Here is a 56,799-nt window from a genome sequence, read left to right on the forward strand (position 1 = left end):
ACCGACAATCCCGGCAGCCCCAACGTGCAGGCCGGCCTGCAGAAATATCCTGTCTACGCCGCCTACGGCACGACGCTCGGCTTCGACCAGACCTTCAACCGCTTCCAGGTCGCCGCCGGCGCCACCATCGATCGCACCGCCTACACCGATTCCAAGCTCACCGATGGTTCGACCTTCAGCAACGACGACCGCAACTTCAACCAGTATGGCGGCGTCGGCCGCTTCTCCTACGACCTCAAGCCCGGCCTGAAACCCTTCGTCGAGGTCCAGGGCGACAGGCGCGTCCACGACCAGGCCGCCGACCGCAACGGCTACTTGCGCGATTCGAACGGCGGCTATGCCAAGGTCGGCTCGTCGTTCGAGTTCTCGCGCATCCTCACCGGCGAGATCTCGGTCGGCTATTCCGCGCGCAGCTACACCGACCCGCGCCTCAGCCAGCTCTCGGGCTTCCTCACCACGGGCTCCCTGATCTGGAGCGCGAGCGGCCTCACCACGGTGAAGTTCTTCACCGACACGCAGATCTCGGAGACCACGGTCCCCGGCTCCTCCGGCGTGCTGGTGCGCACCTACTCCGCCGAAGTCGACCACGACTTCCGCCGCTGGCTCACTGCGGTCGGCAAGTTTACCTACGGCACGCTCGACTACCAGGGCCAGAACCGCAACGACAAGACCTACTCGCTCGAAAGCAGCCTGATCTACAAGCTCAACCGCAACATCTGGGTCAAGGGCACGCTGCGCCACGACATCCTGGATTCGAGCCTGGCGGGATCGAGCTCGCAGGGCACGGTGGTGCTGCTGGGGGTGAGGCTGCAGAATTGAGCGGGGACGTGAGTGCGCGTAGATTGACGCACAGTCTTGCCTCTTGCTCCGCCGTCATGCCCCGGCTTGACCGGGGCATCCAGTACGCCGCGGCCCATCGATTCAATTTCAACTGTCTCTGGAATAATGGATCGCCCGGTCAAGCCGGGCGATGACACCGTTTGCTGATCTGACGGCGGAGCAAAAGCTCAGCGCGGCAGATCCGTCTTCCCCATCAAAAACGTATCGATCGACCGCGCGCACAGCCGGCCCTCGCGGATCGCCCAGACCACCAGCGACTGGCCGCGGCGCATGTCGCCGGCGGTGAACACGTTGGGGCGCGAGGTCTGGTAGTCCAGCGTGTTGGCCTTGACGTTGCCGCGCGGGTCGAGGTCGACCGCGAGCAGCTTCAAGAGGCCCTCGTGCACGGGATGGACGAAGCCCATCGCGAGCAGGACGAGCTCGGCGTCGAGCTCGAACTCGGTGCCGGCAATCGGCTTGAACTTGTCGTCGACGCGCACGCAGTGCAGCTTCTTGACTTGGCCGTTCTCGCCCGAGAATTTCTGGGTCAGCACGGCGTATTCGCGCACCGCGCCTTCAGCCTGGCTCGAGGACGTCCGCATCTTCAGCGGCCAGTTCGGCCAGGTCAGGCCCTTGTTCTCGCGCTCAGGGGGAGCGGGCATGATCTCGAGCTGGGTCACCGAGAGCGCGCCCTGGCGCAGCGAGGTGCCGATGCAGTCGCTTCCGGTGTCGCCGCCGCCGATGACGACGACGTGCCTGCCGCCCGCCAAAATCTCCTGGACGCCGCCGAGCGGCTCCTCGGAGACGCGGCGGTTCTGCTGCGGCAGGAAGTCCATGGCGTAGTGGATGCCGGCGAGCTCGCGGCCGGGGATCGGCAGGTCGCGCGGAGCCTCCGCGCCGCCGGTCAGCGCGACCGCGTCGTACTCGTTGAGCAGCTCGCGCGGATCGACATTGCCTTCAGCGCCGACGTGGCTGTTGTAGTGGAAGGTGACGCCTTCGGCTTCCATCTGCTTGACGCGGCGGTCGATGACACCCTTCTCCATCTTGAAGTCGGGGATGCCGTAGCGCAGCAGGCCGCCGGCCTTGGCGTACTTCTCGTAGAGGTGGACGTCGTGGCCGGCGCGCGCCAGCTGCTGCGCGCACGCCATGCCGGCCGGACCCGAGCCGATCACCGCGACCTTCTTGCCGGTCTTCTCCGCGGCCACTTCAGGCTTAAGCCAGCCATTGTCCCAGGCGCGGTCGACGATCGCGCATTCGATGGTCTTGATGGTGACGGGGTTGTCGTCGATGTTGAGCGTGCAGGAGGCTTCGCACGGCGCCGGACAAATGCGGCCCGTGAACTCCGGGAAATTGTTGGTCGAGTGCAGGTTGCGCGAGGCCTCTTCCCAATTGCCCTGGTAGACGAGATCGTTCCAGTCGGGAATCTGGTTGTTGACCGGGCAGCCCGGCGTGCCCGGCGCGACCGAGCCGGTGCCGTGGCAATAGGGAATGCCGCAGTTCATGCAGCGCGCGGCCTGGTCGCGCACCTCCTTCTCGGAGAGCGGAACGACGAATTCCTTGTAATGCTTCACGCGCTCGGCGACCGGGCTGTACTTGCGGTCGTGCCGTTCGATTTCCAGAAAACCCGTGATCTTGCCCATTAAACCCGAAGTCCCTGCCGCTTAAGTTCGTTCCGTTTCTTACTCGCCGTCATTGCGAGGAGCTCTTGCGACGAAGCAATCCAGTCTGTTTCCGCGGAGAGTTTCTGGATTGCTTCGCTGCGCTCGCAATGACGGGATGTGATGCCCTACGCCCCGATCGCGATTTTCGGCTCGGCGTCCGCATTGGCCGCCATTTCGCGCAGCGCGCGCCGGTACTCGACCGGCATCACCTTGCGGAATTTGGGCAGCCAATCCTTCCAATTGGCGAGGATCTCGGCGGCGCGCTTGGAGCCGGTTGCCTTGGCGTGGCGCGAGATCAAGACGTGCAGCCGCTCGACGTCGGAGGCGAGCAGGTTCTTGAACACGTCGACCCGGCCATGCGCCTCGAGGTCGCCGGCATGGTTGTAGGTGCCGGCGTTGATCAGCTCCTCCGACAGCACCGGCTCGAGCTCGACCATGCTGAGGTTGCACAGCTTGTCGAAGTCGCCGGCCTCGTCGAGCACGTAGGCGATGCCGCCGGACATGCCGGCCGCGAAGTTGCGCCCGGTCTTGCCGAGCACGACGACGATGCCGCCGGTCATGTATTCGCAGCAATGATCGCCCGCGCCCTCGACCACGGCGACCGCGCCCGAGTTGCGCACGGCAAAACGCTCGCCGGCGATGCCGCGGAAGTAGCACTCGCCCTCGATCGCGCCGTACATCACGGTGTTGCCGACGATGATGCTCTCTTCCGGCACGATGGCCGAGTTCCTCGGCGGCTTGACGATGATCTTGCCGCCCGAGAGGCCCTTGCCGACATAGTCGTTGCCTTCACCTTCGAGCTCGAAGGTGACGCCGTGGGCGAGCCAGGCACCGAAGGCCTGGCCGGCGGTGCCCTTGAGGCTGACATGGATGGTGTCGTGCGGCAGGCCGGCATGGCCGTAGATCTTGGCGACCGCGCCGGACAGCATCGCGCCGGCGGAGCGGTTGGTGCTGTTGATCGCGGCCTCGATCTTCACCGGCGCGCCGCGGTCGAGCGCAGGCGTTGCCTGCTCGATCAGCGAGCGGTCGAGCACCGCCTCCAGATGATGGTTCTGGCGCTCGGAGTGATAGATCTTCTGGCCCTTCTCCTCCTTCTGCTTGACGAACAGCTTGGAGAAATCGAGGCCCTTGGCCTTCCAATGCGCAACCAGCTTGGTCTGGTCGAGCAGCTGAACCTGGCCGACCATCTCGTTGAAGGTGCGGAAGCCGAGGCTCGCCATGATCTCGCGGACTTCTTCGGCGACGAAGAAGAAGTAGTTGATCACGTGCTCGGGTTGGCCGGTGAAGCGCTTGCGCAGCACCGGATCCTGGGTCGCGACTCCGACCGGGCAGGTGTTGAGGTGGCACTTGCGCATCATGATGCAGCCGGCCGCAATCAGCGGCGCGGTGGCGAAGCCGAACTCGTCGGCGCCCAGCAGCGCGCCGATCACGACGTCACGGCCGGTGCGGAAGCCGCCGTCGACCTGGACCACGATGCGGCTGCGCAGCCGCTCGCGCACCAGGGTCTGGTGGGTTTCGGCGAGCCCGATTTCCCACGGCGATCCGGCATGCTTGATCGAGGTCAGCGGCGAAGCGCCAGTGCCGCCCTCGAAGCCCGCGATGGTGACATGGTCGGCGCGCGCCTTGGCGACACCCGCGGCGACCGTGCCGACGCCGATCTCGGAGACCAGCTTGACCGAAACGTCGCCCGTCGGGTTGACGTTCTTGAGATCGTAGATGAGCTGCGCCAGGTCCTCGATCGAGTAGATGTCGTGGTGCGGCGGCGGCGAGATCAGGCCGACGCCGGGCGTCGAGTGTCGCACCCTGGCGATGGTGGCATCGACCTTGTGGCCGGGCAGCTGGCCGCCTTCGCCGGGCTTGGCACCCTGCGCCATCTTGATCTGCATCATGTCGGAGTTGACGAGATACTCCGTGGTGACGCCGAAGCGGCCCGAGGCGACCTGCTTGATCGCCGAGCGCATGGAATCGCCGTTCGGCATCGGCTTGAAGCGGTCGGCTTCCTCGCCGCCTTCGCCGGTGTTCGACTTGCCGCCGATCCGGTTCATGGCGATCGCGAGCGTGGTATGCGCCTCGCGCGAGATCGAGCCGAAGCTCATCGCACCCGTGGCGAAGCGCTTGACGATGTCCTTGGCCGGCTCGACCTGGTCGAGCGGCACAGGCTTGCGCTTCTCCTCCTCCGCGCTCTTGATCCGGAACAGGCCGCGCAGCGTCAGCAGGCGCTCCGACTGCTCGTTCAGGATCTTGGCGAAGGCGCGGTAACGCTCCTGCGAATTGCCGCGTGCGGCGTGCTGCAGCAGCGACACCGACTCGGCAGTCCAGGCATGGTCCTCGCCGCGGCTGCGATAGGCATATTCGCCGCCGACGTCGAGCGCGGTCTTGTAGACCTGCGCCTCACCGAACGCGTCGGCATGACGGCGCACGGCTTCCTCGGCGATCTCGGCGAGGCCGACGCCTTCGACGCGGGTATGCGTGCCGGCGAAGAACTTCGACACGAAGTCGGCCTTGAGGCCGACGGCGTCGAAGATCTGCGCGCCGCAATAGGATTGGTAGGTCGAGATGCCCATCTTGGACATCACCTTCAAAAGGCCCTTGCCGATCGACTTGATGTAGCGCTTGACGATCTCATAGTCGTCGAGCGAGCCGGGCAGGCGGTCCTTCATCGCGATGATGGTTTCGAACGCGAGGTACGGATTGATCGCTTCGGCACCGTAGCCGGCAAGGCAGGCGAAGTGATGCACTTCGCGCGGCTCGCCGGATTCGACGACGAGGCCCACCGAGGTGCGCAGTCCGACGCGGATTAGGTGATGATGTACGGCGGCGCAGGCGAGCAGTGCCGGGATCGGCACCCGGTCGGTGCCGACCATGCGGTCGGACAGGATGATGATGTTGACGCCCTCGCGCACCGCGCTTTCGGCGCGCGCGCAGAGCTCGTCGAGAACCTGGTCCATGCCGGCCGCGCCGAGACCGGCGTGGAAGGTGGTGTCCAGCGTCCGCGACTTGAAGTGCGACTCCGCCACCTCCGAGATCGAGCGGATCTTTTCCAGGTCCGCGTCGGTCAGGATCGGCTGGCGCACTTCGAGGCGCTTGGTGGTGGCCATACCCTGCAGGTCGAACAGGTTCGGCCGCGGCCCGATGATCGAGACGAGGCTCATCACCAGCTCCTCGCGGATCGGGTCGATCGGCGGGTTGGTGACCTGCGCGAAGTTCTGCTTGAAGTAGGTGAACAGCGGCTTGGCCTTGTCCGACAGCGCCGAGATCGGCGTGTCGTTGCCCATCGAGCCCGCGGCTTCCTCGCCGGTGGCCGCCATCGGCGTCATCAGGATGGTGATGTCTTCCTGGCTGTAGCCGAACGCCTGCTGGCGATCGAGCAGCGACAGGTTCGAGCGCACGCCGGTGGTCGGCACCTTCGGCAGCTCTTCCAGCACGATCTGGGTCCGCTCCAGCCACTCCTTGTAGGGATGGCTCTTGGCGAGCTCGGCCTTGATCTCGTCGTCCGGGATCAGGCGGCCCTGCTCGAGGTCGACCAGCAGCATCTTGCCGGGCTGCAGCCGCCACTTGGTGATGATCTGGTCCTCGGGGATCGTCAGCACGCCCATCTCGGACGCCATGACGATGCGATCGTCCTTGGTGACGAGATAGCGCGCCGGCCTGAGGCCGTTGCGGTCGAGCGTGGCGCCGATCTGGCGGCCGTCGGTGAAGGCGATCGCGGCGGGGCCGTCCCACGGCTCCATCAGCGCGGCATGATATTCGTAGAAGGCGCGGCGCTTCTCATCCATCAAGGGATTGCCGGCCCACGCCTCCGGAATCATCATCATCACGGCATGCGGCAGCGAGTAGCCGCCCTGCACCAGGAATTCGAGCGCGTTGTCGAAGCAGGCGGTGTCCGACTGTCCCTCGTAGGAGATCGGCCACAGCCGGTTGATGTCCTTGCCGTAGAGCTCGGAGCTCACCGAGGCCTGGCGCGCCGCCATCCAGTTGACGTTGCCGCGCAGCGTGTTGATCTCGCCGTTATGCGCGATCATGCGGTAGGGATGCGCCAGCGACCACGCCGGGAAGGTGTTGGTCGAGAAGCGCTGATGCACCAGCGCCAGCGCGCTCTCGAAATCCTTCTCGTGCAGATCGGGATAGTACTTGCCGAGCTGGTCGGCGAGGAACATGCCCTTGTAGATCACGGTGCGGCAGGACATCGAGCATGGGTAATAGCCGGCGAGGCCGCGGTCGCGGCGCTGGTAGATCGCCTGCGAGATCGACTTGCGCAGGATGTAGAGCCGGCGCTCGAACTCGTCCTCGGTCTTGGCGGTGCCGTTGCGGCCGATGAACACCTGCATGCAGGCGGGCTCGGTCGGCTTCACGGTGACGCCGAGCGAGGAATTGTCGGTCGGCACATCTCGCCAGCCGAGCAGGGTGAGGCCCTCTTCCTTGATCTGGTCGGCGATGATGCTCTTGATGACGTTGCGCCAGGCGGTGTCGCGCGGCATGAACAGCGCGCCGATGGCGTATTCGCCGGGCTGCGGCAGCGTAAAGCCGAGCTCCCCAGCCTTGCGGCTGAAGAAGGCGTGCGGGATCTGCACCAGAATGCCGGCGCCGTCACCGGCGCGCGGATCGGCGCCGACGGCGCCGCGATGCTCGAGGTTGCAGAGGATGCTCAGCGCGTCCGAGACGATCTCGTGCGACTTCTTGCCCTTGATGTTGGCGATGAAGCCGACGCCGCAAGAATCCTTCTCCAGGCTCGGATCATACAGGCCTTCGGCTTTGGGGCGCGAATTGTGCTCTTGAAGCGGTGAGGTGATCGGATCGGTCGTTTTCGAGGCGACCGTCGCCGACAGCTCTTCTGCCACGATGTTTGCGCGCTCGAATTGCGACCCGTTCATTGTTCCTGTCCTCTCCATGCGGCAAGCTGCCTCACCGCCATCTTCGGCGCACCTTCGGCGTCCCGCGGCACCCGATCCTGGGCCACCGCTCGTCCTCTGCGAGCCGCATTTTCTTAAATTCAGGCCTAGGCGTTCTTCGTCCCCGAGAACGGCTTTGCCTGGTACCTTGCCGGCGCTCGAGAGCACCAGTTCTCGCTGCAATCCCTATGCCGGAACCGCAGGCAAAATGAGACAGTCTTCCTGTCCTAACCATCACCTTGCCAAATTTTTGTCTAGCACACAAGCGCGCGGAAGTCCCGATTCCGCAGAAGTCAATCAATCGCTTTCCAAAAGTTGCGCGGCCCCGGTTTTGAGGCAAACGCGCCCTGATCCGGCCCCGGCGGCGCCGAAATCCCAAATGAAGCTTCGGATCAACCCTTCGGAAGGCGCGCCACGCCGCGAGAAGCGAAAGAGGGCGGCCACCGGGGGGCCTGACAGGAGCGTCTCGATCATGAAGTTTTTCACAGGATGTATGGCGGCCGCCGCGCTGGCGCTGGCTGCCGGTGCGGGGCATGCCCAGGTTCCCGCGAGCGGTATTGCGAGAGGGGCCGTCATCGCGGTGTCGGATTTCGACGGGCCCTACGCCCCGCCGGAGGCCGCCCCGCCGCCGCGCTACGGTTACGGCTACGAGGAACGCGGCCCGGCGCTGGCCGTGTTGCCGCCGACCGAGGTCTACGCCGTGCTGCGCGAAAACGGCTTCTCGCCGCTCGGCATTCCGCGCCTGCGCGGCAGCGTCTACACCATCGCGGTGATCGACAGAAGCGGCGACGATGGCCGGCTGGTGATCGACGCCCGCGATGGGCGGATCATCCGCTTCATGCCCGCGGCTGATGCCTATGGCATGGCGCCGGCCTATGACGAACGCCGGGTCGCGCCCTACGGGCCGCAAACCGCGCTGCCGCCGCCGACCGCGATCCGCAGCGGTCCGCCGCGCCCGCCGGCCTCGATCCCGCATGTGGCAAGCCGCGCCGTGCCGCTGCCCAAGCCCGCCCCGCGGCGAGCCGAGACGCCGATCGCTGCGAAGCCGGCCGAGCCCGCGGCGCAGCAGGTGCAGGCAGTGCAGGCCCAGCCCGCGCAGCAAGCTGCCGTGGTGCAAGCCAAGCCGGCCGAGGCCGCACCGCAAGCTGCCGCGCCGACCGTGGGTCAGGCCAGGCTGGCCCCAACGATCCTGCCGACGCAGGACATGCCCGCCGCGCAGGGGCTGGACTAGGCGTCAGCAAACGGAAAGCGCCCGAGAACCCCTCGGGCGCTTTTGCATGAAATCACTGCGTGTCAGCTCCGCGGATACCCCGCCGCATCCAGGATCAGATTCGCCACCTCCTTCGGATGCGACACCAGCGAGAGGTGGCCGGCATCGAGCTCGATCGTGGTGGCGTTCATGCGCTTGGCGAGGAAGCGCTCGAGATCGGGGTTGATGGTGTAGTCGATCTTCGACACCGCGTACCAGCTCGGCTTGGAGCGCCAGGCCGCCTCCGTGGTGCGGCCGGCGAAGATCGAGGCCGCGGTCGGCCATTGCACGGCGTAGAGCTCCTTGGCCTGCTCCGGCTTCACGCCGTTGGCGAAGTACTTCAGGAAGGCCTCTTCCGAGAGCTTGGTGTAGCCGTCGCGCTCGACGATGCCGGCGCGCGCCGGCCCGGCCGGAAACTGCTTCGACAGCGCGACGAAATCCTCGTTCGCATCAGGCGCTCGTGCGGCGACGTAAACGAGGCCGGTGACCTTCGGGTCGGTGCCGACCTGGCTGATCACGGTGCCGCCCCAGGAATGCGCGACCAGCACGGTCGGCCCGTCCTGCTCGGCCAGCGCCCGCTTGGTCGCTTCGACGGAGTCCGCGAGCGAGGACAGCGGATTCTGCACGGCCGTCACATGCAGGCCTGCAGCCTGCAGGATCGGGATCACCTCCGACCAGCTCGAGCCGTCGGCCCAGGCACCGTGCACCAGCACGACGTTCTTCGCCTTCACCGTCTGCGGTGTCTGCGCATGAGCAAGGCTGAGGGGAGCCGCCAAAAGGCTCGCGGCGACGAAAAGGCTGCGCCAGAGTGACATGATCTTTCTCCGTCTTGTTTGGGGTCGATGCCCAAAGGACGGCGCGCGAGGCCGCAGCGTTACGCCTTCACCGTTCTGTGATGCAGTGCAAAAAAACGCCCCGGGCACCGGGGCGTTTTCGCAACCTGGAAGTCGTTTCGGTTGTTGCCTGGTTAGGCGGCCTGCGCGGCCGAGTTCTCGATCACCTGCGCCTTTGCGCCGGCGTTGATCGCGATCTGGCGCGGCTTCTTGGCCTCGGGAATCTCGCGGACGAGGTCGACGTGAAGCAGCCCGTTCTCGAGCGAAGCGTCCTTCACCTGCACGAAGTCGGCAAGCTGGAAGGCGCGCTCGAAGGCACGCGCGGCGATGCCGCGGTAGAGCACTTCGGATTTCGAGTTCTCGTTCGCGACCTTCTCGCCCTTGATCATCAGCGTGTTTTCCTTCGCGACGATGGAGAGCTCATCCTTGGCAAAGCCCGAGACCGCAACGGTGATGCGGTAGGCATTCTCGCCGGTGCGCTCGATGTTGTAGGGGGGATAACCGGGGCTGCCGTCGGAGCTGGCCTGATCGAGCAGGTTGAAGAGGCGGTCGAAGCCGACGGTGGAACGATAGAACGGAGTGAGATCGTAGCTACGCATGGTCAAGTCCTCCATTGAGCGACTGTTGGTAACCCGCCCGCCAATCGGGCCGGGCTTTAGTCTGTGTGCAGCCTGATGTTCCGGTTCCGAAACACTGGTAGCGGCCTGCACGAAGGTGATATGGGTGGAACGAGACGGCGTTCAAGAGGGCGGGACAGGCGCCTTTTCGGCGCTTTGGCCCCTTGAATTGCAGCACTTCCCGCCCAAGCACGCCCAAATGACGCTGGTCTCGATTCCCGCCAATCCCGTCCCCGAAAACGTCGTCAGCGGCACCATCAAGACCCCTGATGGCGTCGAGCTGCGCTTTGCGCGCTGGGCGCCGCCGGCGAACCGCAAGGGTACGGTCTGCGTCTTCACCGGGCGCAGCGAGCAGATCGAGAAATATTTCGAGACCGTGCGCGACCTGCGCGACCGCGGCTTTGCGGTGGCGATGATCGACTGGCGCGGTCAGGGGCACTCGTCGCGCCGCCTGCGCGATCCGCGCAAGGGTTATGTGCGCGACTTCGCCGATTTCGAGATCGACGTCGAGACCTTCGTGCAGCAGGTCGTGCTGCCGGATTGCCCGCCGCCCTTCTTCGCGCTCGCCCACTCCATGGGCGGCACTGTGCTGCTGCGGGTGGCACATGCCGGCAAGCGCTGGTTCGACCGCATGGTGCTGTCCGCGCCGATGATCGACCTGCCCGGGCGCACCACCTCGCTGCCGGTGCGTGCGCTGCTGAAGACGATGCGCCTGCTGGGGCAGGGCGGCCGCTATGTTCCCGGCGGCAGCGACCGCCTCACCGGGCTCGAGCCCTTCATCAACAATCCCCTGACCAGCGATCCGGTCCGCTACGCGCGCAATGCCGCGATCCTGGAGGAAGATCCGACGCTCGGACTGGCCTCGCCGACCGTCGCCTGGGCCGATACGGCCTTCCGCGCGATGCATACCTTCAAGCGCGTGAACTACCCCTCCCAGATCCGCCAGCCGATCCTGATGCTGGCGGCCTCCAACGACGCCGTGGTCTCGACCGCGGCGATCGAGGAATTCGCCTATCACTTGCGCGCCGGCTCCCATCTCGTGATCGCCGGCGCCAAGCACGAGATCCTCCAGGAGCAGGATCGCTACCGCGCCCAGTTCTGGGCCGCCTTCGACGCCTTCGTGCCGGGCACGCCGCTGTTCAAGTGAGGGCGGCGACGAGGGGGAGAATCCTCGTTCTCCGTCATTGCGAGGAGCTCTTGCGACGAAGCAATCCAGGCTGTTTCCGCGGAGACAGTCTGGATTGCTTCGCGGAGCCTGTCATCGGGCCGCGCTTCGCGCGGACCCGTTGGCTCGCAAATGACGAAGTACGGGTGCGTTACAGGGTCTTCAGATACTCGATCAGGTCGTAGCGCTCGGCGTCGTCCTTGAAGATGCGACCGATGACGCCGGGGCGCTTCGGCTCGCCGTCCTTGCGCTCGAAGGAATGGCCGAGCACGCTGTTGCCCTGGATCGGCTTGCCGTCGGAGCCCGTCGCGGAGAACTCCGTTTCACCGGTCTTGCAGCGCTCGTTGGCGGTGACTGCGAAACCGACGGTGTCGGGGTCATAGTCGCGGCGGCCCATGCAGAACTTCTGCGGGCGCTCGTTCTGCGGCTTCAGCAGCCAGTACAGCGACGGCACCGAGCCGTTGTGCAGGTAAGGCGCGGTGGCCCAGATGCCGTTCAAGGGCCGCGCGCGATAGCGCGGATCGGGCGCCGGATTGAGACAGTTCTTGCGCGCGAGATTCCAGATGTGCGCCCGTTCGGCCTCCGGGATGTCCTCGTCGTCCATCCATTTGCGGGCGACCAGATCGACCACCGTCATCAGGCCGAGCGCGTAGACCATCTCGTTGGGCGAAGCGCTCGCGGTCGGGATCTGGCACTGCCACCATGTCTGCAGGTCCGCCGTGTTGACCTTCAGGAAGCCGGGCACGTCGACGGTCCGCTTGCTGAGAACGAGGGACTGCTCGGGATCCGTCTTGATCTCGTCGAGCGGGATCGTCACCGCATTCAGCACCTTGCTGTCGCCGCTCGGCTCCCAGCGCTTCGACGACCAGAAGGCCGGACTGTTGATATCAGGCAGATGGCATCCGGAGCACATCTCCGCGTAGATGGCGCGGCCGCGCTCGACCCGATCTGACTTCAGCTTCCAGGCGTCGCCGAGGATGTGCGAGGGCCATTTCGGTGCGAGCAGGCCGCCGAACTTCGGACCCGTTGTGGTATCAGCCGCCTTGAATGGATCGGGGCCTCTCAGCATGTCCTCGATCCAGCCGAGTGTCCTGATGTTGACCGAGGAGCGCCACAGCCTGTCCTCCGGATAGGCGTCGGACAGGTTGAGCAGGGCGGTCACGCCGAGCGCTTCGCCGGCGTTGCGGATCAGCGGCTGCTCGATCGAGGCGTCGTATTGGGCGAACTTGAACCACGGCACCGTCCAGATCGCGGGGTAGCTGACGGGCGCGTCCTGGGCGTGCAGGTTCTTCTCGAATCCCTTGACCCCGCTCAGCGCGAGGTCCTGCGAAAACACCTGGTTGCCGATGCGGTTGAGGGCATCGAGGCGGCCGAACCCTTCCTCGGTGTCCTGCTGCTGCTTGCCGTCCCAGGTCTTCTTGGCCTCGATCGTCTTTTCGTAGTTCTTGGCCCAGTCGATCAGGAAGCTGCCGATCGCGCTGAGCCTTTGCTTGAGAGCGGCGCGGTCCGTCTTGCTGGCGTCGGGGCCGAGCACGCGATCGGCAAAACGCTGGAAGCGGAACGGGACGTACAGCGTGTAGGCGATCGACAGGCCGGTTGCGAGCTCGAGCTTCTTCAGGTCGGTCATCGCCGGGCCGCCGTCGAAGCGGACGTCGACGCCCTGATAGTGGATCTGGCCGGTATGACAGGCGGCGCAGGTCAGTCCGATCTTGTCCTCTTCGCGCCGACCCGTCGCGGGATCGACGACGCCGGTCATGCGCGCGAAGCCCACCGGCAGGCCGTCGACGTTCTCCACCGGCGTCCACCGCGTCGACCAATCCGACGCTTGCGTGGTCTCGTAGACATTGGCGTAGCCGAACCGGCGCAGCGTCGCCGTGTCGACCTGGACCGATTGCGGGCTCGGGATGAAGCCGAAGCGCTCGAGATAAGCGCTGTCCTTGATCATGCCGGGCTTCGAGAACAGGTGAAGCTGCGGCTGCTCCAGCGCCACGAACCACTCATAGGGCACCGGGAACGTCGCGGTGCCCTGGCTGGCGTGGTGGAACCAGTGCCGGTCCTTCAGCGACCAGTTCTGCTCGAGCCAATAGGCAGCCTTGGTTTCGGGCATCGCGGGCAGGGGCGGCGGCAGGAGATTCACCAGCACGCCCTTCTGGGGCAGCATGGCGCGAACCTGATTGGGAAATTCGGCGACGGCGACCAAGGCGATGAGGCCAACGCCGATGACAACGGCCGTGAGCGCGACCGCCCAGCGAAAGCGGAGTTGGCAAGATGACAGCAGTGGCTGCGACACGATCCGATGGTTGATGCGGTCGGGGAATTGGCGCTGTTCGAACAGCGTGCGCACGTCGGCCACGCTGAGATAGCGCTCTTCGCCCGGCTTGCCCTTGCCGAGGATCTTCAAGAGGACGGGCCATTCGAACTTCATCAGCAGCGGGTAGTACCAGCGTGCGGCGCTGCCGGCGCGCTTGAGGTTGTCGCGCATGAAGGTCTTGATTTCCGCGGCGTTGAGGCCGGGCTCGCTGTTGCCGGTGTTCGGGTCGGTGTAGGTCCGGCCGAAGCTGGCAAGGCGCGCGATCTCGTCCTCGTTGACCTTGCCGTCGACGCCGAGGATGCGCGAGCCGGCGCCGCGCTTGTCCAGTGGCCCCCCGCGCAGCGCGTCGAGCTGCGCGCCCGAAACGATGCTCTTGAGGATATGCTTGAGGCCGTTGGCGATCATCGCAACGCCACGGACCTGGATGCGCGCCGAGACCTTCTTCAGCCCGGTCTCGCCGCTCGCATTGGCGATGGTCTGCGACAGCGTGTTGAGCGGGACGGTGCCGCCCTCGACGAAGCCTTCGCCGACGAGGCCGCGCAGGAACGGACAGGGATTGTTCGGCGAGACTTGAATCGAGGGGTCGAAGGGCGGTTTCGAAGCGGGGTCGTGCATGGCCCAAATCCTGAAAACAGCGAATCGTGGAAAGCAGGCGCGCCGTTAGAGCGCGGAAAGTCCTAACAAACCGACAGCACGATATACTACTTCAGCGTGTGACGAAGTGTGGCGGATTTCACTGTCCTGTCAACAAGAGCAGGCTTTCGCTCAGGATTCGACGGCCCGCTTCACGTCGCTCTGAACCAGCGTCAGCTTGCCGAGCGGCACGCCGGCCTTCAGCAGCCCCTCGCGATAATGGCCGAGGTCCTCGGGCCGCTTCCAGTGGAAGTTGCGCAAGTGCCTGTCGACGTTCAGCGTTGGATAATTCGCCATCAGCACGCGGGCGGCTTCGCTGGCCTCGTCGTTTCGCCCCAGCTGCGCCAACGCCGCGGCCCGGATCGCCAGCGCCTGCATGTGATTCGGGTTGATGTAGAGCTGCTCGCGCGCCCATGACAGTGTCGCGTCATATTGGCGCAACAGATAATGGCTGAATGCGTTCAGCGCCGCCCATTGGTAGCGCGGGTCGCTGTTGTCGCGTTGCGCGGCCATCGAGAACAGCTCGATCGCCTCGCGATGCTCGCCGATCATGAAATGGCAGATGCCGAGCACGCCGCGCGCGCCATTGTCGTAGGGATTGAGCGCGACCGCGCGCTTGGCGGCGTCCATCGCCGCCTCGTGATGCCCCTCCATCGCATGCGCCCAGGACAGGATCGAGAACGCGAAGGAGGAGCGCGGGTCGAGCCGCACGCTGGTTTCGGCGAGGTTCATCGCCTCGGCCCACATCTCGCGCGTGCCCTTGACCCAGCCGAACTGGATGCTCTGGATCTGGATCGTGGCGAGATAGGCGTGCGCGATCGACAGTTTGGGATCGAGCCCGATGGCCTCGCGGAACAGCTCGACGGCGGCCGCCAGATCCTCCTTGGTCTGCCGGTAGTAATGCGACAGCCCCTTGAGGAAGCGGTCCCAGGCGGAGACGTCGGTCGAGAGCCGCGCCGGCGCCGAAGCCTCGGCACGGACGATCTCGGTGGCGATGGCGGCGGACAGGTTGGTCGTGATCTCGTCCTGCATCGCGAACAGGTCGCCGATGTCGCGGTCGTAGCGGCCGGTCCAGAGCTGCTCGCCGGTCTCCGGCGCGATCAGTTCGGCGGTGACGCGGATCTTGGCGCCGGCGCGCCGCACCGAGCCCTGGATCAGGTAAGTCGCATCGATCTCGCGCGCGATCAGCCGCGTGCCGACGTTCTTGCCCTTGAAGGCGAATGTCGAGTTGCGGCTCAGCACCCGATAGAAGGATTGCAGCGACAGCGCATGGATCAGGTCCTCGGTGAGGCCATCGGAGAAATATTCGTCCTGGGCGTCGCTGAGATTGGCAAAGGGCAGCACGCCGACGATCGCGGTACGGTACTGCTGCGAGAGAACCGAGGCCTCCCGGAGCTCGGGAGCAAGCGCCGGCGCGCCTTCGGGTGTCCAGGTAAAGACCTCGATCGCATCCTTGATGTTCTTGAAGCGATGGTTGCCGGCATCGGTCAGCGGCACGGTGAGATGCTTGCTGGCCTCCCGATAGGCCTTGGCCGAGATCGCGAATCCGCCGGGGCTCGCCACCGATTCCAGGCGGACGGCGATGTTGACGTCGTCGCCGAACACCTCGTCCTCGTCGGCGATCACGTCGCCCATGTGGATGCCGAGCCGGAACTGCATGGCGCGATCGGCCGGCAGATGGTGGTTGCGCTCGGCCATCAGCGTCTGCATTGCGATCGCTGCCTCGGTGGCGCCGACGATCGAGGGGAATTCCAGCAGGAAGCCGTCGCCGGTGTTCTTCACGACGCGGCCGCCGTGATTGAGGATGATGGGGTGAATCGCGGCGCGATGGGCCTTGAAGGCGGCATGGGTGCCGGCCTCGTCGCTGCCCATCATGCGCGAATAGCCGGCGACATCGGCGCAGACGATGGCGGCCAGACGTCTTTCCATATCCGCAAAGCTCCAAGGGGACTTGGGTGAGGAATCCGGGACCGGCCACAGCGTGGCGGTTGCCGCGAATCCCGCATTTCAAGAACCCCGCCTTTATAGAGCAGATGCGCCGGAGCGGAAGCATGATCCGCATTGCAAATTCGAGGTAAATCCTACGCAATCCCGGCGGTGGACGGGGACGGGCGAACCGACTAAGCGGAACTGGGACCGCCAGGACGGCAGCGGGGCACCTTTCATGCTGGGTATTCACGAAATCGGGCTTTTCATCCTCTCGGGCGTGCTGCTCAACATCACGCCGGGGCCGGATTCGGTCTATGTGATCGGCCGCAGCATGCAGATGGGCTGGCGCGGCGGCGCCGCTGCCGCCCTGGGCATCAGTTGCGGCTGCTTCGTCCATGTCGCGGGCGCGGCGATCGGGCTTTCGGCCCTGCTGATGGCCTCGTCCACCGCCTTCTCGATCCTGAAGCTGGTCGGCGCGGCCTATCTGGTCGTGACCGGCGTCCAGATGCTGTGGTCGCGCCCTGTGCTGGCTTCAAGCATCGATGAGCCGGCGCGCAGCTCGCTCTCGCGGGTCTTCCTCCAGGGCGTCTTCACCAACGCGCTCAATCCCAAGGTCGCGCTGTTCTTCCTGGCCTTCCTGCCGCAATTCGTCGCGGCCGATGCGCCGCACAAGCCGCTCGCCTTCCTGACGCTCGGCCTGATCTTCATCTTTACGGGGACGCTGTGGTGCCTGGTGCTCGCCGCCTTCGCCGCCAGGGCCGCGCACCGGCTGCGTCAGTCCGAGGCGGCGATTGCCTGGGTCAACCGCGCGCTCGGCGGCCTCTTCATCTATCTCGGCATCCGTGTCGCCATGCTGGAGAGCCGGTAACTCGCTCGAACGAATGATGCGGGCTGCGTAGGGTGGGTTAGTCTTACTGAGTCAGAGTGTCGCGGCCTTTGTCGACAGGAATCATATATTTGAGAAGACTCACTTTTCAGCGTGGGGAGGCTGATATGGGTCTGACAAAATCGCGGGACGTAGCGTCGCGGTTTTCGGCATATGTTGAGGGCCTTGCGAGCGTGATCGGGCACGTGGGCCGAGCCAAACCGCTTCGCGATTATTGCACCGGTCTGATGATGCCTTGCGATCGCAAGAGCGTCGAGCCGATGGCGGCGATCACGGCTCCTGAGCGGACAGCGGCGCAACATCAGTCGTTGTTGCATTTTGTCGGTCAAGGTGACTGGTCGGATCAGCAGGTGTTGGCCAAGGTCCGTGAGTTAGTGCTGCCGGGCATCGAACGCTGCGGGCGGATCGAAGCGTGGATCATTGATGATACGGGCTTTCCCAAGAAGGGGCGGCATTCGGTCGGCGTTGCGCGGCAATATTGCGGCCAGTTGGGCAAGCAAGACAATTGTCAGGTGGCGTATCTCTTTCGCTTGCGAACCATCATGCGAGCTTGCCGGTGGCCTATCGGCTCTATCTCCCAAAGGAGTGGGTGACGGACCGTACACGTCGGCGCAAAGCCGGAGTCCCCCAGGAGATCACCTTCAAGACCAAGCCGGCAATTGCACTTGATCATTTGCGCTGGGCCTGTGCGGAGGGCTTGCCGCGCGGCGTGGTCCTGATGGACGCCGGCTACGGCACCGACACCGCTCTGCGTGAGAGTATTACCGAATTGGGCCTGAGCTATGTGGCCGGCATCTTGCCACAAACCTCGGTATGGGCGCCCGGAACTGGACCGCGGCCACCGAAGAAATGGTCGGGGAACGGACGACCTCCAAAACTGCTACGGCGTGATAGCAAACACCGACCGATTTCGGTCAAGAAGCTTGCGATCGGTCTGCCAGCGCATGCTTGGCACAAGATCACGTGGCGTGAGGGTACGGCAGAACCGTTGTGTTCGCGTTTTGCCCGTGTGCGCGTCCGTCCGGCGCATCGAGATTACTGGCTCGCCGAAAGCCGGCCCGAGGAATGGCTTCTGATCGAGTGGGCAGAGGGCGAAGCAGCACCAAGCAAATATTGGTTTTCAACGCTTGCGGCCAACATTGGATTTCGTCAGCTCGTCGATATTGCCAAGCTGCGCTGGCGCATCGAGCGCGACTACCACGAACTCAAACAGGAGGTTGGCCTTGGTCACTTCGAGGGGCGAAGCTGGCGTGGCTTCCACCACCACGCAACATTGTGCATTGCCGCCTACGGGTTCCTGGTCTCCGAGCGAGAGACGATTCCCCCCTCAGAAACAGCCTCCACCAAGCTCTTCAAGGAAATTGCCATTCCCGAAAGCTATCGGCCGAGGGGATCCGCCATTGCGGCCTGAACGGCACGTTCCGAATTCGATTGCGACCGTCCGACGAAGATTGAGCGCGGCTCTCGTCGTCACACTATCTCGATGCCCTTGTTGCATCAGGGCAATCTCAAGTCAAAGTGGCTATCGAAATTTGTGACGCAGTAAGCTTAGCCTTGCGGCTGCGCGAAGCGCAGTCGCTAGGCGTAACCCACCTCTTCTGTCTCTGCGGATACGAACAGTGGTGGGTTACGCTGCGCTAACCCACCCTACTACGGTCTTCTCTCAGGCAAACTCCTTCACCAGCGCGCTGCCGGCGAGATACAGGCCGAGCAGGATCATCGCGATCAGGAACCAGTGGCGAAACGCTTCGGCCGGCATCCGCGCCCGCACCGATTGGCCGATAAACATGCCGGCAAAGGCCATGGCGAGGCCGATCGCGCCCGGCACGACATTGGCCGGCGTCAGCAATCCGACCGCGGTCAGGTTGAAGGCGAGCGCCAGCGTGGCGGTGGTGAAGAACACGCCGAGCGCCTGCACCAGCTCGTCCTTCTCCATGCCGATCGCCTGCATGAACGGCATCGACGGGATCACTTGCACGCCGGTCGAGGCCGAGATCACGCCGGTGATGACGCCGACCACGCCGCCGACCCATTTCTCGTTCTCGGGCGCGACGCGGAAGTGGAACTTGTTCAGCCCGATCACGGCGTAGACGATCAGCAGGGCGCCGAGCACGATCGTGCCGTAGCGCGCATGGGGACCCGTCAGCGCGCCGGCATTGAGCCAGCAGCCGATCACGGTGCCGATCATCAGCGGCCACAGCCGCCGCAGGATGTCGCGCAAATACGGACCGACAAAGGTCTGCCAGATGTTGGTGACGATGGCGGGAACGATGACGATGGCGATGGCGCGGCCCGGCGCCATGCTCACGGCGAGCAGGCCCATGGACACCGTTGGCAGGCCGAGCCCGACCACGCCTTTGACGAATCCGGCGAGCAGGAAGACGACGGCGATGAGAATGAGCAGCGGGTCGATCATCTCAATACATTGACCGAAGCCGCGCGGGCGCACAATCTGGAGGTTACGGAGACAGCCTTCGTCGTCAGCGAAGGCTGGACCATGATCCGGAAAAGTGCGAAGCGGTTTTCCGACAAGATCATACTCCGCCAATAAGAGACATCTCATGCGCTTCGACCTCGTCGATCTCCAGCTCTTCATTGCGGTCGCCGACCAGCGCAGCATCACGCGCGGTGCGGAGCGCTCGCATCTGGCGCTGGCCTCGGCCAGCGCGCGCATCAAGGGCCTGGAGGACGCGCTCGGCGTCGTACTGCTCAAGCGCGGGCGCCGCGGCATCGAGTTGACCGCGGCCGGCGAGAGCCTGCTCGATCATGCCAGGCTCGTGATCCATCAGATCGACGCCATGCGCGGCGATCTCGCCGGCTTTGCCAGCGGCGTGCGCGCCAGCGTGCATTTCCTCGCCAACACGTCGGGCCTGTCGGAGCATTTGCCGAAGGCGCTCGCCGGCTTCCTGCGCGAGCATCGCGACGTCGCCGTCGACATCGAGGAACGCGAGAGCACCGATATCGCGGCGGCGATCGCCGCAGGCGCCGCCGATCTCGGCTTCGCCGCCGAGCATGCGCTGCCCGAGCATATCGAGCGCTTCCCCTTCAGCGAGGATCGCCTGACGCTGGTGACCTCGAAACGCGGCCCGTTCGCCGGCCGCCGCCAGATCGACTTTCAGGAGGCGGGGGCCTGCGACTTCGTCGGGCTGACCAGCGCCACCGCGCTCCAGATGCATATTTCCAGGCACGCGGCGCGGCTCGGCATCCGCCAGCATGTCCGCGCCCGCCTGCGCGATTTCGACGCGATCTGCCAGATGGTCGCCGCCGATGTCGGCGTCGCACTCGTGCCGGAAGCCGCCGCCCGCCGCTGCGCCAAGACCATGCCGCTCGCCATGGTTCGCTTGCGCGATGCCTGGGCCAACCGCCGCCTCGTGATCTGCGCGCGCAGCTTCAAGACGCTGCCGCGGCCAGCCAAGATGCTGGTGGAGCATCTCAGGGCCGAGGCGGTGTGAGGGGCGCTCTTATCCTCCCCTGGAGGGGTCCGGGACGAGCGTAGCTCGCCCGTGGGTCGGCTCACATTGAGCGGAGCGAAATGTGAGACGGGGTGGGGTGACGGTCTCTCCACATCCAACAGTGCCCGCGTGGAGAGATCACCCCACCCCGCTCGCGCTTCGCGCGATCGACCCTCCCCCTCCAGGGGAGGGTCAGCAAGTCTACTTCGCCGTCTCCACGCCGGCGTCCTTGATCACCTTCGCCCACTTCTTGGTTTCGTCGGCGATGAATTGACGAAAATGCTCCGGCTCATCGCCGATCAGCGTCGCGCCTTGCTGGCTCAGCTTTTCCTTCACCGCGGGATCCGCCATTGCCTTCGTGACGAGGCCATGCAGCGCGGCGATGATCTCCTTCGGCGTGCCCTTGGGCGCGACCATGCCGTACCAGTTCTCGATGCGCAGATCGGGAAAGCCCGCTTCCGCGGTGGTCGGGACGTCAGGCGCGGTCGGCGCACGTTCGGCCGAGCCGACGGCAATGGGGCGCAGGGCGCCCGTCTTGACCTGCGGCAGCAGCGCCGGGAGATCGAGGAACGCCATCTGCACCTGCTGCCCCAGGAGGTCGTTCACCGCAGGCGCGGCGCCGCGATAGGGCACGTGGACGATGTCGATCCTGGCCGTCAGCTTGAACAATTCACCGGCGAGATGCGGCAGGCTGCCGGCGCCGGTTGAGGCGAAGTTGAGCTTGCCCCGGCTGCGCCCTGGCCAGCGCGATCAATTCGCCGGCGTCCTTTGCGGGGACGTTGGCGGCGACGACGAGCATTTCCGGCACGATCGCGACCAGCGTCACCGGGGTGAGGTCGGTGAGGGTGTCGTAGGCGACCTTCTCCATGCTCGCGCTGATCGCGAGGGCGCCAGCCGAAGTGATCGCGATGGTGTAGCCGTCGGGCGGGCTCTTCGCTACGGCGTCGGTGCCGAGCACGCCGCCCTGTCCGCCGCGATTGTCGATCAGCACCGGCTGACCGCACAGTTCCGACATGCGCTGGCCGATGACCCGGGCGATGATGTCGTTGGGCCCGCCGGCGGAAAACGGCACGATCAGCTTGATCGGCTTGGTCGGAAAGTTCTGCGCCGATGCCAGCGATGGCAGCAGCAGGAACAATCCCAAGAACAATGTAACGAGCAGCCTGCTTGAGAGAATCATGCAAGCCCTCCGCTTCCCTTGCTATTGGTTCAAATGCTTCAACGCTTCCTCGTGAACCCGCGCGTCGCCGGCCGCGATGATGCGGCCGCCGCCCTGGGCCGGCTTGCCTTCCCAGGTGGTGACGACGCCCCCGGCGCCGGTTACGATCGGGATCAGCGCCGCGATGTCGTAGGGCTTCAGCTCGGTCTCGACCACGAGGTCGACGTGGCCGGCGGCAAGCATGCAATAGGAGTAGCAGTCGCCGCCATAACGCGACAGCCGCGCGCTCCTCTCGATGCGGCCGAAGATGGCGCGGTCGCTCTCGTTCATCAGCAGCGGGCTGGTGGTGTAGGTCGTGGCCTCCGACAGTGAAGCGCAGCGGCGGACCTGGAGCCGGCGCTCGCCCGACGGCCCCTTATAATTGGCCGAACCGTTGTCGCCGGAAAAGCGCTCGCCGATGAAGGGCTGGTGCATCATGCCGAAAACCGGCGTGCCCTTGTGCAAAAGCGCGATCAGCGTGCCCCAGATCGGAAAGCCGCCGATGAAGGATTTGGTACCGTCGATGGGATCGAGCACCCAGACGTAGTCGGCGTCCTCGCGCTCGCTGCCGAATTCCTCGCCGACGATGCCGTGCTGGGGGAAGTTGGCCTTGATCAGCCGCCGCATCACCGCCTCGGCGGCGCGGTCGGCCTCGGTGACCGGGTCGAAATCCTTGGTCTTGCTCTTGTCGTCGATCGACAGCGAGGTGCGGAAGAACGGCAGGATGGTTTCGCCGGAGGCGGTGGCAAGCCGACCGATGAAGGCGGAGAAGTCGATCACCGTCACAGGCGAAATCCTCGAAGCGAAGGTTGGATGAAGCTTGCCTCCTGCCTAGCTCAATTCGCCTGCCGCGTGCAGCGCTGTCTTGATGTTGCGCCCTGGTATTTTGGATGCCGAGCACGGCTGCCCCATTCCAGTCATCTGCTGGCCAAATATCGATCACGGAGTTGAAAACTTAGTTCCGAGGTTGCCTTGTTCGTATGCAAACGACTATCAACCCATTGAATTTCCTTATCAAAGGAACTGAATCTGGGTTTCCATGGAAGCAATTGAGCCATGTGCGATTTGCATGGGAAACGGCGCAAAAGCCCTTGCACTTTGTGCGGCGCGGCCGCATATTGTTGCGGTGCGGTAGCGCTCTGCGTTACCGCTTGCCCTCCTTGGGCGTTTCCTCCCTAGACTTGGGCCGCTTGCGTCATTCGCGAGCGGCCCTTTTTTCTTAGCCCCGCCGTTTTCATTTTGGGGCGCGCAAGCTTGCGAAGTGAAAGCGCACTCGCGCGCAAGATCTCGTCGTTGGAGAGAAGCTGAGTCCTATTCCGCCGCGGCCTGGAACGGGCCGAGGTCGGCGAACGGAATCGTGGTCGCCAGCACGTCGGCGAGAACGCCGAAGTCGGAGGCCACTTGCGCAAAGCGAGCACTGCGCTCGCGCCGCCGCTCGTCCATGTAGATCGCGCGGTTGAGCTCGAGCTGCACGGCGTGTAGGCCGCTTGCGGGATTGCCGTAATGCTCGGTGATGAAGCCGCCGGCATACGGCTTGTTGCGGCCGATCGAATAGCCGAGCCCGCTCATGGTCTCTTCGACGCGATCGGGCAAGAGCGGCGTACAGCTGGTGCCGTAGCGATCGCCGATCACGACGTCGGGCCGGCGCGGCTCGTCCCTGCTGACGCCGACCGAGGGCATCGAATGGCAGTCCACCAGCACCACCGTGCCGAACATCTGGTGCACCTTGTTGATCAGCCGGCGCAGCGCGCGATGGTAGGGCTTGTACAGCGTCTCGATGCGCCCCAGCGCATCATCGACCAGGATGCGGTCGCGATAGATTTCCTGGCCGTCGCCAACCACGCGCGGAATGGTGCCGAGGCCGCCGGCGACCCGCATCGAGCGGGTGTTGGCGAAGCTCGGCAGGCGGCCCGTGAACATGCGCGGGTCGAGCTCATAGGGCTCGCGGTTGACGTCGACATAGGAGCGGGGAAAGTTGACCCGCACCGTCGGAAAGCCGCGCGCGCTCAGATGGCCGATCAACTCGTCCATGAACGAATCTTCCGACCGCCGCAGCGTCGGCAGGTCGATCCGCGAGGCCGCCAGGAATTCCTCAGGATAGGTCGAGCCGGAATGCGGCGAGTTGAAGATGACAGGCGCACGCCATTCGGCGGGCTCGAAGATCTCGAAGGCTGGCGACATGTCGCCGTCAAACCGGGTCATCTTCTCAGGCTTCGTCCCTTCGTGCCGCACGATCCGGAGAAGCTCCGGATTCAATGATTCGGCCGATCACGCGGCTCTTCTGTGTCGTCATTGTCCGGAATCGCAACCATTCTGCCAAGCGAAAAGATGTATTGGCCGATTGGAACAGGTCTTAACCGTGCGGGCATCGGGATGTGGACCCGCAGATCCGGCTCGATTGATTCGGAGTTCGTTACGGTCCACAAAGAGCCGGCAGCGGGGCCGCCGCAGGGTTAAGATTTTCACCCCAAATTTACCCTCTGTCGGGCTTAGTGACCTCTGCTGATATCCTCTGGGGATTCGACGTTTCCTGCCATGCCAAAGATCCTGCTCGCCGAAGACGACAACGACATGCGCCGTTTCCTGGTCAAGGCGCTGGAAAACGCCGGTTTTCAGGTCTCGTCCCACGACAACGGCATGGCCGCCTATCAGCGGCTGCGGGAAGAGCCGTTCGAGATGCTGCTGACCGACATCGTGATGCCGGAAATGGACGGCATCGAGCTGGCCCGCCGGGCCTCGGAACTCGATCCCGACATCAAAATCATGTTCATCACCGGCTTTGCCGCGGTCGCCCTGAACTCGGATTCGGACGCCCCCAAGAACGCCAAGGTGCTGTCCAAGCCCGTGCATTTGCGCGAATTGGTCAGCGAAGTGAACAAGATGCTGGCGGCCTAAATCGGCCCCGTTCCGTCCTTGCGCCGGGTCCCCTGAGCCGTTATAGGGACCCCACCGATGAAATGACCTCTAGGGCACGTAGCTCAGCGGGAGAGCACTACCTTGACATGGTAGGGGTCACAGGTTCGATCCCTGTCGTGCCCACCATCCTTCGCTCGCGAAGCGAGTGAAGGATGCCGCGCCGAAGCCCAACGGGCGCAGGCGGGCTGCCGCCGCGAGCTCGGCTCGGCAAGCCGGGAATCTCATTGCAAGGCGTGTCCGGCGTAGCTCGAAGAGCGTAGACGGACTGGTGCGGCCTCCTCGGTATCGTTGGAACATCCGTAGCCTGGATGGAGCGCAGCGCAATCCAGGGCTCTATCCCCTCGGGCACCGCCCCGGATTACGCGCACGCTCCATCAGGTCTACGATAGTGTCTCCGACGCGAGGCTGCCATGACCGTATCCGTCATCGAACAGGCAAAGATCCAGGCGCAGGTGCTGGTGCCGCTGGTCAAGGCATTGCAGGCCGAGCTCGGCGAGACGCGCGCCAACGCGCTGGTGCGCAAGGCGCTCGGCGATCTCTATCGCCGCTTCGGCGAGGAATTCTGGAAGGCCAAGAACGAGCGCGATCTCGGCAAGGCCGTGTCCTCGGCCTTCCGCACCTATGCCCGCGACGATGCACTCGCCTATGACATCGTGGAGCAGACGCATGACGCGTTCGCTTTCGACGTGACGCGCTGCGCCTATGCCGAGTTCTACAAGGCCCTGCGCGAGCCGGAGCTCGGTTTCCTCCTGATCTGCACCGCGGACTTTGCCACCGCGGAAGGTTTTGGTCCCGACATCAAGCTCACGCGCACGCAGACGATCATGCAAGGCGCCTCCCTCGAAGGGCGACGGCCTCGCTGCATCCGGGCCGTTCGTCCTTCGAGGCTCCCGGCGCGATGCATTTGCATCGCGCCACTCGCGCCTCAGGATGACGGAACGTCGCGTTTGCTCCCGCGCACCGCCGCCGTGCAATGCATGCAGGCGAGGTCTTGTCGGAGCTGGATCTGCACCGCCTTGATCCACGACTCGCCGCCTGCCATTGTCCGGTCGGCCACCACGGCAACGAGCCTGGTGCGATCGGGTTACGGCGTTCGGCGAAATGCGTCGCTGTGCCGGAGATGAAAAGAAGGCAGGCTTTCAAGATGAGCAGCATCAACAAGCCCGGCGGCAACTATCTGCCGGTGATCATCCATGATGGAATTGCCTATGTCAGCGGTCAGCTGCCCCGTCGCGGCGAGGACCTGCTGTATGCAGGTAAGGTCGGCGCTGGCGTCGATATCGCGGCCGCGCAGGAGGCTGCGGCCCTCTGCGCCGATCTCTGCATTGCGGCGATCAACAACGCAACGGGCGGCGAGGACAGGATCGTCCAGGTCTTGCAAGTCGTTGGATATGTTGCTTCAGCGCCCGGATTTACCCAGCAGTCGCAAGTCATGAACGGTGCCTCCGACCGGCTGATCGAACGTCTCGGCGATCGCGGCCGTCACACGCGGACGTCGGTCGGTGTCGCCGAGTTGCCGCGAGGGGCGCCGGTCGAGCTGAACATGATTGCCGCCGTTCGGCCGTAGGAGGTCGTTCTATTTGAAGAGATATTTGGCGACCGCCGCCTCGTCCCAGGCGATCCCGTTGCCGGGCTCCTCGCTCGGCACCGCAAAGCCGTCCTTGATCTGCAGCCGCGTTGCCAGCACGGCGTCGGCCCAGTCGACATATTCCAGCCAATGCGCTGATGGCGTCACGCAGAGCAGATGCGCGCTGATCTCCGAGAACAGGTGCGACGACATCTCGATGCCGGCCGCATGGGCGAGCGATGCGGCCCGCAGCCAGCCGGTGACGCCGCCGATGCGCTGAACATCAGGCATCACGTAGTCGCAGGCCTCCGCGGCGAGGGCGCTCTGCATGGAAAACGCGCTGTCAAAGTTCTCGCCGATCTGGACCGGCGTCTGCAGCGCGTCGGCGATGCGGGCATTGCCCTCATAATCGTCATGGCGGATCGGCTCCTCGATCCAGGTGAGGCCCTCGTCGTCGAGCATCTCGCCGCGGCGGATCGCTTCGGTGACCGTCAGCGCCTGGTTGTAGTCGCACATCAGCGTGACCTCGTCGCCGACGGCCTTGCGCACCGCGCGCACGACGGCGAGGTCCTCCCGCGCATCGCTCCGGCCGACGCGGATCTTGGCGGCGTGAAACCCCTCGGCCAGCAGCTTGTGCGCTTCCTCCACCGCGGCGCCCGCCGGCATGATGCCGAGGCCCTTCGAATTGTAGGCGCGCACCGGCTTCGGTGCGCCGCCGAGCAGGCGGGCCAGCGGCAGGCCGCGTGTACGCGCCAGCGCGTCCCATGCCGCCATGTCGATGCCGGATTGCGCCAGCCGCTGCAGGCCGGCGAGGCCCAGCAGCGTGAAGCGCCGGCTCAGCTTGCGCTCGATCTCGAACGGCAGCAGTTCGTCGCCGGCGACGAGGTCTGACATTTCCGTGACCATCGCCGTCAGCGGCTTCAGGGCCGAGGGCGTGATCGAGAACAGATAGGCATGGCCTGTCGCGCCGTGGTCGGTCTCGCAGTCGATCAGCACCAGCGGCGCCTTGGCGACCGCCCCGGTCGAGGTCTGGAGCGGCAGGTTCATCGGCACGATCACGGGACGTGCGACAAAGCGCTTGATGCGGATGGTCTCGGTCATGGGTCTCTCCCGTCGGAGCGGCTGCAGGTCGCGCCGATCTTAAGCATCCGTGATCAAACGAAAAGGACCCGCGTGCGCTCGCTGCTGGAGACGCGCTGGCCTCGCTTAAGCCGGAATGAGGCTATTTGGCGTCAGTGCGAGTTGAAACTGCTTCCGCGCACTCCGTCCTCATCCTGAGGAGCCCGCCTAAAGCGGGCGTCTCGAAGGATGGCCGCACGGAAAAGCTCTCAAATGCGACAGCACTGCCCCTCCAGGGGAGGGTCAGAGTCACCTCACCTTGCCGCGCCTTCCGTGAACGCCGTCTCGATCACGTCCCCGAACTGCTGCCACGACCGGCCGTCGAACTGCACCAGCCGCATCTGCCTGATCGGCAGATAATTGTTCGGCGAGGTGCTCATCCGGATGTTGGGCAACGCCAAGGAGGGATTAACGTCCCTGAGCGAGGCCGCCTGGCGCATGATGTTCTCGCGCGAAAAGTCGTCGCCGCATTGCTTCAGCACCTGCGTCAGCGCCTCGGCCGCGGCGTAGCCATAGACGGCTGCGCTATTGTTGGTGCTTTCGACCTGATGGTATTTGTCCATGAAGGCGAACCAGTCCTTCATGGCGGGATCGTTCTTCCAGGCCGGATCGCTCGGATCCTTCAGGAAGGCCGCCGAGATCACGCCGGCGGAATTCTCCAGCCCCGCGGGCGCCATCGCATTGGCGATCGAGGCGGAGGCATCGTTGACGATGAAGACCGGGCGCCAATTCATGGACGCTGCCAGCTTGATCACCTTGGATGCGGTCGAGGGCACGCCGAGGAAGACGAAGATATCGGCGCCGGCGCGCTTGAGGATCGAGATGTGCCCGTCGAGATGCTCATCGGCAAGGTCGAAGGCGATGTCGACGAGAACGTGACGGTTGAGATCGCCAAGGCCCTCCTGGATGCCCTTGTACAGCATGCGTCCGAACTGGTCGTTCTGCCAGAGCACGACGATCTTCTTTCTGGGGTAATAGGCCTGGATGTAGTTGGCATAGATGCGCCCCTCCGACCGGAACGACGGCTGCCAGCCCATGGTCCAGGGAAACGCGTTCGGCTGGCTCAGCTCCTCGTCGCCGGTGGCAACGAACAGCTGCGGGATCTTCTTCTCGTTCAGGTACCGGCGCGTGGCGAGATTGCCCGGCGTGCCGAACGAGCCGAACATCAGGTGCACGCCGTCCGTCTCGACCAGCTTGCGCGTCAGCTCCAGCGCGGTCGCCGGATCGGAATTGTCGTCGCGGGTGATGAACCGGATCTTGCGGCCGTTGATCCCGCCGCGCGCGTTGACCATGTCGAAATAGGCCGCTTCCGCCTGGCCGATCGCGCCGAACTCCGACAGCGGCCCCGAATACGGCATGACATTGCCGATGCGGATCTCCTGGTCGCTTGCGGGTTGAACCGAGTGTTGCTGCTGCGACATCGCGCCCAGCGATGCGACGGCAATCGCGGAAACGAACAGCATCCTGCCGATGACGCGCATGTTCGATGCCCTGTGGTTGGCCCCCAAACGAGGTCGGCTCAATCCCCACCAAGGCCGCTTGATCTAGGTCAAGCGTTTGGCAATCGTGTGGCTGGGAGCGCGCTTCGATGAAAGCGGCAGGCGTGTTGCCGCAACGCGTTACGGCAACCCCCGCGCCTCGAGCTGATGCACCAGCAGCAGCGTCGGCTCCGCGAGGCTCTCGCCGGAGCCATCGAGGCCGAAGGCGCTCGCGATGCCGTCGCGGCTGCGCAGCAGCGTGCTGCGCGGGCAATGGCCGGCGCCGCACAGCGTCTTCTTCAGGGTCTCGCCCTGCGCCACGAGGCCGGCGGAATCGTCCGCGGCCCAGGCCAGCACGATCGGCACGTCGACATTGAGGATGCCGGGGAACACCGAGCGTTTATCGTACTGGGTGGCATCACCGCCGAGATAGGCCTTCTCGCTGTCGCTGGCGTCCTTGCCGGCGCGGTAGACCCCGGACACCAGCACCACGCCGGCGACGTCGGCGCCGGCGGTCTGCAGCTCCGGATGCGCCAGCAGGGTGGCGACGTGGAAGGCGCCGGCGCCGTAGCCGACCGCGACGATTTCGCGGGCATCGCCGTTGAAGAGGTCGATATTGCCGTGGACCCAGGACAGCGCCGCCGCCACATCGGACGCGCCGGCCGGCCAGGTCGCCGCGGGCGCCAGGCGATAATTGACCCGGACCCCGATCATGCCGTTGCGCGCGGCAAAGCACATGGCCTGATCCTGGATCTGGCGCGACAGCTCCGGCGCTCCGCGGTCGCCGGTGAAGGTGTCACCCGCCACGAACAGCAGCACCGGCCGCGGCGTGTCGGCCTTGGTCGCGCTGGCTGCGACATCGAGCACGTTGGCCTCGCTCTCGCCATAGCGCAGGCCGCGCGAGAAGGTGACCTGCTCGCATAGCCGTGCGGTGCCGCCGGCGGTGGTGTCGGAATCGGTGAGGCCCACCTGCACGAGATCGGAGGGCGGCGGCAGCCGGCCCGGCACGGGTCCGTGCGCAGAGGCCGCGGTCATGGTCAGAAACAGGAAAAATGTCAGATAATTCTTCATGGGTGGCGGCCTTGCGGGACTCGTCTTGGCTCGCAGATATGGCCCGTCTTTTCAATTCGTCTCATTAGTCCGCCGGCCTTGAGGCGAATTCGCGGCGCCTTGGCCGGCACCGCGCGCAGCCGCCGTTTTATCCCGATCCGTCAAGCCGTTGTCCGGCGCCGCCGAGGCTCGCGCCGGATCTGGCGTTCTACTTTGCATGGGGTTGTTTTCGCAGTTTTTGTTTTGGACGGCCCGTCAGGCCCGCTTCATCGTCCGGAAGGTGATGGAGTAGCGCCGCGCCGCGACCGGCGGGATGCTGTGCTCCCATTGCGACCGCGCCTCGCCGTCCATCATGTAGAGCGAGCGCGGCAGGGTCGCGAGCGTGTGGCGCTCCCACTTCTTGCCCTTGCGCCGGCGGAAGCGGAAAGCGCAAGGCGAGCCCAGCGACAGGCCGAGCACCTTGTCGAAATGCGGCTTGTCGCGATGCCAGCCGATGCCGACGCCGACCTCGTATTCGGTGCACAGCACCTGCCGGACGCTGTCCTCCGGCAGCCCCGCCCAGGCCTCGACCTGGCGCGCGACCGGCCGCACCCAGTCCGGGATCGGATCGGCCTCGGCCAGAAGCTGCAGCGTGTAGTCGTAGCGATAGCCGAACGACGCCACCCGGCGGTTGCCCTCGAAGGCGCCGAACTGAAAGCGCTGGAGCGGCAATGCTGCGATGCGGCCGATCAGATCCTGCTCGGTGGCACGATCGATAAAATCATCCGTGTAGCGAAGGCCGGCCGGGCCTTCCTGCGGGTCGGCGAACAAACCTAGCTGCGTCATGCCTCGCATTTCCGTGATGGAACCTCTTTGCGGCTGATGCGACTTATCTATGACGCGGGAAGAAACGTGCGAGGCTGTCATGGCAGAGAAGCATACCGCCGATCCGGTTGAGATCATGCGGGCGACCGGTCATCCTGAGCTGGAATACGCCGCCGGCTGGACCATCGCCGGTCTCGTCACCATCGGCACCATCGTCGCCGCCTGGGTCTTTGCAATCTAGGCAACCGGAAACTGGAGCTCGAAGGCCGCGCCGCTGTCGGTCGGCTTCAGCCTGATTGAGCCGCCATGGCTCGCCATCACCGCGCGCGCGATCGCCAGCCCCATGCCGGTGCCGCCCTGGTCGCGGCGGGTGGTGAAGAACGCATCAAAGATCCTGTCGCGGTTCGGCGCCGAAATCGGCTCGCCGTCATTGCTGACCGTCACGAGCACGGTCGTCCGCGCGTCGACCGCCTCCAGCCTGATCGTCCCGGCCTTGTGCCGCACCGCGTTGTCGGCGATGTGCGACAGCACGATCAGCGCCTTCTCCGAGGACATGCCGATCGCCCGGTCGAGGCTGCCGCTGGCCTCGATCGCGCTTGCCGGAAACCGGTTCTTGAGATCGGCGATCACGGGCGCCAGCTCGGTGCGCTCGTTCTGCGGCAGGCTCTCGGCGCGGGCGAGCTCGCGCAGCCGCTGCGCCATCGCCTCCAGCCGCTGGGTATCCGACAGGATGTTGGCGATGAAGGTCTTCTGCTCGGCCGGCGTCAGGCCCTCGGCTTTGCCCTGAACCGAATCCTGCAGCAGCTCGGCCGCGCCCTTGATCGAGGTCAGCGGCGATTTCAGCTCGTGGGTGAGATGGGCCGAGAAGGTCGCGATATAGTCGGAACGCCGCGCCAGTTGCTCGGCCATGCCGAGGAAGCTGTGCGAGAGCTGGGCGAACTCGCGCGTGCCGTAATGCTTCAGTGGCTGGAACGCCTCGCGGTCGCCGCGGCCGATTCTGGCGGCGCGGTCGATCAGCTCGCGCATCGGCAGCGTGATGGTGCGCGAGAACACGAGGCCGATCGCGATCGTGCCGAGGATGACGGCAAGGCCGGCCAGCACGAACTTGGCCCGCTCCTGGTAGAGATGGTCAAAAATGTTGCTCGGCGTCCGCGTCGTGTAGATCACCCCGGCGACGCGGTTGTTGACGATCACGGGCATCGCCGAGAACACGTGCACGCCGAGGCCGCGGCTGAAGGAATAGATCGGCGGCGGCGGCTTGTCCGGCACGCGGTTGCGCAAGGTCGCGCGGTATTGCCCGTGCAGGGCGTCCGCGACCTCCTCGATATGGGCCAGCGACTGGCCGAGCTCCTGCCGTCCGGCAATCACCACGCCTTGGGGATCGAGGATGCGAAAGCCGGCCAGCGTCACCTTCTGGGTCTCGCGGATGATCGGCGTCAGCCTGGCGCCGATCTCGACATAGGCTGCTTGCGCCGGCTGGGGCGCGGCCAATGCGTCGGGCCGCCGCCGCAAGAGGTCGTTCGCGGTGAGGTCGAGCGCGGGGCGGATCGGCGTGACCTGGTCGCCGGGATCGGGCAGCACGCCCGGCGGCACCTCGGCGCCGAGCATGAGGCCGCCGTCGAGCCGGGCCGCGACCTCCTGCGCATAGATCGTCGCCAGCACGCGGCTCTGCGCGATCAGCTCGGCCTGGGTCTGGCGGATCAGCTGGTTGTCGTAGAGACGGAAGAAGAACAGGCCGACCAGCGGCAATATTCCGACCGTCGCCAGCACCGTGAAGATCACGAGGGTGAGCGAGGGCCGCCATTTGTCGGGCGCTGTGCTCATGCCTCTTTCTCGCAGCGGCCGAGCTTGAAGCCGACGCCGTGGATCGTCTCGATCACGTTGTCGCAGGAAAGCGCCGCCAGCTTGGCGCGGATGTTGCGGATATGGCTGTCGATGGTGCGGTCGGAGACCTGGATGTTGAGCTGATAGGCCGCGCGCATCAGCTGCTCGCGGTTGAACACCGATGTCGGCCGGGTGAGGAATGCACGCAGGATGCCGAACTCGATCGCGGTCAGCTTCAGCGGCGTGCCGGCGAAGGTTGCGACGTGCTGCTCGGGATCGATCAGCAGGCCGCCTTGCGCGAGCGCGGTGGGCCCGGCCTTGGCCTCGCCATTGCGCGGGCTGAGGCGGCGCAGGATGACATTGACCCGCGCCACCAGCTCGCGCGGGCTGAATGGCTTCGTCACGTAATCATCGCCGCCGATCTCGAGGCCGAGGATGCGGTCGATCTCCTCATCGCGCGCCGACAGGAACAGGATCGGCACGTCGGAGCCTTTGCGGATCTCGCGGCAGACGTCGAGGCCGTCGAACTCGGGCATGCCGATGTCGAGCACGATGAGGTCGGGCCTGTCGGCGGCAAAGCGGAGAAGCGCCTCCTTGCCGTCGCGCGCCTCGATCACGTCCATGCCGGCCTTCTTCAGGGCGACGCGGATGACCTCGCGGATATGGCCCTCGTCGTCGACGATGAGAATGCGATGCGCCAAGAAACTCTCCGCTCACCCCGCCGGCTGATTGCCGGGCTGCACCTTGACCTGAGCGTCGAGCCGGCGCTGCAGCCGCCAGCTCCGGAAGCCCGAGGCCCGCCAGGCGAGGTCCTGCCGTTGACTTTCTACAAGCCGATCTCGACGTCCCGCAAGACAGTAGTCGCCGCCGCGAAGCGCAATGACCTTGTCGATCGCAGGCAGCGCCTGCGGCCCGAGCGTGAGGAGGTAGTTGGCATCGATCTTCACGCCGTTCCCTCCCATTTCGCTGCTGTGCTTCAGATTATAGTCGGCAATGAATGCATCGAAGTTCACCAGCGAGACACTATAGAGCACGATCGTTAATGCGATCAGGTTGGCGCAGACGAGCCACCGGTTGGAGCGATTGAGCGCGATGCGGGCGACGATCAGGATCAGCCCAAGCGCCACCAGGCCCATCCAGATGAAGGCCGCGATGCGCCAGTAGGTCAGCATGTAGATGCCGACGTAGAGATCGAGCCGCAGAATGGAGGAAGCGACCAGCAGCACGTTCTGCCCGACCCAGACATAGACCAGCGGCCGGATCACCTTCGATTTCTCCGCCGGCCCGCCCGGACGCATTGCCACCAGCACGAAGGCAGCGGCGAGCAAAGCGGTGACGATCAGCGGATAGGCACCGCGATGGGCGTAGGTCGCATAAGTCATGTTATCGGGCAGCGCCACGTGCCCCCAGAGATAGATGCCGTCGAGAATGGACTGCGCCGCAAACAGCAGGTTGAACAGGATCAGCGAGCGCAGGATGGTGGAGGGGCCGAGAAACTCTGCCGAGACCATGGGCGGCAGCGGCGGTGGCACAGGGCCGTCGACCCCGGTGGTGGTGACCATCGTCTTGCGCCGCCAGCGCACATGGATGAACGGCCAGACCAGGGCCAGCATCAAGGTCCAGAACAGAACGCGCCACGTGTTGACATACTCGAGGATGACCTTGGGATTGAGCAGGGACACCCATTGCTCGATCACCGGATTGGCCGCGGCGAACAGTGCGACGAAGACGGTGCCGAGTGCCGCCGGCATCAGCCAGAGCGCGATGCCGCGGGTGAACGCCGACATGTTGAAGACCTGGGGCGCGTCGAGGAAGAACCTGAAGGGACCGAGCAGGAGGAAATTGCGCAGCGCACGGGCGCGTTCGGTGAGCTCGGTCGTATCAGGATTGGTCGCAAGCAACAGGGCAATCGTCAGCGACGCGACGAGGATCAGGAGCGACAGCGTGTTGAGCTCCTCCACGGCCGGGACGACGCCGAGCGTGAGGATCGCGCCGCCGATCGCCGCACGCCTGAAGTCCAGGGCCGCATGATTGAACAGCACCGACACGCAGGCGGTCGCGATCGCAAACAGCGTCAGCGACAGCCCGATCCGCTGGCCGTAGAACAGCCAGTCGGCGAGCGCGGCCAGCAGCAGCGCCATTGCAAGCTTGGCCGACAGCGCAGAAGGCCTGATAGGCTGGATGTCCGTCGTCGATGTCGAAGCCAGGCTCGTCATGTCCATAAAGTCTCCGTGAATGGTGGCATCACGAACTCTGAACGGCGTTTGCGCAGAAGCCGCGGCCATCGTCTGCACGGTTTCAGGAGTCTTTTGCAGTTTTCGTGCAGGCGCGATTTTGGCCCTCGCGCGACGCGAAGTGCTTTGATAGGTGCGAAGCATCATCGCTTTTCGCAAGTGACGCATCATGCAATTGCTCAACCGCATCGGTCTCATCCTGCTCTGGCTCGCCGCGCCGTTCGTTGCATTTCTGGCCGCGAACAAGAACGATCCGTATCTGCTCGTGTTGCGCGGCGCCGGAAACATCGCTCTTGTCGTCGCAAGCATCGCAATCGTCGTTCTCTTGCTGCGCAGAGGCCGCTGGCGCACCTTGGCCGGCAAGGCGCTCGTCATGCTCTGGTGCTTGCCGCCTGTCTTGATGTCCGCCGCGCATCTGACGTTCGAGCTGCGCAAGCACGACGTTCTCGGCGCCAGCGCCGTCGAGGCGCGGCAGCTCGGGCCCCACTTCATGGTCGGCTATTCCTCTTTTTCCGAGGTGGCGCGTCTTGCCGGGCAGGGCCTGATCGGCGGCGTCTACGTCACCCGGCACAATATCCGCGGCCGCACCATCGAGGCGCTGCGGGCCGAGATCGCGGCGCTCCAGGATCTCAGACGGGCAGCCGGCCTGCCGCCGCTGGTCGTCGCCGCCGATCAGGAAGGCGGCATCGTCGGGCATCTTGCACCGCCGCTGACGAAGGTGCCGGCGCTGGCGACGCTGACGGGGCTCGCCCCCGACGATCAGCGGGCCAAGGCTGAGGAATTCGGCCGCATTCACGGCCGCGAGCTTGCCGAAGTCGGCGTCAACCTCAATCTCGCCCCGGTGCTCGACCTCAAGCCGCCGGCGCGGCGCAACCGTCTCGATTTCCACACGCTGATCGGCCAGCGCGCGATTGCGACCGATCCCGCCGTCGTCAGCACCATCGCCAGCGCCTATGTGCGCGGGCTGGAAGAGACCGGCGTCGGCGCCACGCTCAAGCATTTTCCCGGCATCGGCCGCGTCCGCACCGACACGCATCATTTCAGCGCCAATCTCGACACGCCGGTGAAGGAGCTGGAGGCAGCCGACTGGCGCCCGTTCCGCGAGGTGCTGTCGCATTCGCGCAGCGCGCTCATGGTCGGCCACGTCACGCTCACCGCCGTCGATCCCGATCGCGCCGCCTCGCATTCGAAGCGCGTCGTCGATGGGATCATTCGCGGGACGTGGGGCTACCAGGGCGTGGTGATGACCGACGACCTCGTGATGGGCGCGATCTACCAGAACGACGTCTGCAAGGCCGTGGTCGAGGCGGTCAATGCCGGCGTCGATCTGTTGCTGGTCGCATATGATGGCGCGCAGTTCTACCGGGTCTTTGCCTGCGCCCTGCAAGGATCGCGACAGGGCAGGCTCGATGCGGCGATGCTGCATGCGAGCGCGGCGCGCCTGGAGCGCGGCTTTTCGACCGCGCAGGCGCGAGCTGCCTCACGCACCGTCAGCGTCGCCCGGCGGAACTAGCCTTTTGCGAACTGGCGGTAGTCCGGTTCGCGGTGAAACCAGAATTCGTAGCCGGAGACACCCTTTTGCATGGCAACGTCGTGGATCGGCTGGTTGAGCGGAACGACGGGAACGTCGCGCATGCAGAGCGCGATGAAATCCTTCACGGTCCGGTCGTATTCCGCGGCATCGGTGGTGAAGCGCGCCTTGTCGATCAGGGCGTCCATCTCCCTGTTCTTGTACGAGGAGATGTTGAAGATCGAGTTGTTGCCGTGGAAATTCCAGTAGAAGTAATATTCGGGATAATCGAGCCAGCCGCTGAAGCGGTTGAGCGCGAGAGGCAGTTCCTTCTTGTTCAGCGTCGTGCGCCAGTTCGCGCCGGGAATTTTCTCGATCGAAGCCTTGATGCCGATCTTGGCGAGGCTCTCCTGGATCAGGATCGCGGCCGGCTCGCCGACGGTGGCGGTGCCGGTGTCGAGCGACAGCGTGGTCTCCAGGCCGGATTCGAAGCCTGCTTCCTTCAGCAGAGCCTTGGCCTTGTCGAGATCGGTGACGTAAAGGAAATGGCTGCGGCCAGACCGGCTTTGAGACCTCGGCCGCGCCGCCATACATGGGAACGGCGCGCCCGAAGAAGGCGCTGGTTTGGATCTGCTCGTAGGGCATGGCCCAGGCGATGGCCTGGCGCAGCTTGACATTGTCGAACGGCGGCTTGGCGGTGTTCAGCGCGACGTACCAGAGCGCGTTCGGGATCGGCACGCCCGAGACCTTGACCTTGCCCTCCCTGATGATCTGCTCGAAATCGCGCGGCGCAAAGCCGCTGGAGATATCCGCATCGCCACGCTCCAGCATGGCGCGGCGGGTGCCGGCGGAAGGAACGTCGCGTGCGATCACGCGCTTCACCTTCGGCAGCGGCCCGCTCTTCCAGTCGTCGAAGCGCGTCAGCACGGTCTCGCTGCCCGGCTTCCAGCTCTCGATCGTGTAGGCGCCGCCACCGGCCTCGTTGTTCTTCAGCCAGACCAGCGCCCACGGGTCTTCCGGAGTCGCGTTCTTCTTGGCGAGCTCGGAATTGATGATGAAGGGCACGACGACGGCGACGTTGAACAGCAGCATCTTGTCCTTGCGGACATAGTCGATGCGGAAAGTGTGGTCGTCGACCACCACGAACTGTTCCGGCTTCTCCAGCGACCCCGCCGACATCTGGAAGGTCGGAAAGCCACCGACCTTCACGGCGCGGTCGAACGACCATTTGACGTCTTTGGCGGTCACAGGCGAGCCGTCGTGGAATTTGGCATCCTTCCGCAGGCGGAAGGTGCAGGACATGCCGTCGGCCGCGACCTCCCAGCTCTCGGCGAGCTCGGGCGCGAGCTTCTCGCGGTCATACGACAGCGTGCCGTCCGGCAGCGTCTTGGAGGCGTAGGTGAGCAGACGGTCGTAGCAATTCCAGGACAGGCCGTTCACGGTCTGGTTGGAGCCGACGCCCTGCATGTCCAGCGAGTTCGGCCCGAGCTCCTGCACCACCAGCAGCGTCTCAGCTCGCCCCTGCGCCCAGGCGAGGCATGGAGCAAATGCTGCCATACCGGCGACACCGAGGCCTCCGAGCACGACGCGGCGGCGGTTCTTATCGAGGGGTGAAACGCTCAAGGATACCTCCTGTCCGGAATTGTCCGGCATCAAGAGGCAAGGTGTATGCCACAGGCAGGACGTGCCAAGCCGCCCCGCAAAGACGCGAGGCGGCTTGGGTTCGACCGGATACGCGCTGCGATCGGCTTAGGTCTGTTCGGCCTGCTCCAGCGCGGCGGGCATTTTCGCGACCGACATCAGCGATCGCGCGACCTGGTTGAGCAGGAGATCGGCATTCTCTTCCTCGGCGAGGGATTTGGAGAGCAGGGCGACGATGGCGCTGTGGCGCAGCTGCTGCGCGAGGTTGCGCGCGGTGGTATAGCCGGCCATCTCGTAATGCTCGACGCGTTGCGCCGCAGAGATCAGCGCGAGGTCGGCGGCCGCGTCCTCCTTCTCTTCGCCTTCCTTCATGACCTCCTGGCCTTCCTCGATCAGGCCCATCATGCCCTTGCAAGGCTTGGCACGAGCGTTCTCGCCGAGCAGCTCGAAGCACTCGTTGATGCGCTCGACCTGATTTTCGGTCTCGGCCAGATGCTGCTCGAACAGTTCACGCAGCTGATCGAATCGGGCGGCCTGCGCCATCTTGGGAAGCGCCTTCGTCAGCTGCTTCTCGGCATGAAGAATATCACGCAGCTCATGGAGCATCAGATCGGTCAGGCCGGCCTCGTCGACGGGCGGCGAACTCTCCGCGACGATCGACGGGGCAGCGCCGGGATCGGAGGACTGAAGCGCAGGCGATTCCGTGAACACCCAGTCCTCGCCTTCGTTCCAAGGACCGCGGGTGTCGATCTCGCCGTGATCACCGCTGCCGGTGGAATCATTGAAATACTGGTTCACGAGGCCGGGCGTCGGGGCGATCCGGCCGATGCTGAAGGCCGGCTTCGACAGGCTCTCGAGCGCGCGCGCAAACGCCTTCATATGCGTGATCTCGCGCGTCATCAGGAATTGCAGCGCGTCCTTGCTGCCGGCGTCGTCGCAGAAATTGATCAGGCGCTCGTAGACGATCTTGGCACGCGCTTCGGCGGCGATGTTGCTGCGGAGATCGACGTCGAGCTCGCCGGTGATCTTGAGATAGTCGGCGGTCCAGGGATTGCCTTGCGAGTTGAACAGATTGACGCCGCCTCCGCCGGCGATCGCAATCAGCGGATCGGCCTCCGCGGCCTGGCGGTCGTTCCGCGAGGGCGCAAGATGCATCCGGGCGAGGCAACCGACGACCTCGAGATGGCTGAGCTCTTCGGTGCCGATATCCATCAAGAGGTCCTTGCGGTCGGGATCCTCGCAATTCAGCCCCTGAATCGAATATTGCATCGCAGCCGCAAGTTCGCCGTTGGCGCCGCCGAACTGCTCGAGGAGCATATTGCCGAAGCGCGGATCGGGTTCGTCGACGCGCACGGTGAACATCAGCTTCTTGACGTGGTGATACATGGAGGGACTCGCGTGCTGGAGGGAAATATGCGCGACAACGAGGCCTCCAGCCGTTCGTTCCTAAGTCTCTCCGAGCTTGAGGCTGTCGTTGCCCGGACGTCTGCCAGCGAGCGCGATGGCTTATGGTGTTACCGCGCTGCGTGCGACGGCGCGCGGAGCCGTCAGTTCCTTCCAGGTCGAATTTGCCACATGCACCGGCGAGAAGGCGGGACGTTCGACGTAGCGCCCGTCGCCGGCCTCGGCGCGCAGATCGCCATCCTTCCAGACGATACGGCCGCGCGACAGCGTCGCGGCCGCACCGCCGGTGCAGGCAAAACCCTCGAACACGTTGTAATCGATCCGGCTCATCTGCCGCTTGGCGCTGATGGTCTTGCTCGCCTTGGCATCCCACACCACGATGTCGGCATCCGAGCCCACGGCGATCGCGCCCTTGCGCGGATAGATGTTGAGGATGCGCGCGATGTTCGCCGAGGTCACCGCGACGAATTCCTCTTTCGTCAGCCGCCCGGTGGCGACGCCCGCGGTCCAGAGCAGCGCCAGGCGATCTTCGAGGCCGCCGGTGCCGTTTGGGATCTTCCTGAAATCGCCGCGCCCGAACCGCTTCTGCTCGGTGGTGAAGGCGCAATGGTCGGTCGCAACCACCTGGAGCGAGCCGGCTTGCAGGCCAGCCCAGAGGCTGTCCTGATGCGATTTGTCGCGGAACGGCGGCGACATCACGCGCTGGGCGGAACGATCCCAGTCCTTGTTCTGATATTCACTCTCATCCAGCAGCAGATGCTGGATCAGCGGCTCGCCATAGACGCGCTTGCCCGCGGCGCGTGCCCGCGCGATCGCCTCATGCGCCTCGCGGCAGCTGGTATGCACGATATAGACCGGCGTGCCCGTCATATCGGCGATCATGATGGCGCGGTTGGTGGCTTCGCCCTCGACCTCCGGCGGCCGTGAATAGGCGTGCCCTTCCGGGCCGGTGACGCCGCGCGCGATCAGCGCCTCCTGCATCAGGGCGACGACGTCGCCATTCTCCGCATGGACAACAGGCATGGCGCCGAGATGGGCGCAGCGCGCGAACGAGTTGTAGAGCTCGTCATCGTTCACCATCAGCGCACCCTTGTAGGCCATGAAATGCTTGAAGGTGTTGATGCCGTAGGTTTTGACCACGGTCTCCATCTCGTCATGGATCTGCTTCGACCACGACGTCACCGCCATGTGGAAGCCGTAGTCGCTGGCCGCCTTCTCGGATTTGTGCCGCCACTCCTGATAGGCTGCCAGCATCGACTGGCCGGGATCGGGCAGGCAGAAATCCACCACCATGGTGGTGCCGCCGCTCAGCGCCGCCTTGGTTCCGGATTCGAAATCGTCGGCCGTGACGGTGCCCATGAACGGCATTTCGAGATGGGTGTGCGGATCGATTCCGCCCGGAATGAGGTAGGCGCCCCCTGCATCGATGATCTCGCTAGCTGTCGGCGCATCGAGCGATGCGCCGATCGCGACGATGGTTTCGCCGTCGATCAGCACGTCCGCGCGGCGCGAATGATCGTGATTGACGACGGTGCCGCCGCGGATGAGGAGGGGCATGAGGCACTCCGAGAGGTGAGGGACGGCTCGAAGGCTAAGCGCGCTACTGGCGATGCGACAGGTGAAATTTTAGTCAGCCGCCGCCGCTCCCTTTTTCACATCGCGCGCGGCCAGCCCGTCGATCATGGCGCGCACGAGGCCGGCGATCTCCTTGCGCAGCGCCGGCAACGGCACCGCCACCAGCTTCTGCTCCAGCCCGAGCGCCACCATGCCATGCACGGCCGAGAACAGGCTGCGCGCGGTGATGCCGAGTTCCTCCGGGCTGCGCCCGGGAAACAGCGCGGCCAGCGGCTGGTAGATATGACGGAACAGCTGCATCTGGTCGTGCGCCGACCAATCCGGCACCAGCTTGCCCGTCTCCATGCGGTGCTCGAACAGCGCGCGCCAGAGCTGGAGATTTTCGGCGGCGAAATCGCAATAGGCGAGGGCGATGCGGATCAGGGATTCCCGTGGCGATGGCTCGCCCGCACGCGTCGCGAAAGTCAGCACCTCGTCGAGCCGGAGCAGTGTGCGCGAGCCGACCTGCAGGATCAGCTCATCGACATCCGCCACGAGATTATAGACCGCGCCATTGGCGCAGCCGATCTCGCGGGCCAAATCGCGGGTCTTCAGGCCCGCCAACCCCCGCTCGGCGATCATCCGCTCGGCCGCCTGGATCAGGGCGACACGCAATTTCTCTCGCCGTTCCAGAGCTTTAGCCATCTTTAACCAAGTCCGTGAGCGTCGCTCAAGTTTTTATTGAACGAAGTTCAAGATTCCTGCTACAAAGAAATTGTGAGCAACGCTCATAGACAGGGAGCAACCAATGTTCAAGACCGTCGTGACCCTCTTCCGCGGTAGCGTCGCCGCTGCGGGCGAGGAACTGGAAGACCGCACCGCCCTTCTGATCCTGGACCAACAGATGCGCGATGCGGCCGCAGCCGTCGAGCGCAGCAAGCGCACGCTGGCGCTGGCGATCGCGCAGGACCAGCAGGAAGGCCGGAAGCTCGAGGCCACGAATGCGCGCATCGCCGATCTCGAGACCCGCGCCGTTGCGGCGCTGGATGGCGGCCGCGAGGACCTCGCCAAGGAGGCCGCCGAAGCCATTGCGGCCCTGGAGGCCGATCGCGATGCGGCCATGACGGCGCGCGCGCTGTTCGCGACCGAGATCGCCCGGTTGAAGCGCCACGTCGCCAACGCGCAGGCCCGCATCACCGAGCTCGATCGCGGTCGCCGGATCGCGCGTGCCTCTGACGCGGTGCGCTCGCTTCGCCGCAGCGGCATCGAGGCCGCGCGCCCCTATGAATCGACATTGCCGGAGGCGGAGGGCACGCTGAGGCGTCTGCGCGAGCGGCAGATGGAGGCTCAGGCGGCCGACGATGCCCTGGTCGAGCTCGACGCGGCCACCGGTCCGCTCGCTACCGCCGAAAAACTCGCCGAGCAGGGCTTTGGCCCCCGGCTCAAGACGACCGCAGACGACGTGCTGGCGCGGTTGAAGTCCAAGCGCATGCCGGCGGCCTGAACTCACGCCTGAAGCCGAACGCAATCATCATTCGAAACAACAGGAGACGATCATGAATCAAACCGGCCAGCCCCACAGCGGCGCCTGGGTGAGCTTTACCTACGCGTCCTTCGCAGCGTCCGCCTTCCTCGTCGCCATCGGCATCTTCTTCCTGCCGATCGACCTCTGGATGAAGGGTTATCTCACCATGGGCATCGTGATGATGATCCAGACCTGCGTCACCCTGACCAAGACCGTGCGCGACAATCATGAGAGCAGCCGCCTCGTGAACCGCATCGAGGATGCCAAGGCCGAGCGGCTGCTGATGGAGGTCTCCAAGGCGGCGTGAGGAGCGAACGGTCCCGCCGCAATGTGGGGCGGCGGGGCCCCTGCGGCAGGACGGGCGCATTGTGCTTCGCGTGCAGGTGCGATATGGCTCTCGCGCTTTCCAGAGGCGGAGACGAGCTTTGTCGAAACAATCCCTGCGCGAGGAGGCCGAGCGCCTGATCCGCGAATCGATGGAAAAGAAGACCATCGTGGTCAAGCAGGGCTCGACCCGTATCGAGGCCGTCTGCGGCAAGTGCGGAGCGCCGAACCGGGTGCAGGCGGAGAAAGGCCAGACCCGCGTCAAGTTCGCCTGCAAGAACTGCGGGCATAAGCAAGAGACGTTGTAGGCGTCTTCGCCTCACCCCGATTGCCTCCGGCGATGCGCAGCATCGTCCGGCGCGATCCGGGTAGGGGCCCTACGGCCTGGCCCTCACATCACCTGATGCACGTCGATCACAACGCGATCCGCATGGCGAGCCGCTGACGCCACGAAGATGTGCTCCATCAGCCAGCGGTACTTCTCGTGCCCGGTCTCGAACTTCGGCACGGTGCGGAAATAGATCAGCTTCGGATCGATCGGCTCGCCGCGCTTGAGCTTGTGCAGGAGCTCGACCGGGCCGAAGCGCATACCTCTGTTCTCGACGTAGACGGTCGCACCGTCGTCGGTCTCGAAGGCGTATTTCGCCTCGAGATCGATCAGCTCGTTGGGCCGGATGGTCTGGAAGTCCGCGCCGAACGGGAGCACCTTTCCCCGGACCGCGCCCGTCACCTCGCCGCCGATGATCGGAATGATCCGGCGGACGCCGATCCCGGTCTCGCCGGCGGTGACGACGTCGCCGATCCGCGCGGTGATGGTGAAGACGTATTTCGTTTCGAGGATAGGGGCCATCGGTCACACCAACTTTCATGTTAGAAGGCGCCGCCTTCTTCGCCTCTCCCCGCTTGCGGGGAGAGGCCGGAATGCGCGCGTAGCGCGGATTCCGGGTGAGGGGGAGTCTCCGCGAGTCCAACTGCCAGCGTCCCCGCGGAGGCTCCCCTCACCCCAACCCTCTCCCCGCAAGCGGGGCGAGGGGGCTTACTGCCGTCGCGGCGACTGTCTCGACTCAAAGCATCAATGCGCCATCATCCGCGTCGGCAGCCAGGTCGCCAGCAGCGGGAAGGCGATCAGGATCACCAGCCGCACCAGGTCCGTCGCCACGAACGGGATCACGCCCTTGAAGATCGTCGAGAACGACACGTCCTTCACCACGCTTTTGATGACGAAGACGTTCATGCCGACCGGCGGATGGATCAGGCCGAGCTCGACGGTCATGACGATGATGACGCCGAACCAGATCGGGTCGAAGCCGAGATGCATGATCACCGGGAAGATGATCGGCACGGTCAGGATGATCATCGCCATGGCGTCCATCAGGCAGCCGAGCACGAGATACATCACCATGATCAGGGCCAGCACGCCGTAGGGACCAAGGCCGAGCCCGGTGAGGAATTCCGTCACCTTCTGCGGCGTCTGGGTCACCGTGAGGAAATAGCCGAAGATCAGCGCGCCGATCAGCACGGTGAACACCGCAGCCGCGGTGCGCGTGGCCTGCAACAGCGAGGCCAGCACCTTCTCGCGGTCGAGCCGGCCGGTCAGCACGCCGATGATGAAGGCCCCGGTCGCGCCGACGCCGCCGGCCTCGGTCGGCGTGAAGCGCGGCAGGAAGGGCAGGCCGTAGAGGCCGCCGATGACGAAGATGAACAGCAGCACCGGTGCCCAGATCTCCTTCAGCCCGGCAAAGCGCTCGCGCCACGGCGTCACCTTGCCCTTGGGCAGGAAGTCTGGGCGGAAATAGCCGATCAGGAAGATCGTGATCATGTACATGGTCATCGCGAGCAGGCCCGGGATGATGCCGGCGATGAACAGCTTGCCGATGTCCTGCTCGGTGATGATGCCGTAGACCGCGAGCACGGTGGAGGGCGGCAGCATCGCCCCCAGCGTGCCGCCGGCCGCGATCACGCCGGTGGCGAAGGACTGCGGATAGCCGAACCGGCGCATCTCGGGATAGGCGACGGCGGAGAAGGTCGCGGCGGTCGCCACCGACGAGCCGCAGATCGCGGCAAAGCCGCCGCAGGCACCGACGGTGGCAATGCCGAGCCCGCCGCGCAGATGGCCGACGAAACCGTTGGCGGCGCGGAACAGCTCGCGGCTCATGCCGGAATGGGACACGAACGAGCCCATCAGCAGGAACATCGGGATGACGCCGAACGTGTAGTCGGTGACCGTGCGCATCGAGGTCTGGCCGACCAGCTTCAGCGCGGCAGTCCCGTTGACGAGATAGGCGAAGCCGGACACGCCGACGAGGCCCATGGCCATGCCGACCGGCACGCGCAGCAGCATCAGGACGAAGAGGGAAACGAAGCCGATTACGGCGACGGCATCGGTGCTCATGGTTACTCCGTCGCCTTGATCTTGGGGTCGTGCATCTCTTCGGGATGGAAGATCAGCCGGTAGGTGCGGATCGCGATCAGCAGCACGGCGCAGACGTCACCGATCCAGGCGACCGCGAAGAACGGCCAGGTCGGCATGTGCAGGTCGAAGGTCTGGACGTTGTCGTTGTAGGTGCCGCGCACCTTGTCGAACAGCGTCCAGGTCTGCACGGTGACGACGAACAGCAGCACCAGCGTCGCGAACACGTCGATCCAGCGCTGATGACGCGGCCCGACATTGCCCCAGACCAGGTCGACCGTGATGTGGGTGCCGCGATAGGAGGTCGCGGCAATGCCCCAGAAGATGAGGATGCCGAGCAGCATGCGGCCGATGTCGAAGCTGTCGGGGATCGAATAGTTCAGCGTGTTGCGCAAGAGCACCGACAGGAAGATGTCGAGCGCGACGATGCCGACGAAGCCGGCCGCGATCCATTCGATCGAGTCGATCACGCGATCCATCCAGGAGCGCCTTGCGGGGTGTGTTCCGTCGTGTGCTGTCATTGCTTGATCCCGGCTCCAGCGGCGGCTCTTCGCCTCTCCCCGCGCGCGGGGAGAGGCCGCATCGCATCGGAGATGCGATGCGGGTGAGGGGGACTCTCCGCGAGGCCATCTCTCACTGTTTTTGCGGAGGCAGCCCCTCACCCCGACCCTCTCCCCGTAAGAACGGGGCGAGGGGGAAGAGAAAGTCGCCGCGCCGGCGCCGCGTCACTCCGCCAGCGCGTTGTACTTCTTCAGCGAGGCCTTGAGCTCCGCGAGCGTCGCATCCGGATCGGCGCCGGCCTTCTTGGCGCCGTCGCCCCAGGTTTTGACCAGCGGTTCGGCGGCCTTCTTCCAGGCCGCGATCTGCTCGGGCGTCAGCTTGTAGACCTCATGGTTGGATTCCGCCTTCACCTTGTCGATGCCGGCGTCCTCGAACTTGCCCCAGTGCTCGCCGACCGCGCCCGCCGTCTCGACCGTGCAGTTCTTGTCAATCGCGGCTTTCTGCTTGTCGGACATCGCATTGTACTTGTCCTTGTTGATCACGAACACGAAGGTCGTGGTGTAGAGCGGCGCTTCCATGTCGTACTTGGTCACCTTGTCGATGCCGAACAGCACCAGGGAGCCCCAGGGGAAGGTGACGCCGTCGGCGACGCCGCGCTCGATGATGTCGCGCACTTCCGGCGCCGAGGACTGCACGTTGGTGCCGCCGAGCGAGGTGACGAAATTCGCCATGGTGGCGTGGGCCGGGCGGATCTTCAGGCCCTTGACGTCCTCGGGGTTGACGATCTTCTTGGTGCGGGAATGGAACGAGGAGGGCGAGTGGACGAAGGCGAGGCAATATTTGACGTCCTTCATCTCCTTCTCGGCAAATTTGCGGTACCAGGCGTCGAGCCCCATCGAGCCGCCCTTGGCGTCCGAGATCAGGAACGGCAATTCCCCGGCGCCGATGATCGGGAAGCGGCCGGGCTGGTAGCCGGGATTGACATAGGTGACGTCGGCGATGCCGTCGCGCGCCATGTCGTAATGGTCGAAGGCCTTGCCGAGCTGCTGGGCCGGAAACACCTTGCCCTTGATGGTGCCGCCGGAATCCTTCTCGACGGCGGCGGCCCAGTCTTCCAGCGATTTCTGCAGGGGATGCGAGGCCGGCACCCAATGCGAGATCTTCAGATCGAAGGTCTTGTCCTGCGCGAGCGCTGGGCTCACGCTTGCTGCCAGCAGCAAGGCCAGACAGGCTTTCCTCATCACGCGTCTCTCCCTTTTGCGACGGCGGGCTTCGTTGGCCCGGCCTCGTTAATTAACATGTTATCTAATTGGCCGGCGCGTTCAAGCCGGAACTGAGGCGCGCGGTGTCGCGCCATCTACGTCAGCCATGTTGCATGGATTTGTCGCTGCTCGGGCGACGACCGCTCTCCCCTTTGCGCAAACGTTATATGTTATAATTATCGTCTGCGAGCCCGTGCGACAAGCAGGCCCCGGACCCAAGCCTACAGGATCGGGCGGAGCAAGTATTGCGGGCAAAGGTCGCAATCATCGACCCGGGCCGACCGGATCGTTGCTCGGGCAACTGTCATGCCCCGCGAAGGCGGGGCATCCAGTACGCCGCGGCCTTTCGATTTCAACCACTGCCGTCTCTGGAATACTGGATCACCCGCCCCGGTGCGCCATTGCGCACAAGGCGGGTGATGACAGTCTTGGTGAGGCGACGGCGGAGCTCGTTTCAAACACCTGCACAAATTCCGTTTAAAGCTTTGTAGGTGATGCATTCGCCGCTTCATTCGCTTCCAATGCGGCCAAAGCAATGAAGCGAGATTGCCATGACCTTCACCGACATCCCCGCCGGCTACGAGCCGCATTTCCGCAAAGCGCCGCTGACCGATCCCTGGGAGCCGCTCTACTCGAAGAAGACCGACAAGGGCGTCACCGTCGGACTGCGCCTGGCGACGCCGCACACCAACGCCCGCGGGCTGATTCACGGCGGGCTGATCGCGGCGCTCGCTGACGCCGCCATGGGCTACAGCTGCGCCCAGGCGACGGGCTGGACGACGTCGTTCGTCACCATCTCGCTGTCGGTCGACTATGTCGGCGCCGCCGAGATCGGCCAATGGCTCGCGGTCGAGGGCGAGGCGATCAAGACCGGGAACACGATCTGCTTCGCGCAGTGCCTGGTGAAGGCGGACGACGCCGTGATCGCACGGGCCAGCGGCACGTTTCGGGTGGTGCCGAAGAAGGGATGATGCTCGTGAGGTGGGCCGCGATGTCGCCCCTTGCCCCGTCATTGCGAGCGTAGCGAAGCAATCCAGACTGCCACTGCGGAAAGACTCTGGATTGCTTCGCGGAGCCTGTCATCGGGCCGCGCTACGCGCGGACCCGTTGGCTCGCAATGACGATGTGGAGATAGCGGGGCGGGACACGCACTTACCCAAACCTCCACTCCGCCGTCTCCACCACGAGATCGATGAACGCGCGCACCTTGGCCGAGAGCAGACGCGAGGTCGGATAGACGATGTGGATCGGCAGCGCCGGCTGCTGGTACTTCGCCAGCACGATCTTCAGGCGTCCGCGCTTCAGGCCCTCGGCGGCCTGATAGGCCAGCACCCGCGTCACGCCGCCGCCGGCCTCGGCATATTGCAGGGCGGCGTCGGCGCTGTTGCTGATGAAGCGAGGGGACAGCGGCAGCCCGATATCGCGGCCGTCGCGCAGGAAGCGCCATTCGGACCAGGGGCCGAACTGGATGGTCTGGTGCGTGGCGAGCGCTTCCGGCGTCTTCGGCTCACCATGCCGCTTCAAATAGCCGGGCGCAGCCACCACGATCCGCCGCATCTCGCCGACCTGGCGTGCCACCAGCGAGGAATCGGCGAGGCGGCCGATCCGCACCGCTGCATCGACGGCGTCCTCCACGAGGTTGACGAGGTGGTCCGACAGCCGGAGCTCGGCCGTGACCTCGGGATAGCGCTTGAGATAGGCGGTCATGACCGGCCCGACATGCAGCCGGCCGAAGCCGACCGGCGCCGACACGACGAGGCGCCCGCTCGGCCGGTTGCGCTCCTCCCGCGCCGAGCCGTCAGCCTCCTCGACATCGGCGAGGATGCGCCGAGCTCGCTCCAGATAGCGCGTGCCGACGTCGGTCAGCGTCACCTGCCGGGTGGTCCGCTGCAGCAGCCGCGCGCCGAGATGCTCCTCGAGCGCCGCGATCAGCCGCGTCACCGCCGATGGCGACAGCCGCAGCTTTCGCGCGGCCGGCGCAAAGCCGCTGAGATCAGCGACCGTGACGAAGACGTGCATGGCTTCCAGGCGGTCCATGGGACATTATTGCATATATCGCAATGATGAAGTGTCAAGGTGCTCAATTGTTTTAGGCGCCGAAAGGTCCAGATTAGGCGCGAAAGACGCAAGCATGCGCCGGAATTTCAGGAGATGTTCCGATGACGACCGCAGTCCACACCTATGCCAGCGACGTGGCCTTCTCGCCGGCGGTGAAGACGATCCAGGCCCGCAAGGGTTCGCGCGAGGCCTATGCACGCAGCGAGCAGCGCGGCTGGCGCACCGAGGTCGACGACAATCTCGCCGCCTTCCTCGCCGACGCCAATAGCTTCTACTTCGCCACCGCTTCAGCCGACGGCCAGCCCTACATCCAGCACCGCGGCGGCCCGAAGGGATTTCTCAAGGTGCTGGACAAGCAGACGCTCGCCTTCGCCGACTACGCCGGCAACCAGCAGTTCATCACGCAAGGGAACCTCTCGGAGAATCCCAAAGCCTACATCTTCGTGATGGACTACGCCCACCGCCGCCGTGTGAAGATCTGGGGCGAGGCGCGCGTGGTCGAGGATGACGAAGCCCTGACCACGTCACTGATGCCGAAAGGTTATCGTGCCCGCCCCGAGCAGGTGATTCTGTTCAAGATCGCGGCCTGGGACACCAACTGCCCGCAGCACATCCCGCAGAAATTCGACGCGTCCGACGTCGCGGCCGCGCTGGCGGCGAGGGATGCGAGGATCGCGGAGCTGGAGGCGGAGGTTGCGGCGCTGAAGGGGGAGAAGGCGAGCTTAGCCTCCAACGAAAGCTAAAGCAGCCTGCGCGGTGCACCTTCTCCCCTTGTGGGAGAGGGTGGCTCGCCGCGGGGCGGCGAGACGGGTGAGGGGTCTCTATCCTCACGAGCAATCTTGCGGGTGGAGAGAACCCCTCATCCGGCGCTTCGCGCCACCTTCTCCCACAAGGGGAGAAGGGAAGAACAGCGCTACATCGCTAAATCACGCTCGCGCCTTCGTGCTGGAAGCCGAGATAGCTTGCCGCGACCCGCTCGTTGGCCGCGATGTCGCTGGCCTTGCCGCTGAGCACGAACTCGCCGAGCTCCATCACATAGGCCTGGTCCGCGATCTTCAGCGCGGCCTGCGCGTTCTGCTCGACGAGCAGCACGGAGACGCCGGCGGCGCGGAGCTCGGTGACGATGCGGAAGATGTCGGCGACGATGATCGGGGCAAGGCCCAGGCTCGGCTCGTCCAGCATCAAGAGCTTCGGCTCGCCCATCAGCGCGCGGCCCATCGCGAGCATCTGCTGCTCGCCGCCGGAGAGCGTGCCGGCGAGCTGCTTGCGCCGCTCCTTCAGGCGCGGAAACAGCGCATAGACCCGCTCGATCGAGGCTTTCGCCTTGCTGCGCTCGATCCGGAACGCGCCCAGCTCGAGATTGTCCTCGACATTCATGGTCACGAACAATTCGCGGTGCTCGGGAACGAGACCGAGCCCCATCGCGACGCGGTCCTCGATGTCGAGCCGGGCGAGATCCTGCCCGGCAAAGGCGACGCGGCCTTTCAGCGGCAGGACGCCCATGATGGCCGAAAGCAGCGTGGTCTTGCCGGCACCGTTGGCGCCGACGATGGTGACGATCTCGTTGGTGCCGACCTCGAGCGAGACCGAACGCACTGCCTCGACCTTGCCATAGGCGACATGCGCGTCGGTGACGGACAACAACGTGCTCATGCCGCCACTCCGAGATAGGCCTTGATCACTTCGGGATTGGTCTTGATCGTCGCCGGCGTGCCTTCGGCGATCTTGGTGCCGAAATCGAGCACCACGATGCGGTCGGCGAGGTTCATGACGAAGCCCATGTCGTGCTCGACCAGCAGCACGCTCATGCCGCCGTCGCGCAGCTCGCGGAGCAGCGCGGCGAGCCGCTGCTTCTCCATGTGGCGCAGGCCCGCCGCCGGCTCGTCGAGCAGCAGCAGCATCGGATCGACGCAGAGCGCACGCGCGATTTCGACGATGCGCTGCTGGCCGAGCGAGAGCGAGCCTGCCAACTGGTGCATCTGCTCGGTGAGGCCGACGCGCTCGATCTGGCGGGCGGCCTCGGCGAGGAGCTTGGCTTCATCAGCGCGGTCGAGCCGCAGCATCGAGGAGACGGGTCCGGAATGGCCGCGCAAATGCGCGCCGATCGCGACGTTCTCCAGCACGGTCATGTCGGGGACGAGCTTGACGTGCTGGAAGGTCCTGCTGATGCCGAGCTTGACGATCTCCTGCGGCGGCGCGTTGTCGACCTTCCTGCCGAGCACGGAGATCGAGCCCGAGGTCGCCGACAGCACGCCGGTGATCAGGTTGAAGGTCGTGCTCTTGCCGGCGCCGTTCGGGCCGATCAGCGCGACGATCTCCTTGGCCTGGACGTCGAAGGAAACATTGTTCACAGCGACCACGCCGCCGAACTGTTTCCGCGCCTTCTCGACCTGAAGCAGGACACCGGCCTCGGCGGGCGCCCGGGCGCGATGCTCCAGCTTCAGCGAGGTGTCCGGCTTCTTGCCATCGGTGCGCTCGGGGAAGTACGACATCAGCCAGGGCCAGAGGCCGCCGGGCGCAAGCTGCAGCAGCGCCACCAGCATGATGCCGAACACGATGGTCTCGACCTGGCCTGAGCCGGGCAGGATCAACGGCAGATAGCTCTGCAGCACCTCTTTCAGGATCACGACGATTGCCGCCCCCAGCACGCCGCCCCAGACATAGCCGGCGCCGCCGACCACGGCGATGAAGAGATATTCGATGCCCATATGCGCACCGAACGGCGTCGGGTTCACCGCGCGCTGGAGATGGGCGTAGAGCCATCCGGACAGGCCGGCGAGCACCGCGGCATGGATGAACACCAGCAGTTTGGCCCGCGGCGTGTGGACGCCGAACGCCTCGGCCGCGACATGGCCGCGGCGTAGCGCACGGATGGCGCGGCCGGTGCGGGAGTCCAGCAGGTTCATCGTCAGCAGGGCCGAGAGGATCACGGCGACCCAGATCGCGTAGTAGATCGAGCCGGGCGAGAGCATCTTGAACGTGCCGATCGACAGCGGCGGAATCGCCGAGATGCCGTCGTTACGTCCCAGAAACTCCAGCTTGCTGAACAGGTAGAACAGCCCAAGCCCCCAGGCGAGGGTGCCGAGCGGCAGATAGTGCCCCGAGAGGCGCACGGTGATCAGCCCGAGCAGCACCGCGAGCGAGCCGCTGACCAGGAGCGACAGCGGCAGCGTCAGCCAGGGCGACAGGCCGTAGGCGGTCGACAGCACCGCGGTGGTATAGGCGCCGAAGCCGACGAAGGCGGCCTGGCCGAACGAGGTGAGGCCGCCGACGCCGGTCAGCAGCACGAGGCCCATCGCGACCAGGGCCGCAAGGCCGATATTGTCGAGCAGCACGATCCAGAACGGGGGCACGCCCGGGATGAACGGGATCGCCGCCATGACAAGTGCAAAGACGAGGATGGGAAGCCGGCTCTGCATCGGGCTCAGTCCTTCTCTTCCTCGACCGCGGGCGCGGCGAGCGAGCGCAGCAGCAGCACGGGGATCAGCAGCATGAAGACGATCACCTCCTTGTAGTTGGAGGCATAGAAGGACGAGAACGCCTCGACGATGCCGACCACCAGCGCCGCGACGGCGGTGAGGGGATAGCTGACGAGGCCGCCGATGATCGCGGCGACGAAGCCCTTCAGCCCGATCAGGAAGCCGGAGTCATAATACAGGGTCGTGATCGGCACGATCAGGATGCCGGAGAGCGCGCCGATCACGGAGGCCAGCAGGAAAGCGATCTGGCCCGACAGCGTGGTGCGGATGCCCGCGAGCCGTGCCCCGAGCCGGTTCACGGCAGTGGCGCGCAACGCCTTGCCATAGAGTGTCAGGCCGAAGAACAGCCAGAGGGCGACGATGAAGGCGATGGTGATGGCGTAGACGGTGATGCTCTGGCCGGTGAAGCGCAGCGCGCCGGCGGTGAAGGCGCCGGACAGCACGGCAGGCCCGCGCTGGCCTTCGGCGCCGAAGAACAACAGGCCGAGGCCCTGCAGCGCGAGGTGGACGCCGACGGAGGCGATCAGCAGCACCAGCACCGAGGTGTGCGCCAGCGGCTGGAAGGCGATGCGGTAGAGATAGACGCCGATCATCGCCACGATCACCAGCGACAGCGCGATGCAGACCGCGACCGGCGGCTTCTGGGCGGCGAAATACAGCGTCAGCGCCAGCACGATGCCCGGCAGCACGACATTGGCGGTGAAGCTGCGCGCGATCAGCCGCCCATGCAGCGCCTTGCGCGCGACGAACAGATCGAAGGCGAAGGCGCCGATGCCGAGCGCCAGCGCGAGCTTAGCCGTGCCCGGCATCTGGCCGGCGGCCAGCGAGGCATAGGTCAGCGCGCCATAGGTGACGAATTCGCCCTGGGGAATGAGGATGACGCGGGTGACGGCGAACACCAGCACCAGCGCCAGGCCGAGCAGCGCGTAGATTGCGCCATTGGTGATGCCGTCCTGCAGCAGGAACAGCATGATGGTGGTATTCAAGACCGGACGCTCCCCCTTAATCCGGACCGGTCCTCCTGATTGTGGTGGACGGTCCGCTCACAGCCATTGAAAAACGCATGCGATATTTGATATGGTCCATAACAATTATCAAATATAACTTCAAGGGCGGGGAACGAACCCGTCCCGAATTTAGCGGGATTACGAGCACGAGGCGATGACCGTTTCCAAAACCGCTGAAAAGTCTTCCGAAAAGCCTGCCGAGGCGGCCAAGGGCCGCAAGGACGCGGGCGAGCCGCAGGCTGAAGCCCTCCAACTCGGCGAGCTTTCCGAGCAGCTGGGCTATGTCCTGAAACGTGCACAGCTCAAGGTGTTCGAGAATTTCTTGCGCTGCATGGCCTCGCTCCAGCTGACGCCGGCGCAGTTCTCGGTGCTGCTGCTGGTCGAGAAGAACCCCGGCCGTAACCAGACCGAGATCGCCTCCACGCTCGGCATCCTCCGGCCGAACTTCGTGGCCATGCTCGACAATCTGGAGAGCCGCGACCTTTGCGCGCGGATCCGCTCCACCAACGACCGCCGCTCGCACATCCTGGTCTTGACCGACAAGGGCAAGGCCGTGCTGGCGCGGGCGAAGAAGCTCGTCGCCACCAAGCACGAGGCCCGGCTGAACGATCTGCTCGGCCAGGCCAACCGCGAAGCCCTGATCGGAATGCTCGCGAAGATCGCCAACGAGTTTTGAGTTACTCCGTCATCGCCCGCGAAGGCGGGCGATCCAGTATTCCAGAGGCCTTAGTGAGATGCGGAGAAGGCCCGGCGTACTGGATTCCCGGCTTTCGCGGGGAATGACACCGTTGTTGGGGCAGGCGCCTCAATCCACCAAAATCACCCGGATGTCGTTCACGTTGGTCAGCGTCGGGCCGGGCTGCAACAGGTCGCCGGTCGCCTCGAAGAACGTGGTCGCGTCGTTGTTGTCGAGATAGGCCTGCGGCTCGAGTCCCAGCGCCTTCATCTTCGCGAACGTCGCAGCATCGATCAGTGCGCCGGCGGGGTCGGTCGGGTGGCCGGCGCCGCCGTCGGCGCCGTCGGTGTCGCCGGCCAGCGCCGAAATGCCGGCCGTGTCCTTCAAGAGCGAGGCCAGCGCCAGCGCGTATTCCTGGTTCGGCCCGCCGCGGCCATTGCCGCGCACGGTGACCGTGAGCTCGCCGCCGGACAGGATCGCGACGCGCTTGCCCTGCGCGCGGGCCTGAAGTGCCAGCCTGGCGTGGTCGGCGGCGACCTCGCGCGCCTCGCCTTCGAGATCGGCGCCGAGATCGATGGTCTCGTAACCGGACTCGCGTGCGAGCTTCACCGCCGCGTCCAGCGATTGCTTGGGCCGCGCGATCAGCTCGAACGACGCGCGCGCGAAGGCGGCGTCATCGGGCTTGGCGCTTTCATTGGCGGGCTCGTCGAGCGCGCGGCGCACCGCATCGTCGATGTCGAGCTTGTATTTCGCCACGATCGCGCGCGCATCGGCCAGCGTGGTCGGATCAGGCACGGTGGGGCCGGAGGCGATCGCGGAAGGATCGTCGTGCGGCACGTCGGAGATCGCGAGCGTCACGATCTCCGCGGCGTTCCTGCCGGCGCGGGCGAGACGGCCGCCCTTGATCCGCGACAGGTGCTTGCGCACGACGTTCATCTCGCCGATCGGCGCGCCCGAGCGCAGCAGCGCCTTGTTGACCGCCTGCTTCTGCGCGAAGCTGATGCCCTCCACCGGCGCGATCCAGTTGGCCGAGCCGCCGCCGGTGAGCAGCACCAGCAAGAGATCGTCCGGCCCGGCCTCGCCCGCGAGTGCGAGGGTGTCGGCCGCGCCCTTCAGGCCGGCTTCGTCGGGCACGGGATGACCGGCCTCGACCACACGAATGCGGCGCGTCGGCACGCCGTAGCCGTGGCGCGTGGTGGCGATGCCGACGAGGCACTCCGGCGCCAATCCCAGCGCGTCGAGATAATGCCGCTCCGCGGCCGCGGCCATCGCGCCGGCGCCCTTGCCGGCGGCGAGGCAGATCACGCGCCCCCTGGGCGCAGGCCGCAGGTGAGGGGCCAGCACCACGTTGGGATGGGCGGCGGCGACGGCGGCGTCGTAAAGCGCGCGGAGCAGGGGGCGTCGGTCGGTCATGGACGATGGCCTTGAGCAGACGGGAGTGGCGGCGACGAGGTCGCCGCCATCTGCCTACCGCATCGTGCGCCAAAGCGTAAGCGGCCTTTGCCATCATTCGATTGTGCAATCGCGTGATCAAAATTGCCGCGCAAAGAAAAGCCCCCTGCGTGATCGGCGCAGGGGGCTCGTTGTCCGCGCTTTGCAGCTTCTAGCCGCCGGCGTCGGCGCTGATCACGTCACCGAACAGATCCCACTTGTCGCCCTTGAACTTCATGAGCTGGAGCGAGCTGATCGGCGCGAAGTCGTTCGGCCCGGTATTGATCTTGATGCCGGGCAGCAGCACTTCGGTGCGGAAGTCCTTCAGGCTCGCGGCCTGCTTCATGACGTTCTCGCGCGTGAGATTGTCGCCGCACTTCTTCAGCACTTCGACCAGCGTCTGTGCCACGCCGTAGCCGACGATGGTGCCGCCGTCGAGCTTGTCGCCTTCGGGGAAGTACTTGGTCATGAACTCCAGGAACGCCTTCATGCCGGCGTCGTCCTTCCACTGCGGATCGGAGACGTCCTTCAGATAGGCGGCCGAGATGATGTCCTGCGAATTCTCGAAGCCGGCGGGCTTGATCACGCTGCCGACCGAGGCCGAGACGTTGTTGAGGAAGTGCGTCGGCTTCCAGCCGATCTCGGAGATCTTCTTGATCGCCTGTGCCGCGAATTTCGGCGTGGTGATGTTGATGAAGACGTCGGCGCCGGTCGCTTTCAGCTTGACGATGTGATTGTCGATGGTCGGCTCCGACGTCTCGTAGCTTTCCTCCAGCACGATCATGCTCGCGGCCTTGGCGCCCAGGCCGTCCTTCAGGCCCTTCAGATAGTCCTTGCCGTAATCGTCGTTCTGGTAGAGGACGCCGATCTTGGCGTTCGGCATGGCCTTGAGGATGTACTTGGCGTAGATCTGCGTCTCGCTCTGGTAGTTGGGCTGCCAGCCCATCGTCCACGGGAAGTTCTGCGGATCGTTCCACTTGGTGGCGCCGGTGGCGACGAACAGCTGCGGCACCTTCTTCGAGTTCATGTATTTCTGGATCGCCGTGTTCGGCGGCGTGCCGAGCGAGTTGAAGACGAGCAGCACCTCGTCGCTCTCGACCAGCTTGCGCGCCTGCTCCACCGTCTTCGGCGGCGAATAGGCGTCGTCGTAGGAGACGAAATTGATCTTGCGGCCGTTGATGCCGCCCTCTTCGTTGATCTTCTTGAAATAGGCGGCTTCGGTGCGACCGATGATGCCGTAGGCGGAGGCCGGTCCGCTGTAGGGCATGATGTTGCCGATCTTGATCTCGGTGTCGGTCGCGCCGGTATCGTATTTCTTCTGGGCCGATGCAGTGGAGGTCGCAGCTGCAATGAGCGCGAGCGCCAGTGACGCGGCCGCAAATT

General features: G+C 65.1%; 45 protein-coding genes, 1 tRNA gene and 4 pseudogenes (2 of these 50 only partly in view). 18 read left to right on the forward strand and 32 right to left on the reverse strand.

All coding sequences use genetic code 11. The features are described from left to right. Positions 1-819, forward strand: partial view of an outer membrane beta-barrel protein gene (locus N2602_RS05345; RefSeq protein WP_260381988.1) — the final stretch only. Its footprint begins 924 nt before the window's first position; the window shows 819 of its 1,743 coding nt (coding positions 925-1,743); the start codon falls outside the window, past its left edge; its stop codon occupies positions 817-819. A 188-nt stretch (positions 820-1,007) separates the two neighbouring features. On the opposite strand, the gene N2602_RS05350 is transcribed toward N2602_RS05345, so the two are convergent. The 3 genes from N2602_RS05350 to N2602_RS05360 all read right to left on the reverse strand — a co-directional run bounded on the left by N2602_RS05350 (position 1,008) and on the right by N2602_RS05360 (position 7,843). Continuing rightward, positions 1,008-2,459, reverse strand: coding sequence for a glutamate synthase subunit beta (locus N2602_RS05350; RefSeq protein WP_212254085.1), 1,452 nt, complete (start codon positions 2,457-2,459; stop codon positions 1,008-1,010). A 146-nt stretch (positions 2,460-2,605) separates the two neighbouring features. Then, positions 2,606-7,351 carry a glutamate synthase large subunit gene (gltB, locus tag N2602_RS05355; RefSeq protein WP_260381989.1) on the reverse strand — a complete coding sequence of 1,582 codons (4,746 nt, stop codon included), beginning with the start codon at positions 7,349-7,351 and terminating at the stop codon, positions 2,606-2,608. 315 nt (positions 7,352-7,666) lie between these two features. Beyond that, positions 7,667-7,843, reverse strand: a complete 177-nt coding sequence (locus N2602_RS05360) for a hypothetical protein (RefSeq protein WP_260381990.1) — start codon at positions 7,841-7,843, stop codon at positions 7,667-7,669. Between N2602_RS05360 and N2602_RS05365 the strand changes: the two genes are divergently transcribed. Further along, entirely contained in the window at positions 7,842-8,600 is a 759-nt protein-coding gene (locus tag N2602_RS05365) for a hypothetical protein (RefSeq protein ID WP_260381991.1), read from the forward strand. The genes N2602_RS05360 and N2602_RS05365 overlap by 2 nt on opposite strands. 62 nt (positions 8,601-8,662) lie before the next feature. Here N2602_RS05365 and N2602_RS05370 read toward each other — a convergent pair whose 3' ends face one another. Further along, the gene (locus N2602_RS05370) at positions 8,663-9,433 is read right to left on the reverse strand and encodes an alpha/beta fold hydrolase (protein WP_260381992.1); all 771 of its coding nucleotides are present in this window, start codon (positions 9,431-9,433) and stop codon (positions 8,663-8,665) included. A 152-nt stretch (positions 9,434-9,585) separates the two neighbouring features. Continuing rightward, the gene (locus tag N2602_RS05375; RefSeq protein ID WP_260381993.1) at positions 9,586-10,050 is read right to left on the reverse strand and encodes an Hsp20 family protein; all 465 of its coding nucleotides are present in this window, start codon (positions 10,048-10,050) and stop codon (positions 9,586-9,588) included. A 217-nt stretch (positions 10,051-10,267) separates the two neighbouring features. Here N2602_RS05375 and N2602_RS05380 point away from each other — a divergent pair, with 217 nt between their 5' ends. After that, entirely contained in the window at positions 10,268-11,215 is a 948-nt protein-coding gene (locus tag N2602_RS05380; protein WP_172784992.1) for an alpha/beta fold hydrolase, read from the forward strand. Positions 11,216-11,384: 169 nt separating this feature from the next. Here N2602_RS05380 and N2602_RS05385 read toward each other — a convergent pair whose 3' ends face one another. Then, a complete protein-coding gene (locus N2602_RS05385) occupies positions 11,385-14,159 on the reverse strand; it encodes a di-heme-cytochrome C peroxidase (RefSeq protein ID WP_260381994.1) in 2,775 nt (924 codons plus the stop codon). Positions 14,160-14,309: 150 nt separating this feature from the next. Beyond that, positions 14,310-16,106 (reverse strand): adenylate/guanylate cyclase domain-containing protein, encoded by a 1,797-nt coding sequence (locus tag N2602_RS05390; protein ID WP_260381995.1) that lies wholly within the window; start codon positions 16,104-16,106, stop codon positions 14,310-14,312. Positions 16,107-16,341: 235 nt separating this feature from the next. Here N2602_RS05390 and N2602_RS05395 point away from each other — a divergent pair, with 235 nt between their 5' ends. Next, positions 16,342-16,974, forward strand: coding sequence for a LysE family translocator (locus N2602_RS05395; protein ID WP_260381996.1), 633 nt, complete (start codon positions 16,342-16,344; stop codon positions 16,972-16,974). A 248-nt stretch (positions 16,975-17,222) separates the two neighbouring features. Next, positions 17,223-18,403 (forward strand): annotated as a pseudogene (locus tag N2602_RS05400) (IS701 family transposase). A gap of 252 nt (positions 18,404-18,655) precedes the next feature. Here N2602_RS05400 and N2602_RS05405 read toward each other — a convergent pair. Then, positions 18,656-19,408: a sulfite exporter TauE/SafE family protein gene (locus N2602_RS05405; protein WP_260381997.1), complete on the reverse strand. Its 753-nt coding sequence runs from the start codon at positions 19,406-19,408 to the stop codon at positions 18,656-18,658. Positions 19,409-19,553: 145 nt separating this feature from the next. On the opposite strand from N2602_RS05405, the gene N2602_RS05410 reads away from it, so the two are divergent. Further along, positions 19,554-20,444 (forward strand): LysR substrate-binding domain-containing protein, encoded by an 891-nt coding sequence (locus tag N2602_RS05410; RefSeq protein ID WP_172784987.1) that lies wholly within the window; start codon positions 19,554-19,556, stop codon positions 20,442-20,444. 201 nt (positions 20,445-20,645) lie between these two features. On the opposite strand, the pseudogene N2602_RS05415 reads toward N2602_RS05410, so the two are convergent. The 3 genes and pseudogenes from N2602_RS05415 to N2602_RS05425 form a co-directional block, all read right to left on the reverse strand. Then, a pseudogene (locus N2602_RS05415) lies at positions 20,646-21,624 on the reverse strand (Bug family tripartite tricarboxylate transporter substrate binding protein). A gap of 21 nt (positions 21,625-21,645) precedes the next feature. Further along, complete coding sequence (gene hisN / locus N2602_RS05420) at positions 21,646-22,428, reverse strand: histidinol-phosphatase (RefSeq protein ID WP_260381998.1); 783 nt, start codon at positions 22,426-22,428, stop codon at positions 21,646-21,648. 525 nt (positions 22,429-22,953) lie between these two features. Beyond that, positions 22,954-23,844 carry an N-formylglutamate amidohydrolase gene (locus N2602_RS05425; protein WP_172784984.1) on the reverse strand — a complete coding sequence of 297 codons (891 nt, stop codon included), beginning with the start codon at positions 23,842-23,844 and terminating at the stop codon, positions 22,954-22,956. 333 nt (positions 23,845-24,177) lie between these two features. Here N2602_RS05425 and cpdR point away from each other — a divergent pair, with 333 nt between their 5' ends. From cpdR to N2602_RS05445, 4 genes and pseudogenes are all read left to right on the forward strand, one after another. After that, the gene (cpdR, locus tag N2602_RS05430) at positions 24,178-24,537 is read left to right on the forward strand and encodes a cell cycle two-component system response regulator CpdR (protein ID WP_007597092.1); all 360 of its coding nucleotides are present in this window, start codon (positions 24,178-24,180) and stop codon (positions 24,535-24,537) included. A gap of 72 nt (positions 24,538-24,609) precedes the next feature. Then, a tRNA-Val gene (locus N2602_RS05435) sits at positions 24,610-24,684 on the forward strand. Positions 24,685-24,968: 284 nt separating this feature from the next. Further along, positions 24,969-25,397: pseudogene (locus N2602_RS05440) on the forward strand (L-2-amino-thiazoline-4-carboxylic acid hydrolase); the annotation flags it as partial. A gap of 305 nt (positions 25,398-25,702) precedes the next feature. After that, complete coding sequence (locus tag N2602_RS05445; RefSeq protein ID WP_260381999.1) at positions 25,703-26,125, forward strand: RidA family protein; 423 nt, start codon at positions 25,703-25,705, stop codon at positions 26,123-26,125. 9 nt (positions 26,126-26,134) lie between these two features. On the opposite strand, the gene N2602_RS05450 is transcribed toward N2602_RS05445, so the two are convergent. The 4 genes from N2602_RS05450 to N2602_RS05465 all read right to left on the reverse strand — a co-directional run bounded on the left by N2602_RS05450 (position 26,135) and on the right by N2602_RS05465 (position 30,597). Next, the gene (locus N2602_RS05450; RefSeq protein ID WP_260382000.1) at positions 26,135-27,226 is read right to left on the reverse strand and encodes an enolase C-terminal domain-like protein; all 1,092 of its coding nucleotides are present in this window, start codon (positions 27,224-27,226) and stop codon (positions 26,135-26,137) included. Between the two features lie 272 nt (positions 27,227-27,498). Then, entirely contained in the window at positions 27,499-28,725 is a 1,227-nt protein-coding gene (locus tag N2602_RS05455; RefSeq protein WP_260382001.1) for an ABC transporter substrate-binding protein, read from the reverse strand. 138 nt (positions 28,726-28,863) lie between these two features. Then, the gene (locus tag N2602_RS05460) at positions 28,864-29,793 is read right to left on the reverse strand and encodes an alpha/beta hydrolase (protein ID WP_260382002.1); all 930 of its coding nucleotides are present in this window, start codon (positions 29,791-29,793) and stop codon (positions 28,864-28,866) included. Between the two features lie 234 nt (positions 29,794-30,027). Continuing rightward, positions 30,028-30,597, reverse strand: coding sequence for an alpha-ketoglutarate-dependent dioxygenase AlkB (locus tag N2602_RS05465; RefSeq protein ID WP_260382003.1), 570 nt, complete (start codon positions 30,595-30,597; stop codon positions 30,028-30,030). 79 nt (positions 30,598-30,676) lie between these two features. Between N2602_RS05465 and N2602_RS05470 the strand changes: the two genes are divergently transcribed. Continuing rightward, positions 30,677-30,817, forward strand: coding sequence for a hypothetical protein (locus N2602_RS05470; RefSeq protein WP_165935896.1), 141 nt, complete (start codon positions 30,677-30,679; stop codon positions 30,815-30,817). On the opposite strand, the gene N2602_RS05475 is transcribed toward N2602_RS05470, so the two are convergent. Genes N2602_RS05475 through N2602_RS05485 form a run of 3 tightly spaced genes read right to left on the reverse strand, consistent with a single transcriptional unit; the run spans position 30,814 to position 34,616 of the window. Further along, positions 30,814-32,400: an ATP-binding protein gene (locus N2602_RS05475; RefSeq protein ID WP_260382004.1), complete on the reverse strand. Its 1,587-nt coding sequence runs from the start codon at positions 32,398-32,400 to the stop codon at positions 30,814-30,816. The genes N2602_RS05470 and N2602_RS05475 overlap by 4 nt on opposite strands. After that, positions 32,397-33,101 (reverse strand): response regulator transcription factor, encoded by a 705-nt coding sequence (locus tag N2602_RS05480; RefSeq protein ID WP_172784975.1) that lies wholly within the window; start codon positions 33,099-33,101, stop codon positions 32,397-32,399. The genes N2602_RS05475 and N2602_RS05480 overlap by 4 nt, the downstream gene beginning before the upstream one ends. A 12-nt stretch (positions 33,102-33,113) precedes the next feature. Then, complete coding sequence (locus N2602_RS05485; protein WP_260382005.1) at positions 33,114-34,616, reverse strand: DUF4173 domain-containing protein; 1,503 nt, start codon at positions 34,614-34,616, stop codon at positions 33,114-33,116. A gap of 187 nt (positions 34,617-34,803) precedes the next feature. Between N2602_RS05485 and N2602_RS05490 the strand changes: the two genes are divergently transcribed. Then, positions 34,804-36,147, forward strand: a complete 1,344-nt coding sequence (locus N2602_RS05490; protein WP_260382006.1) for a glycoside hydrolase family 3 N-terminal domain-containing protein — start codon at positions 34,804-34,806, stop codon at positions 36,145-36,147. On the opposite strand, the pseudogene N2602_RS05495 reads toward N2602_RS05490, so the two are convergent. The 4 genes and pseudogenes from N2602_RS05495 to N2602_RS05510 form a co-directional block, all read right to left on the reverse strand. Beyond that, positions 36,144-37,797 (reverse strand): annotated as a pseudogene (locus N2602_RS05495) (ABC transporter substrate-binding protein). The gene N2602_RS05490 and the pseudogene N2602_RS05495 sit on opposite strands and share 4 nt — an antisense overlap. 96 nt (positions 37,798-37,893) lie before the next feature. Beyond that, positions 37,894-39,171, reverse strand: coding sequence for a DUF892 family protein (locus N2602_RS05500; protein WP_260382007.1), 1,278 nt, complete (start codon positions 39,169-39,171; stop codon positions 37,894-37,896). 120 nt (positions 39,172-39,291) lie between these two features. Next, positions 39,292-40,746: a dihydropyrimidinase gene (hydA, locus tag N2602_RS05505; protein WP_260382008.1), complete on the reverse strand. Its 1,455-nt coding sequence runs from the start codon at positions 40,744-40,746 to the stop codon at positions 39,292-39,294. Positions 40,747-40,815: 69 nt separating this feature from the next. Beyond that, a complete protein-coding gene (locus N2602_RS05510; protein ID WP_260382009.1) occupies positions 40,816-41,448 on the reverse strand; it encodes a TetR/AcrR family transcriptional regulator in 633 nt (210 codons plus the stop codon). A gap of 103 nt (positions 41,449-41,551) precedes the next feature. On the opposite strand from N2602_RS05510, the gene N2602_RS05515 reads away from it, so the two are divergent. From N2602_RS05515 to N2602_RS05525, 3 genes are all read left to right on the forward strand, one after another. Continuing rightward, positions 41,552-42,247, forward strand: coding sequence for a PspA/IM30 family protein (locus N2602_RS05515; protein WP_172784968.1), 696 nt, complete (start codon positions 41,552-41,554; stop codon positions 42,245-42,247). Between the two features lie 52 nt (positions 42,248-42,299). Further along, positions 42,300-42,575: a YiaA/YiaB family inner membrane protein gene (locus N2602_RS05520; RefSeq protein WP_212254126.1), complete on the forward strand. Its 276-nt coding sequence runs from the start codon at positions 42,300-42,302 to the stop codon at positions 42,573-42,575. Positions 42,576-42,693: 118 nt separating this feature from the next. After that, entirely contained in the window at positions 42,694-42,900 is a 207-nt protein-coding gene (locus N2602_RS05525) for a hypothetical protein (RefSeq protein ID WP_018648496.1), read from the forward strand. 83 nt (positions 42,901-42,983) lie between these two features. Here N2602_RS05525 and N2602_RS05530 read toward each other — a convergent pair whose 3' ends face one another. From N2602_RS05530 to N2602_RS05545, 4 genes are all read right to left on the reverse strand, one after another. After that, positions 42,984-43,442, reverse strand: a complete 459-nt coding sequence (locus N2602_RS05530; protein ID WP_260382010.1) for a DUF3237 domain-containing protein — start codon at positions 43,440-43,442, stop codon at positions 42,984-42,986. 222 nt (positions 43,443-43,664) lie between these two features. Then, entirely contained in the window at positions 43,665-44,984 is a 1,320-nt protein-coding gene (locus N2602_RS05535; protein WP_172784965.1) for a TRAP transporter large permease, read from the reverse strand. A gap of 2 nt (positions 44,985-44,986) precedes the next feature. Beyond that, entirely contained in the window at positions 44,987-45,523 is a 537-nt protein-coding gene (locus N2602_RS05540; RefSeq protein WP_210268232.1) for a TRAP transporter small permease, read from the reverse strand. A 204-nt stretch (positions 45,524-45,727) separates the two neighbouring features. Beyond that, positions 45,728-46,744, reverse strand: a complete 1,017-nt coding sequence (locus N2602_RS05545) for a TRAP transporter substrate-binding protein (protein ID WP_172785227.1) — start codon at positions 46,742-46,744, stop codon at positions 45,728-45,730. 572 nt (positions 46,745-47,316) lie between these two features. Here N2602_RS05545 and N2602_RS05550 point away from each other — a divergent pair. Then, positions 47,317-47,736, forward strand: a complete 420-nt coding sequence (locus tag N2602_RS05550) for a PaaI family thioesterase (RefSeq protein ID WP_212254129.1) — start codon at positions 47,317-47,319, stop codon at positions 47,734-47,736. A 181-nt stretch (positions 47,737-47,917) separates the two neighbouring features. Here N2602_RS05550 and N2602_RS05555 read toward each other — a convergent pair whose 3' ends face one another. Then, positions 47,918-48,802 (reverse strand): LysR family transcriptional regulator, encoded by an 885-nt coding sequence (locus tag N2602_RS05555; RefSeq protein ID WP_260382011.1) that lies wholly within the window; start codon positions 48,800-48,802, stop codon positions 47,918-47,920. Positions 48,803-48,924: 122 nt separating this feature from the next. On the opposite strand from N2602_RS05555, the gene N2602_RS05560 reads away from it, so the two are divergent. Continuing rightward, positions 48,925-49,566 carry a pyridoxamine 5'-phosphate oxidase family protein gene (locus N2602_RS05560; RefSeq protein WP_212254131.1) on the forward strand — a complete coding sequence of 214 codons (642 nt, stop codon included), beginning with the start codon at positions 48,925-48,927 and terminating at the stop codon, positions 49,564-49,566. A 178-nt stretch (positions 49,567-49,744) separates the two neighbouring features. Here the strand turns inward: N2602_RS05560 and N2602_RS05565 are convergent, their stop codons facing one another. The 3 genes from N2602_RS05565 to N2602_RS05575 are packed head-to-tail and all read right to left on the reverse strand — an operon-like array spanning position 49,745 to position 53,288. Further along, the gene (locus N2602_RS05565) at positions 49,745-50,476 is read right to left on the reverse strand and encodes an ABC transporter ATP-binding protein (RefSeq protein ID WP_260382012.1); all 732 of its coding nucleotides are present in this window, start codon (positions 50,474-50,476) and stop codon (positions 49,745-49,747) included. Next, positions 50,473-52,242 carry an ABC transporter permease subunit gene (locus tag N2602_RS05570; protein WP_260382013.1) on the reverse strand — a complete coding sequence of 590 codons (1,770 nt, stop codon included), beginning with the start codon at positions 52,240-52,242 and terminating at the stop codon, positions 50,473-50,475. The genes N2602_RS05565 and N2602_RS05570 overlap by 4 nt, the downstream gene beginning before the upstream one ends. 5 nt (positions 52,243-52,247) lie before the next feature. Further along, complete coding sequence (locus N2602_RS05575; protein ID WP_212254133.1) at positions 52,248-53,288, reverse strand: branched-chain amino acid ABC transporter permease; 1,041 nt, start codon at positions 53,286-53,288, stop codon at positions 52,248-52,250. A 175-nt stretch (positions 53,289-53,463) separates the two neighbouring features. Between N2602_RS05575 and N2602_RS05580 the strand changes: the two genes are divergently transcribed. Beyond that, positions 53,464-53,985 (forward strand): MarR family winged helix-turn-helix transcriptional regulator, encoded by a 522-nt coding sequence (locus tag N2602_RS05580; RefSeq protein WP_172784958.1) that lies wholly within the window; start codon positions 53,464-53,466, stop codon positions 53,983-53,985. A gap of 129 nt (positions 53,986-54,114) precedes the next feature. On the opposite strand, the gene N2602_RS05585 is transcribed toward N2602_RS05580, so the two are convergent. Then, a complete protein-coding gene (locus N2602_RS05585) occupies positions 54,115-55,398 on the reverse strand; it encodes a glycerate kinase (protein WP_260382014.1) in 1,284 nt (427 codons plus the stop codon). 190 nt (positions 55,399-55,588) lie between these two features. After that, positions 55,589-56,799: the 3' portion of an ABC transporter substrate-binding protein gene (locus N2602_RS05590; RefSeq protein ID WP_172784956.1), read on the reverse strand. 19 nt of this gene lie beyond the right edge of the window; only the last 1,211 of its 1,230 coding nucleotides appear in the window; its start codon lies beyond the right edge, outside the window; the stop codon is at positions 55,589-55,591.

The sequence above is a fragment of the Bradyrhizobium sp. NC92 genome (assembly GCF_025200865.1).
Lineage (GTDB): Bacteria > Pseudomonadota > Alphaproteobacteria > Rhizobiales > Xanthobacteraceae > Bradyrhizobium.

What these genes read in the sequence shown, in the direction of transcription:
- N2602_RS05350 (WP_212254085.1), bottom strand. Translation starts at nt 2,459, where the DNA reads ATGGGCAAGATCACGGGTTTTCTGGAAATCGAACGGCACGACCGCAAG.
- gltB (WP_260381989.1), bottom strand. Translation starts at nt 7,351, where the DNA reads ATGAACGGGTCGCAATTCGAGCGCGCAAACATCGTGGCAGAAGAGCTG.
- N2602_RS05365 (WP_260381991.1), top strand. Translation starts at nt 7,842, where the DNA reads ATGAAGTTTTTCACAGGATGTATGGCGGCCGCCGCGCTGGCGCTGGCT.
- N2602_RS05360 (WP_260381990.1), bottom strand. Translation starts at nt 7,843, where the DNA reads ATGATCGAGACGCTCCTGTCAGGCCCCCCGGTGGCCGCCCTCTTTCGC.
- N2602_RS05370 (WP_260381992.1), bottom strand. Translation starts at nt 9,433, where the DNA reads ATGTCACTCTGGCGCAGCCTTTTCGTCGCCGCGAGCCTTTTGGCGGCT.
- N2602_RS05375 (WP_260381993.1), bottom strand. Translation starts at nt 10,050, where the DNA reads ATGCGTAGCTACGATCTCACTCCGTTCTATCGTTCCACCGTCGGCTTC.
- N2602_RS05380 (WP_172784992.1), top strand. Translation starts at nt 10,268, where the DNA reads ATGACGCTGGTCTCGATTCCCGCCAATCCCGTCCCCGAAAACGTCGTC.
- N2602_RS05385 (WP_260381994.1), bottom strand. Translation starts at nt 14,159, where the DNA reads ATGCACGACCCCGCTTCGAAACCGCCCTTCGACCCCTCGATTCAAGTC.
- N2602_RS05390 (WP_260381995.1), bottom strand. Translation starts at nt 16,106, where the DNA reads ATGGAAAGACGTCTGGCCGCCATCGTCTGCGCCGATGTCGCCGGCTAT.
- N2602_RS05395 (WP_260381996.1), top strand. Translation starts at nt 16,342, where the DNA reads ATGCTGGGTATTCACGAAATCGGGCTTTTCATCCTCTCGGGCGTGCTG.
- N2602_RS05405 (WP_260381997.1), bottom strand. Translation starts at nt 19,408, where the DNA reads ATGATCGACCCGCTGCTCATTCTCATCGCCGTCGTCTTCCTGCTCGCC.
- N2602_RS05410 (WP_172784987.1), top strand. Translation starts at nt 19,554, where the DNA reads ATGCGCTTCGACCTCGTCGATCTCCAGCTCTTCATTGCGGTCGCCGAC.
- N2602_RS05425 (WP_172784984.1), bottom strand. Translation starts at nt 23,844, where the DNA reads ATGACCCGGTTTGACGGCGACATGTCGCCAGCCTTCGAGATCTTCGAG.
- cpdR (WP_007597092.1), top strand. Translation starts at nt 24,178, where the DNA reads ATGCCAAAGATCCTGCTCGCCGAAGACGACAACGACATGCGCCGTTTC.
- N2602_RS05445 (WP_260381999.1), top strand. Translation starts at nt 25,703, where the DNA reads ATGAGCAGCATCAACAAGCCCGGCGGCAACTATCTGCCGGTGATCATC.
- N2602_RS05450 (WP_260382000.1), bottom strand. Translation starts at nt 27,226, where the DNA reads ATGACCGAGACCATCCGCATCAAGCGCTTTGTCGCACGTCCCGTGATC.
- N2602_RS05455 (WP_260382001.1), bottom strand. Translation starts at nt 28,725, where the DNA reads ATGCGCGTCATCGGCAGGATGCTGTTCGTTTCCGCGATTGCCGTCGCA.
- N2602_RS05460 (WP_260382002.1), bottom strand. Translation starts at nt 29,793, where the DNA reads ATGAAGAATTATCTGACATTTTTCCTGTTTCTGACCATGACCGCGGCC.
- N2602_RS05465 (WP_260382003.1), bottom strand. Translation starts at nt 30,597, where the DNA reads ATGACGCAGCTAGGTTTGTTCGCCGACCCGCAGGAAGGCCCGGCCGGC.
- N2602_RS05470 (WP_165935896.1), top strand. Translation starts at nt 30,677, where the DNA reads ATGGCAGAGAAGCATACCGCCGATCCGGTTGAGATCATGCGGGCGACC.
- N2602_RS05475 (WP_260382004.1), bottom strand. Translation starts at nt 32,400, where the DNA reads ATGAGCACAGCGCCCGACAAATGGCGGCCCTCGCTCACCCTCGTGATC.
- N2602_RS05485 (WP_260382005.1), bottom strand. Translation starts at nt 34,616, where the DNA reads ATGACGAGCCTGGCTTCGACATCGACGACGGACATCCAGCCTATCAGG.
- N2602_RS05490 (WP_260382006.1), top strand. Translation starts at nt 34,804, where the DNA reads ATGCAATTGCTCAACCGCATCGGTCTCATCCTGCTCTGGCTCGCCGCG.
- N2602_RS05500 (WP_260382007.1), bottom strand. Translation starts at nt 39,171, where the DNA reads ATGTATCACCACGTCAAGAAGCTGATGTTCACCGTGCGCGTCGACGAA.
- hydA (WP_260382008.1), bottom strand. Translation starts at nt 40,746, where the DNA reads ATGCCCCTCCTCATCCGCGGCGGCACCGTCGTCAATCACGATCATTCG.
- N2602_RS05510 (WP_260382009.1), bottom strand. Translation starts at nt 41,448, where the DNA reads ATGGCTAAAGCTCTGGAACGGCGAGAGAAATTGCGTGTCGCCCTGATC.
- N2602_RS05515 (WP_172784968.1), top strand. Translation starts at nt 41,552, where the DNA reads ATGTTCAAGACCGTCGTGACCCTCTTCCGCGGTAGCGTCGCCGCTGCG.
- N2602_RS05520 (WP_212254126.1), top strand. Translation starts at nt 42,300, where the DNA reads ATGAATCAAACCGGCCAGCCCCACAGCGGCGCCTGGGTGAGCTTTACC.
- N2602_RS05530 (WP_260382010.1), bottom strand. Translation starts at nt 43,442, where the DNA reads ATGGCCCCTATCCTCGAAACGAAATACGTCTTCACCATCACCGCGCGG.
- N2602_RS05535 (WP_172784965.1), bottom strand. Translation starts at nt 44,984, where the DNA reads ATGAGCACCGATGCCGTCGCCGTAATCGGCTTCGTTTCCCTCTTCGTC.
- N2602_RS05540 (WP_210268232.1), bottom strand. Translation starts at nt 45,523, where the DNA reads ATGACAGCACACGACGGAACACACCCCGCAAGGCGCTCCTGGATGGAT.
- N2602_RS05545 (WP_172785227.1), bottom strand. Translation starts at nt 46,744, where the DNA reads ATGAGGAAAGCCTGTCTGGCCTTGCTGCTGGCAGCAAGCGTGAGCCCA.
- N2602_RS05550 (WP_212254129.1), top strand. Translation starts at nt 47,317, where the DNA reads ATGACCTTCACCGACATCCCCGCCGGCTACGAGCCGCATTTCCGCAAA.
- N2602_RS05555 (WP_260382011.1), bottom strand. Translation starts at nt 48,802, where the DNA reads ATGGACCGCCTGGAAGCCATGCACGTCTTCGTCACGGTCGCTGATCTC.
- N2602_RS05560 (WP_212254131.1), top strand. Translation starts at nt 48,925, where the DNA reads ATGACGACCGCAGTCCACACCTATGCCAGCGACGTGGCCTTCTCGCCG.
- N2602_RS05565 (WP_260382012.1), bottom strand. Translation starts at nt 50,476, where the DNA reads ATGAGCACGTTGTTGTCCGTCACCGACGCGCATGTCGCCTATGGCAAG.
- N2602_RS05570 (WP_260382013.1), bottom strand. Translation starts at nt 52,242, where the DNA reads ATGCAGAGCCGGCTTCCCATCCTCGTCTTTGCACTTGTCATGGCGGCG.
- N2602_RS05580 (WP_172784958.1), top strand. Translation starts at nt 53,464, where the DNA reads ATGACCGTTTCCAAAACCGCTGAAAAGTCTTCCGAAAAGCCTGCCGAG.
- N2602_RS05585 (WP_260382014.1), bottom strand. Translation starts at nt 55,398, where the DNA reads ATGACCGACCGACGCCCCCTGCTCCGCGCGCTTTACGACGCCGCCGTC.